Raw genomic sequence first — 57,671 nt, 5'->3', positions numbered from 1 at the left:
TATTGTGCAACGAGTATCCGGCCAGTCCTATGGCGACTATGTGAAAGAGCATATTTTTAACCCTCTATCTATGCATGATAGCTATGTTACGTTCAATGAAGCAGCAGTACATGGACTGGCAACGCCCTACCGACGGATATTTGGATCCAACGTTCCCTACGATGGCCCCTATATTAATATTCCAGGAGATGCGCCGGCGGGTTACCTTTATACAAGTGCGAAGGACATGAGCCATTACTTGATTGCCCAAATAAACGGAGGCAGATTTGAAGATGCTTCCGTGCTCTCTCCGGAAGGCATTCGACTTATGCAGACTGAACCTGTTCCGGGAACGTACGCCATGGGTTGGATGACAGGTCACATAGACGGTTTACCGGTTATTGGTCAGCCGGGTGGATCGATAGGCTTCCAAGCCCAAACTTATATTGTTCCTGAACAACAACTGGGAGTGATTGTGTTCGCTAATGTACTTGACGCAATCGATGCCGACTGGCCCAACACGCACATCATTACAACTACCCGCATCGCCTCCGGGGTCATTAACTTACTAAATGAACAACCGATTGGAGGATTGGGTCTTAGCATTTCGCAGAAATACTTGCTTGTAAATGGATTAATAATCCTGCTCAGCGCATGGTTATTATACACGACCGCTCGAACTGCCAAGCGCTGCCTTGGGCCGTCGAGTCCTGACAATTCTGGCCATATTGAAATATCCATCAAAGTTATATCAAGAATTGTTCTGAATTTTGCTGGGCTGTTTATTGTCCTGATTTTGAATACAACTCAAGTTGTGCCAGTATGGCATATTGCAACAATCTATCAGCCGGACGTAATCCTTTGGCTAAAGACGATGACTGTACTTATGGCTATGAAGGGTAGCATGGAAATTATTCGGTTGATTCGCTCAAATTGGCATGACAAAACATCAAAGTAGAATCGCTAGGAATAAGTAGGAAAACAAGTGGGTTTCATAGGCAATTAAACAGATAAAAACTAAAGGACAATGTCACTAGGAATTGATTCCACATTTACTCCACAGGGATAAGAACACATAAATTTTCTTAGGGCATATTCGTTTAATTTTGAGTCAACACGGACATGGGATAACCCTGAATTTCACACTTTGCGTAGGAAATTCAGGGTTATATCTTCAAGAAGTGTTTTAGCTTAATAATATCCATATTTTTGGTCAGCATAAACCCAATTATATATTAATATGATTCTCTCTAAAATTCTGAGCCAGTTTCTGGTGCTTGCATTTAGCGATATCAACCCCTAAGAGTCTGCATACTGTACCTCAAAATCTTATTGTTTTGAATAAAAAAGACATCCCTGTTTAAAGGATGCCCATATGATTAAAAAAAGAAGTTTTATTCATTTGGATTTAAGAAAATTTACACAAATTAACATTAAAAAAGAAACAACTATCATACTTGTAACCCAAACCCATGCTAACTCCATCTTTCCTGAATCAATGGCTACATAAATAGGTGTTGGTATTGTTTGGGTTTTCCCTGGGATGTTTCCGGCGAACATTAATGTGGCTCCAAACTCACCTAATGCCCTCGCAAAACTCAGTATTGCACCTGAAATGATTGATTTAAGGGCTAGAGGAATAGAAATCAACATAAATACCCTGAATTCGTTTGCCCCGTCTACACGAGCAGCATTCACAATATCTACATCAACTGCTTCAAAACCCGTTCTAGAAGATTGATACATCAGAGGAAACGCGATAACAGTTGAAGCAATCACAGCAGCCCACCACGTAAACATTATGGGTTGATTAAATATCCACTCAATTAATTGCCCTACCAGACTATTCCGGCCGAAAAAAATAATTAATAGGAAACCAACGACTGAAGGTGGTAAAACTAATGGTAAAAGGAAAATGGTATCAATTAAGACTTTTCCTTTGAATTTTCTATTAGCCATTATCTTTCCAAAAAACATACCTAGAATTATTACCAATATTGATGATACAGATGCAATCTCAAGTGATAATCTAATAGGAATCCAAAAGCTGTTTGTCATCTTTAATTTTTTATAGATCCTTAAATCCATACTTTTCTAAAGTCTTCTTCGATTTATCATTTCGTAGATATTTGTAGAAAAGTTGGGCTTCTTTAAGATGGGTACTATTCTTAATTACCCCTACTGGATAAATAATCGGCTCGTGTGTGTTATCATTTGCAGTAGCAGCAATTTCAACTTTTTGAGATGTTAATGCATCTGTCTTATATACAATACCTGCGTCAACATTGTTCGTCTCAACATATGTAAGCACTTGGCGAACATCTTTGGCATATACTACTTTCCCTTCAAGCGCTTTCCAGACGTTTAACTTATCTAATGTTTCCTTGCCATATTGTCCAGCTGGTACAGACTCAGGGGTACCAAGTGCTAGTTTATCAACTTTTGTAAGGTCTTCGAATGTCTTTATCCCTTTTTTTGAACCTTTTGGTACAACCAACACAAGATCATTACCTACTAAATTTGTTCCATTTTTCTTTTCAATGAGTCCATCCTGTACTAATTTTTGAAATTTGTCCTTAGCTGCTGAGAAGAAGAGGTCAACAGGTGCTCCCTGTGAAATTTGTTGTTGCAGTGCCCCTGATGCTCCAAAGTTAAAATTTAATGTTATATTTGGATGCACATTCTCAAAGTCAGCTTTAATATCAGTTAATGCATCCTGCAGACTTGCAGCAGCCGAAATGGTCAATTCTACTTTCTTTTGATCTAGTTTCTTCTGTACTTTTGTTGTCTTAGTTTGTTCATTGGCTGAACACCCAGAAATGACGAGTAAAAGCATCATCATTAAGAAAAGTAACAGATTTAATTTTTTCATCATCCTATCCCCCTTTATAATTATTTATAATCTAATATAACTAATTATAATGTAGAAAAGTGTAAGAAAAATCACATTTATTATTTATAATTAAAAATATAACTTTATTTAAAACATTTAGTTCGAGGTGGTGTGTGTACATGTCAAAAGAGCTTTCCTATACGATTGAAGAGGTGTCACAGCTTTTGAAAGTATCAAAATTAACTCTTTATGACCTTGTGAAAAAAGGGGAACTTCCTGTATTCCGTGTAGGAAGACAGATGAGAATTGATGCAAAAGACTTGGATATTTATATTAACAGTCAAAAAACCAATCAAAGTAAAAAACTTCAAGCACCTGAACTGGAACTTAAAAGGAATATTACAAAGGATTCTTACAATATTGTGATTAGTGGGCAAGACATGGTTCTTGATATACTTGGTAAACACATTGAGAAAAACTCACCGTATAAACCTTTACGTTCTTATACAGGAAGTTTAAATAGTCTTATATCTATGTACAATGGAGAATACGACATTGAAAGTTTGCATATGTTTGACGGAGATACAGGAGAATACAATCTACCTTACATAAAAAAAATTTTAGTTGGCTATCCCTATATCTTACTTAATCTGCTTTCGAGAAAAGCCGGATTTTATGTTAAAAAGGGAAATCCTTTAAATCTCGCCTCTTGGACTGATTTAAATCGTAAGGATATAAAAATCATAAATAGAGAGAAAGGGTCTGGCGCTCGGATTCTCCTTGATGAACAGCTCAGGATCCACGGAATTCCCTCTAGGGACATTAAGGGATACGAGAACGAAGAATCGAATCATTTCAGTGTCGCTTCCGCTGTCTCCTCCGGAAAAGCAGATGTAGGGGTAGGAATTGAAAAAGCTGCAAAAATCGTTGGAATAGATTTTGTTCCATTAATAACTGAACGTTATGACTTGGTTATTCTAAAAAATCCTGAATCCGAACATTTAATAAGCGTAATAAAGGATATATTATCTTCCCATCGGTTTCAGACTGAGGTTCATTCTCTAGGGGATTATGATATATCTCAAACAGGAAATATTATTTATGAGACATATTAAATGGAGTCTACTAAATTCAGTAGACTTCTTTTGATTTTGATTTAAAGAGTTCATCCTTAATAGTTCCTATAATTATTCCTTGTTTCTCTAATCTTTTGTCTTTCCTTAATACTTCAGCAAGTTATCCTATTTTTCTTAGATTAATACACACTTTAGTTAAAAAAACAAAAATTGTACGGAATGGTTTGTTTGTTTAAAATCACTACATAAATTTGATACAATATTATAGACTCCCAGAAAAAAGGAATGAACCTAATGAAGAAAGCTGACAAGTCAGCCTCCTAAATTCCAATAAGAAAAAAATTTAGGGGGCTTATCTTTTGAACTTTATTAAAATTGATTTAGACAATTGGAAGAGAAAAGAGATATTTAATCATTTTTTGAACCAACAGACGACTTTTAGCATAACCGCAGAAATTGATATTAGTGTTTTATACCGAACTATGAAACAAAAAGGATATAAATTTTATCCTGTATTTATCTTCTTAGTGACCAATGTGGTAAACTCAAATACAGCTTTTAGAACTGGTTACAATAGTGAAGGAGTTTTAGGGTATTGGGATAAGTTAGACCCACTGTATACGATTTTTGACAGTCAATCTGAAACATTCTCTGGTATTTGGACTAAAGTAATAAATGACTTCAAAGGGTTTTATGATTTGTACCTTTCTGATATAGAGAAATATAGTGCTACAGGGAATTTGTTTCCCAAAACACCTATACCTGAAAATACTTTTTCTATTTCTATTATTCCATGGACTTCATTTACTGGGTTTAACTTAAATATCAATAATAACAGTAATTATCTTCTGCCAATTATTACAGCAGGAAAATTTGTTAAAAAAGGTGATTCAATTTATTTGCCACTATCTTTACAAGTCCATCATTCTGTTTGTGATGGTTATCATGCGGGTATGTTTATGAATTCTATTCAAGAGTTAGCAGATAATCCTTTTGACTGGCTTTTATAACATAAAAAAACACCGACTGTGCCTTTTTACAGTCGGTATTCTAATGATACTAATGCTGTCCGCTAGCCAAATTGTTTTCGATATTCTTTCACAAATAACGGAAAATAGATTATACTGGACTAACAATCATATCCAAAAAGGAGGATTTCCCTTTGACTGAGAATAATCCAACTGAAGCACCAAAAAAGAAAATCAGTTTGCAAGAGGCAATGAGACAGCAGCTTGAAAACAAAAAGAACCAGGCTTCCGCAGGTAAAAGAAATGTGAATGCCGACCATTCAACAAAAAAAATGAAAAGCCAGCAAACGAAAAAACCAAGCAATACGCGCAGAAAAATGGGTGTCTAATGAACGGACAATATCGGGAAGACGTATTTCCAGGCTTGGAAGTTAATATTGTTTTTACAACCGATCAAAAAAAGTTCACCAATGGCATCGTGTAAGATATCTTCACTAAATCGGGTGTGTTCAGGAAATTCACTCTTAAATAAAGGAATTAAAAAAACATTTAAGGAATAGTTCCCTAAATGTTTTTTTATTCTTTTTATTTACAGAGGAGCCTTATTACGCCATTCTATTCTCAAATATTCTGCTTAGTCTTAATAGGCATTGTTATAACAATTCTAGCTGTTCGGCTAAAGTAACTTTTACTTTAATATTTTCATTAAAATTATTTTATATCTCAAGATGTTTACTTCTTTGTTGATTAATCATTGCAGGAATAAATAAATATAACGCATAAGCAAAAGTCATCCATGCTGTAAATGCAATAACCTGTGAATCATCTAATTTTGGAAAAATCGTATGGTGGATCGATATAGAAAATGTGTCTAATGATAAACCAATAATTGTCCCAATTATTCCAAACTTTAATGGTGCATTCTTTGATTTGTCAAATAACAAATAAATATAAGTAACTCCCCACAATATAAGTCCTGTTACAGTTTCTAATAAAATAATGCTTGTTGCAAAGTTTTCTGTTCCAGGACTAAAGAGTACACTTTCTCCAAAAAAAACAAAAAACATTGTAGCAAAGACCCAAACCAACACACCCCATATAACAGTGATTAAATTTCCTTTCATTACTTATCCCCTTCATCAAGTAATTGAGTAAGACTTTTAAATAGGTGTTCAAGCTCATCATATGTTTTTTCTACCGGAAAATCTTTTTGTATCAACGCGTGCAATGCTAATCCATCAACAATTGCATTTATGAGAATTCCCCACGTTTCCATAGAGACACCCTCAATCGGTGTTTTTGACCATACATTTAATAAATTTTTAGTCAATGCATTGTTTTCAGATAGCGTTATCTCTCCTAATTGACCTCTTATTATTTCATTGTTAAAACTCGAGACAACCAATGTGAAAAATAATTTATGAAAGAAAGAGTCATAAGAACACCGACTTTTAGCTGATTCTATTGCCTGACTGACAATATATTGATTACTTTGTTGAGAAATCGCTGACCACGAACTTTCACAAATATCTTGAACGATGTCTAATAACAACTGCTCCTTAGTTTTAAAATGATAATAGACAGTTCCCTGTGTAACTCCCGCCAGTTCTGCAACTGACCTTAATGTAAACTTCTCTATCCCGTTATTAACTAAACACTCCTTTGCACTTTTAATTAAATCTCCTTTACTAATAACATTTGGTTTTGCCAATACATCACCGCCTAATTTAGTTATTCAACTAACTAACTCAATTTACATAAATTTTACCATCTATTTTTTTTAAATACAAGATTTTCTTTTTAACCTATATTTAAGGCATCTGTATCAATGTCCTAAAAGTCATTGAAAATGTGTCTCTCCAAATTCAGATTCATCAATTCTTGCCATAATGACCTCCTTGCAGTATTAACTTTACCGTACATTTAAAAATAATCACATTAAATTTTATATTCATTTTACATATATTCCTTGAAAACTAACGAAAAATGGAGCATTTCGTTAAAGCAAATTTTATACTATTGGAAAATTTATGAGACACCGCTCCGGTATCCACCGGAGCGGTGCTAATGTGAGATATTCAGCAATTACAATATTTCCAGATACCCTTCAGTTCCATGCACGCGAATTCGTTGCCCATCTTTTATCAATTTGGTTGCATTTTCTACTCCGACGACTGCTGGTAAGCCATATTCACGTGCGATAACGGCTCCATGGGTCATCAGTCCACCCACTTCGGTGACTAGACCTTTTATGGATACAAACAATGGTGTCCAGCTAGGGTCAGTAAAGGAAGTAACTAATATATCTCCATCTTCTAGTTCAGCATCTTCCATGTTTAAAATAACACGTGCTCTTCCCTCTATAACTCCGGAAGAAACAGGTAGACCTACAATCGCATCAGCTGGGAGATTATCTCGTTTGTACTCGCCTGCAATGATTTCACCATCTGATGTGATAACACGTGGCGGAGTCAGTTTTTCATATAATTTGTACTCGTCTTTTCGTTTGCTGATAATCTGGTAATCCAGTTTATTTGTGCGTACTACTTCACCAAGTTCTTCAAAAGTAAGATAGTATATATCTTCTTTTTCATGAATTACGCCCGCTTGAACGAGTTTTTCCGCTTCTTTCAGTAAAGCTTGCTTATAAACAAAGTAGCGATTGATCATGCCGTATTTTGGATATTCACGATAACCAATGAAATTTCGGATGATGCTAATCATTCGTTTTGTCTCTTTGGCCTTTTGTTCACCATCCGGTAATTGCTTCAATCGATCTAATAACTCTTGTTCTTTTTGCAAAGCATCATGACGCCCTTGCTCAAATTTCCGATTGCTTTCATTCGGCTCAAAATTTTTGATGTTACCCAAAATCATAGGGACAAGTGTAGTTGGTTTTTCGCTCCAACGAGTTCTGGTAATATCGATTTCTCCGGTACATCTCATTCCGTATTTGTCGAGATAAGCTATTATAGCCTCTCTGGTTTTTTGTCCACCTTTAAACTTAACCAGTTCATCCAAAAAGTTATCATCTTTTACATGTTGTAAATAATCAATTACTTCCGGATAAGGACGAATTACATCTGCGACATCCAATAGTGCAAGACCCATTTCCGAAGTAATGTTGTTTGGTACAGATTGAGAAAGCGTGTCTGCTGTGTTTTTTTCACCTAACCACATGTTCATTTTTTCATTGATCCATGATGAAGCATCCATAGCAGCCATAAATACTGCTGAACTTTGTGGATCAAATAAAATCTTCTTTAATTCCTGAATATCTTCTAGAATAAAATCGATTAATTCTGATCCTGATTTCGTTTGGATGTTTTGCTTTAACTCTTCAATGGATGTTTGACTACGCTTAATCAATTCAGAAACGATTGATGGATTGTTTTCAATTTGTGCCAGTTTATCTGTATTGCCTCTAATGGGACTCGGTACTTTATTATCATTTGGCAAAGATTTTATAAAATTTCGCTCAATTATGTTCATAAGTGCGTCTTTCATGAGAGGATCATGTTGTCCCATGGCATTTAATAAATTATTTCTCATGACAGGTGAAGCCAGCTGTTGTGTAACATCAACAAACAACCTTCCACCAGCTTTGCGCATGGGGGCAGGGGTCGTTAACAGCCAAAAAGATAATCCCAAAGGTTTCATGGGATCGGTCATCATTTGTTGATGACCAACTGATATGTAAACATGATTTTCTTGATCATTCGCTTCGGGGATTGGGAAAAGGACAGTGATTGGCCGGCTCTGGACAATATAAAATGTATCATCAACCAAGCACCATTCGATATCCTGAGGACTACCAAAATAAGCTTCGATTTGTCTTCCGATACGTGCCAGTTGTAAAATTTGTTGTTCAGTCAGTGTTTGAGTCTTTTGCTGATCCGGATCGATCTGCTGTGTCTCTGTTCCGCCTTCTTTTCGTCCATAGATAGCCAATTTTTTGGTTGCAATCCTCTTTTCGATGATTTCCTCTTTTTGTACTTTATAACAATCGGCTGATACCAAGCCAGAGACCAGTGCTTCTCCAAGTCCAAAACTGGCATCGATGGATAGCAGCTTTCGGTTGGAAGTAATCGGATCAGCGGTAAATAAAATCCCTGAAGCCTGTGGGAAAACCATCTTTTGAACGATAACAGATAAATACACTTGATTATGGTCAAATCCATTTTGCATACGGTATATTACCGCGCGATCCGTAAATAGAGAAGCCCAACATTTGCTGATGTGCCGCAAGATTGCTTCTTTTCCGATGATATTTAAATAGGTGTCTTGTTGACCAGCAAAAGAGGCATAAGGTAAATCTTCAGCAGTTGCACTAGAACGCACTGCATAAGCATGTTCTTCACCAAACTGGGAGAGATATTGAGTAATTGCGCACGTAACATCGGAAGGAATTTCTACTTCCATAATGATTTGTCGAATCTTCCTGCTGATTTCACCAATCTGATCTCGGTCTTCTACTTTTAGCATAGTTAGTCGATCCAACAAAGCATGGTAAGTTTCATTCTGTTCGATGGCTTTTCGAAATCCCAATGTTGTAACACAAAATCCTTCTGGTACTTGTATTCCTTGAATTTTTGATAATTCACCTAAATTCAAGCCTTTCCCGCCAACGAGCAAAAGCTGTGTTTTATCAATTTCCTGAAAACCGAGGGCAAAAGAACTCATTCTACATCTCTCCTAACCTTTAATGTTCTTTTGATTTTACCAGCAGTAAATAGGAATAAACAGTCTATATTGACCATTTTTTATATGCTATAATTAAAGTAGGGAGAGTACAAAAATTATCGTACAGTAAAGCTGATGCCCCTGTTATCCCCTCGAAAACAGCTCATATACTTATTAACCCACATTATGATTAAAACATGTGATTTCATGTTCTCAAAAACTATTCAGCTCCGTTAGAAGATGAAGAAAAAGCCACCATATTGGCAGCTGAATCTTTTTCTCTTGCATCCTATAGTTTAATTAGTTTAATAGGTCTGGTTCACTTGATAGGCTTTTTTTACCCGTTTAATTTGATCAATGTGGTCGCGGACATGTTGCACTCGATATTCAAGCAATTGCTTAAATGTGAACCGCCCCTGATCTTCATATACCCCCACTCGCTTGCTTTGTTCGCTAGTTAGATGCTCCAGAATTGGCTGCATACTGCAACGCAGCAATTTGAAAAGAAGCATATACTGCTCACGGTCCAACAGATCATATCCCAAGTTATTAGCCCACGCGTCTTGGTCAAATGAATTCAGAATCGGCTCATGCTCCGCCAAGACTTTTTTTAACCGAGATGTAGACGAGATCTCGGAATCCGTAACATGTATGATGATTTGATGAATACTCCATTTGTCCGGTCCGGGTTTGTAACGCATCTCCTCGTCGGTTAATCCTTCGATAGCTTCGCGAAGCATTGTGAATCCTAAGGAGTACTCCTTTATTAACTCCTCCATTTCATACCTCCTATTTTCAAGTGGCGCAGATCAAATACCAATAAATATATATTCTTGTTTTTGGGTAAAAATCCTCTTATCCAACCCTACTAATTAGTTTAGTAATTGAAACAAAAAAAGCGTTAATCCTTTTTGTTGTGACCCAAAAAGTTGGAATTTAATCGGGGTAGGGTTTCCACCAAAATTTCGGAAATGTTGACGCATAGTGAATTTCAACTATAGCTCCCACCAACGAAAATATAGAGAACAGTTTGTCTTTGAATAAAAACTTATATTAGTGGATTTTTTACTTTCCCTTTTGATGCACATTTTGAGTCAAAAATTAATTTAATTAGATAAATTCAACTATGATTACAATATTTGTTTCATTACTATTAAATAAGTCTCCCTACAAATCTCTTATCACTTACCATGCATCACCAATTATTTAAGAACATTAACCGATTCACTATATTAAAATAATTAGTTATACTAAACACACGATTAGATTTTGGTTGACAAGCCACTCCCTGGCTTGAAATCTAGTTCCATGCCGAGTCATTGACTCGGCATTTTTTTGAATTTGTATTATTTAAATATAATAAACACATCAAAACAATGTCCCTGAAAAAATTAGTTAGTTCGACCGCGTCATTCTTTCTTAATTCGCTACCATAATAGGTCAACAACAATTAAAAATCTTCACTCACCTATATTCAACAAAACAACACTTAACTTTCATAAGAAACATTCACACCCCGGGATTTTTCAACTTCATTGTTCCGTTTACTAATAATTTATGTTTTTTAGATTTAGAAAAATGGGTCTAAGTATCATATAATCTTGGTATTTCAGGAAAAACTTCTTGCTAATAGAAATGCTGCTAATGCTGCTAAACCACCTACAATCATAGTCTCAAATCCACTTTTAACGATCGTTGTTCCTGTAAACTTTCCTTTTACTCCTCCAAAAATAAAGAGTATGATTAAAGTAAGGAAAACAGAAGCCAAAAGTCCCTCTTTTGGATCATTGACAAAAAAATAAGGTAGTAGGGTATGATTCCTCCTACGATATAAGACAGGGCAATAGTAAAAGCACTGACCCACGCTCTAGATTGATTTGGTTTTTCCAATCCCAATTCAAAACGCATCATAAAATCTACCCATTTATCTGGAGACTGTTTCAGCTTTTGAACGATAGGTTCAATATGATCTTCTTCTAAATCGTATTCTCTAAACACAGTCCGGATCTCTTCTTCTTCTTTTTCCGGAAAACGCTCCACTTCATCATATTCTCGCTTTAACTCTGCACGATAGTGATCTGCATCAGATTTTGCAGCAAGATACCCCCCAAGTCCCATAGCAATCGATCCAGCTGCGATTTCCGCTCCTCCAGCTGTTAAAATCAGGCTAGTTGAATGTACCGCTCCCGAAAGTCCAGCTGCCAAAGCAAAAGGAACCGTTAAACCATCAGACATGCCAATGACAATATCCCTTATTGTTTCATTAGCATGGAAATGACGTTCACTATGTTGTGTCTCTGCCATTCATTTGTCCTCCTTACAATTTAAGTATTTTATGTTTCCACCAATTAAATAATTGTAACCACACGGAAATCATAAAAACCTTTAAATAAAGGAGCATAAGAAAATATTAAAACCTGAGTGTAACCCTAGGCTGTTTCTTTGAGATGTAAAATTTAATCAGTAACGTCCTTGTTGCTATCAGAACTTTTTTTTGCGACTGCGTTCATTTGTGCATCATTTGCTTTTTCTTTAGCCCTATCAGTTCTTTTTTCAGTAGATAAACATTCAATTGTTGAATTGTTTGGCCTATAATGGCACATAGCTTTTAACCATTTTCTTTTTGGTATTCTTCTAAGAAAACAGCACTGACTTCCATTACCTCTGAACTAAAGTACTTGTACCAGTAATATTTTCAATTTTGCTACACTATTGTAGTAAATTGACTTAGTAGCCTTCGCAAGCCGCAAGATTAATGTTCATTAGCCTTATTTTCTTTTACTGATTGAATCAGATTAGCCAATCCTTTGTAAATATCGATTATTTCATTTAGACGCATTCGAACCAGCCCGCTAGAGGATGGGGCAACATAATCAATCGTTCCCGGCACAACAGATGATTCTTGAGTTCCCCAAGGAATATTACGCTTTCCACTATATTCTTGATAGACTCCTTTACCTACGAAGCAGACGATTAACGGTTTTAATTTCAGGATTTTTTGCTGCAGTAATTCTTTTCCTTGTTTGTATTCTTCCTTCGTAATTTCATCTGCACTTTTCGTTGGTCTTGCAACAATATTAGTTAATCCATAACCTAATTCCAACAATGCAGAATCTTCCTCAGGCAGATACTTCCTTGGAGTTATTCCTGCTTCAAATAAAATCTTCCAAAAGCGATTGTTCGGATTAGCAAAATGATGTCCGGTTTCACTTGATCTAATACTTGGATTAAATCCAACGAATACAACATCTAAATGATCCTTTAGATGATCTTGAATCGGCTCCACAAATTCCCCTTCTTCCTTTATGTTGTTCAAGAGTTATTTTTAATAACAATAGATCTAGACCACCATCGCATTCAGATTAAGAAAAAGGACATCCCTCCTTAGAAAAGATGTCCTGTAACGCAAACAAGCAAATTATTCGATACTTCTTTTCCATTCTTCCAGATTCCAAATATCAGTTACCCATTCCTGATAAAATTCCGGTTCATGGGACACTAAAAGAACTGTCCCTTCATACTGAGAAAGAGCAGAAGCTAGTACTTTCTTGGCAGCAACATCCAAATGATTAGTAGGTTCGTCTAAAACGAGCCAATTACTGTCCTCAAGCATCAATTGACATAACCTGACTCGTGTTTGTTCCCCGCCGCTAAGAGACTTTAACGGTTGAAAAATATGTTCCTTTTTCAAGCCTGCACGAGCTAAAGCCTGACGTATTTCTTTCTGTGTCATTTTTTCATGCATGGACCAAATATATTCCAAAGGAGTAAGTTCAGACCCGATATTTTCCTCTTGGGCAAAATAGGAGGGCTTTACATGCTGGCCAAATAAAACAGAACCATTATACGGGTCTAATTCACCCATGATAGTCTTTAACATTGTTGACTTCCCTATTCCATTATGCCCAATCACCGCAACCTTGTCTCCCCTTTTCAGCGTTACACTTATAGGAGGAAGGAGAGGTGTGCCATAGCCTACTTCCAATTGCTTCGTTTCAATAATTTTACTTGTTGGACGAACACTTACTTTAAAATGAAATCTTGGTTTAGGCGTGATATCAGGTTTTTCTATACGCTCCAGTTTCATTAGCCTTTTCTCACGTGATTTTGCTTGTTTTGTCGTGGATGCACGTGCTTTATTTTTTTGAATATACGTTTCCAGCTTTAGAATTTCTTCCTGCTGTCTGTCATAAGCATATAACTGTTGTTGTTTTCGTAGTTCATATGTCTCTAGAAATTTTTTATAATTACCCAGGTATCTTGTTAATTGGAAATTTTCTAAATGATAGATGACCGTTACTACCTCATTCATGAAATCAACATCATGCGAAATAAGGATGAAACTATTCGGATAATTTTTCAGATATTCTTTTAACCACTCTATATGAGCAAAATCGAGATAATTAGTTGGCTCATCCAGCAATAAAATATCAGGTTGCTTAAGAAGCAAATTAGCCAATAAAAGCTTCGTTCTTTGGCCTCCGCTTAAGGTAGAAACATCCGTATCCATACCAAGTGCTTGGATTCCAAGTCCATATGCAATATCATCGATTTTTGCATCAAGAAAATAGAATTCATGATGATCCAATAGCTCCTGAATTTGTGCAAATCGATTTAAAAGCTTCGTTAATTCCTCTTCGCTGCAAGTTTCCATTTTTCTTGAAACATCAAGCATCTCCGCTTCAAGCAAATATAAATGCTTAAACGCATTTCGCAAATAATCCCGAATACTTATACCTTCCGTTAAATCCGAATGTTGTTCTAAAAACCCTACACTAATATTAGGAAGCCATTCAATCATCCCGTGATCCGGAAGAATCGCACCTGTTAAAATGTTCAAAAGAGTTGATTTTCCCGCTCCATTTGGACCTACTAAACCAACTCGTTCCGATTTTAACAGACGGAAATCGATATCTTTAAAAACCAATTTATCACCATAATAATGAGTTAATTTTTCAACTGTTACAATACTCATATCAAAATACCTCCAAAAAAGTTCAAATTGAACCAATCGCAAAACATGGAGGACATGTTTAGGCTATACCTCATGCGTACATATAAAAATACAAAAAAGGCAGGGAAAACAAACCCCGCCTTTTTGAGTGCATGTAGAATTAAATTCTAAATACACGAATATTTAAAGAGGAACAGGTCTGAATATCCGTTGTTTCACGATTGGTTTTGCTAAAAATGGGCATACTTATCCCGCATCAAGCTAAAACCATTTGAAAAACAACGGACATACTCATATCGACCCTATTCCTCCTTTGATGTTAAAAATTAGTATTCCACTTCATTTTATAAAAAATAAAGTACATTGTAAAGGGATACTTCACAAAACATTCATAACATTACACTTTTTCCTTCTTCAATAATAGGAACCCGCTTATAAAATAGATAAGAGAAGCTAAATAGAAAATGCTGCCTATGGTAATAAAATCTACGATATACCCTGTAAGAATAATCGCAATAGCAGCTCCTACAGAGGTCCAAACATGATATTTTCCGATTTCTTTGCCAGCTGTTTCTTTCTCCACATTTTTTGCGAGTGCTGTTTTTTCTGAATTTTTTTGTACTGCACCTAAAATACCCATGATAATTTGCAGAATATACACTTGCCAAACTTCTGTAACAAGGGGAAAAAATAACAGAAGAACTGCCATCCCCCATGAGTAGATGATAAATAAAACCTTTTCTCCTAATCGATCCGAAATCTTTCCTATTGTCGGATAGGCAAGCGCAGAGGTTAATGCAAATAGTCCATACGCCCAACCAAACTGTGCGTAGCTGTTACCAACATTTTTTAATAATAGGACATAAAACGGAAAAATCATGCTGCTTGCCATGACAATGATACTTTGATAATAAATGAATCTCTTGTAGGTCATTTTCCATACTCCTCGTAGAATAAGTTCACGAACCGTTCTTTAGGATCGTACTTCCGTTTCATGGTAAAAAATTCATCCGTTCGTGGATACGCTTCATGTAATTGTTTTTTACTAGGGTAAGAGTAGTAAGGTAAATAGTAGCTGCCATGATGATCTAATGTAATATTTATCATCTTCCTAACAACTCTTTCAGTTTGCTTGATATCCTTTTTTGATTGGCCTTGGTTTATTAATAGTACTAGTGCAAACATGTCATCTTTTGCATAAGACATAACGGCCTCTTGATTTTTATCTACAAATCGAATAGTAATATTTAAGAGGTTAAAGTTCTTCTCTTTTTTCAATGTCTCTCTCAAGCTATCTATATAACTTGTAAACTGATTTATGGGAACAAAGTATTCCTGTAACACTTCTGTTCGAGAAGGGCTATCGTATTCCATAAAGTTCGAATCCGATCTCATTACATTGTTTCTTGTTACTAGCTTGCCATCCGTCATCTTCATATATTTCTTTTGAACATCCCAAAACAAATCCTTCCCCCAATTACTATATCTTGAAATTCCTAGAAAAAATTTAGGGATGGCGATGGTTTCTCCTTTTAAATGATTGTAATGGGACAAATCCTGTTGGTTTGCTACTACATAATCTGTTACATACATTTCTTTTAAAAATGTTTTAGGTGCCACGGAGATACGTGATAAATGCATTTTTACAGAGGGTTTATTTAATACATTTTTTTGAAAATATGTTTCATAGTCCTTATAGTCCATAGTTCTTGTTCGCGTTTTATAAAGTTCATCATCTGTTAATTTTAAGGTTACGTCTAAAATAATCCCGAATAATCCATAGCCTCCGATAACCGATTGAAACAAATTTGTATTTTCTTTTCTGCTAACATTTATAATGTTTCCGTTAGGATTAATTAGTCGAAAAGATTCAACTGTGTCAATTAGCGCATCATTTCGAATATCTCTTCCGTGAACATTTACACTAAGTGATCCTCCAATTGTAAAAATATTTTGGGATTGCATAACTTTAATGGAAAGCCCAAATGGATTGATATATTTTTGAATATCATTCCAAGTAGCGCCGCTTTGAACCGTAATCGTTTTTCTTTTTCGATCAAATGCAATGATTTTATTATAAGATTTCATATCTACTAAAATAGCGTTAGGATATAAAGTTTGTCCTCCTTGGCTATGCTGCATACCTGCAATCGTAATTTTGTGATTTGTTTTATTGGCATTTCGGACAAGTTGTTGCAGCTGCTTCTCACCAGTAGCAGATTGAATACTTTTAACAGTAATTGGCAGCAACCGTCCTTTATCTTTTACGACTGGATGAGAAATTTTCTTCTGATAGATGAAAATAGAACTGCCTAAAGCAACCAAGTAAACTAACAACAGGAGGAGCACATAGCTTCTCTTCAATATACTTTCAACCCCTGATATTCATATTATTATTTCATTATAGATATAATTTACAAATTGTTCTATACAAAATCCGTTAAAAAAAGGAAATCAAACCATTTTAAAGGGATGATTTCCTTTTCTCTAATGATAAGAAAGTACAAGTTTTTTAGCATTTAATTATGCCAATAGATTAGACTATCTAGCGTAAGCAGTCATCTGCTAGCGGATATCTCATCCCCTCCCTACGAAAAGCGACATCAGGTGAAGTTTGAAATGCTAATTTTGCTCATCAGAACGTCAGAGCTGCGGCGCTTGTGCTTTTTTTACTTACCTGTTACTCTCCATTTTAAAATTGCTAGATATTCTCTAGCATATAATTTTGCTTTCACTACTTTTGGTGTTTTAGCCGCTAAGGGATAAGCTTTTATCCCTTGATCTTCTGATAGTTTGATAGATCGGAATAAATGAAAATCATTGCTGACAATGACTGCTTCTTTGATACCATATAATTTTTTAGCAAATTTTATGTTTTCATATGTCGTAACAGAACGATCTTCGATTAAAATTCGTTTTGCATCAATGCCATGATCTACGAAAAAACGGCGAACAGCTTCCGCTTCTGATATTTTCTCATCTGGTCCCTGTCCACCGGTTACAATAGCTTTGGTATTAGGATTTTGTTGCAGGTAAACTAACCCCGCTTTTGCTCGTTCATATAATGCCTTTGACATCTGGTCCCCTTTTACTTTTGCACCTAAGATGATTAAATACGGTACGTTCTTAGGTGGCTTCTCATTTGCCACTTGTTTTATTTGGAAATAGGTGAATCCGATATAACCGATAATTAGTAAACAAACTATAATTGCAATAACCTTCCATTTATTCATGCCAAAACCCCCGCCAAAATAATGCTTTCTTTATTTAGACGAAGTCACATCCAGAACGTTTCACGAAAAAAGGAAATCAATTGAATGACTTCCTTTTGAAAAATTACAATATTTTTGTTTTATCCTCTGTTTCAATCTGCATTTTTTCGAGTTCTAGCTTTAGCTTTTGTGTTTCCAATAAATAGTTTTCATGTTTAAGCTTTTCTAATTCTAATTGATCTTTTATATAGCCGGCTTTTATTCTTGCAGTTTTCTGAAAATGACTTGTAATAATCGCAACAATCGGAACAGCAAAAATTATAGCCATAATAATGATATCTTCCAAAGAATCACCTCATCTACATCATCTATTCATTAATATACAATATATTCCGAAAATAATGAAGGGTCTTTAGGGGGACAAATAGGAAAAAAGGCACTTAATTGCTCTTTTAACAATAAAGTGCCATAAGGATTACAATTCAATATCCAGGAATACAGGGCAGTGATCACTTCCCATAATGTCAGGGTGAATACCAGCATCGATTATTTCCTTCCCGAGTCTTTCGGAAGCTATAAAATAATCAATCCGCCATCCAATATTCCGCTCCCTCACCTTATTCATATAAGACCACCAAGTATAAGCGCCTTCTTTTTCCGGGTAAAGGTATCGAAATGTATCAATGAAACCAGATTGGAGAAATTCGGTCATTTTGCCACGTTCTTCATCTGTAAAACCAGAATTACCTCTGTTAGATTTCGCATTTTTCAAATCGATTTCCATATGAGCAACGTTTAAATCTCCGCAGAGAATAATAGGTTTCATCGCATCTAATTCTATTAAATATTCCCGGATTGTATCCTCCCAAGCCAACCGTTTATCTAGCCTTGCCAAATCACGTTGGGAATTAGGAGTGTACACATTCACCATATAAAATTCTTCAAACTCTAAGGTAATGATTCTTCCTTCAGGCTCATATTCTTCCTTTTCAAATCCATATTGGACTGATAGTGGTTTCCGTTTTGTAAAAATTGCTGTTCCGGAATAGCCTTTTTTCAATGCATAGTTCCAATACTGATAATAGCCATCTAAATCCAATTCAATTTGGCCATCCTGTAATTTTGTTTCTTGAATACAAAAAATATCTGCATCTATTTCTTTAAAATAGTCTAGAAACCCCTTTTTAACACAGGCTCTAAGACCATTCACATTCCACGATACCAGCTTCATCCAAATCTTCTCCTTTTTCTAACTATCTCTACTATACTATGAAAAAGGAGTGTATTTCATCTAATTCCACCTATTATCCGTTGTTTAATGAAAAAATCACGAACCCAAAGCAGGCAGAAACTAGTAAGAGGATAATTCCAGCTAATATAAGCAAGCCAATTCCTGTGAACCTTTTACCAATAGCAAGGAAGACAATCATTGTAATAAGATGGACAATCGGCCCAACGAAAAAAAGTAATGTTTCTAGCTGAATTATCGAAGCAATGAGGTATATGACCAGATAAATCCCCATCCCGATGCCAATACCAGCCCAAATACTGCCTTCGCCATTTTTGCCCCCAGATTCCTTACTTGTTTTATCTTGATCTGTCATTCGTTCACCCCATTTTAATAAATTTATCTTCCTGCCAAGACCTCTTCTTGAATTTTCTTTAATTCTAGTTCTTTTTCATCACGATAAAATAAATTATACGTATCAAATGGGATAATTCTTCCATCTGGATGGGCAATATGAACACACGATTTTTTCACAGATCGCACATCAAAATTATGAGCATCCTGAAATTGCATAATAATGACGCGGAAAACATTATCATAGCCGATATCCCCCGGCAAGTTCACTTTTGGCAAACAGCATAACAGATCCTTTAACGACATGGCTGATGAATCAGGTGAATGGTTTAAAGAAAATACTTTGAAGATCATATTGCGGATATTTTCATCTTGTTCGAATACGATCGTATTGCGTTCTCCTTCCAGCAAGATTCGGTGATCAATCATACCAGTTAGAGGTGTTACATTTCCATTCATTTTAAAAGCATAGCCCATCGCCAATGAATCCGGGTGACACGGAACGGGCACCATATCTTTTTCAGCAAATACACCAGATTGATCGATAATCATTTGTCTGACTTCACTTAAAGTGAGTCGATCCGTTTTTGGATCAAAATCTTCCAATCTCCCGGCACTTTGAATCGGCTGGAAGGTGACACCGCGGACACATTTTTGTTCTAATCCGTATTGAATGATTTTCCCAACTTCATGATCATTTAAACCTTTTTTCAATGTGACGACTAATGTCGTAGAAATATTATGTTCATTTAGATTATCTATTGCTTTTTGCCTTACCTTCGTTAAATCTACTCCACGTAATTCCTTTAAGGCGTCTGCTTCAAAACTATCAAACTGCAAATAAATTTCAAAGCCAGGTTTATAGGCAGCGAGTTTTTTTACAAATTCTTTGTCTCCGGCAATTTTCAACCCATTCGTATTTACCATGATATGTTTGACAGGTTTTGACTTTACCATGTCTAATATCTCGTAGAACTGCGGATGGATGGTTGGCTCTCCGCCGCTAATTTGAATAATATCTGGTTCTTTTTCATTTTCGACGATAGCGTTAAGCATGAATTCGATTTGTTCTAACGAGCGGAATGTACCTGTATGCGGGGAAGATTCGGCATAGCAAATTGGGCATTTTAAATTGCACCTTTCCGTAATTTCTAATAGTGTTAGGCAGCTATGCTGTTCATGATCAGGGCATAAACCGCAATCATATGGACAACCATATTTGATCGGTGTATTCCACCTATGAGGCATTTCTGATGGCTTAATGAAATCTCTGCACCATTTGTAATACTCAATATCTGTTGAAATTAACACCTTTTCTTTCCCATGCTTCATACAGGTTTTTACCATGTATACTTTGTCATTTTCAAAAATAATCTTCGCTTCAACCTTTCTTAAACATTTGGAACAAATACTGATCGTTAAGTCATAATAAGTATATGGTCTATTTGGCATGCTGATTCTCCATTCCTTTATTGATGATAGTCGATTTCTTTACTAAAAGTTGAATATAATAAATGATTCCGATAATGCAGGCAAGCTGAATATTATTTAAATGAAAATAAGGATGCGGTGTGGGTTTAATAAAATCAATCATTAATCGAAATGCTAAGTAACTTAGCATAAAAAGCTGAAACAAATATCCTTCCCACAAGACTAACTGTTTTTTCTTAATGGTTATCAAAATAATGATGAGTAATAACAGAAAAACAATTTCATAGATTTGTGTTGGATGCCTCCTTACTCCATCCCCAAAATCAATTCCAGTGAACCAATTTGTGGCAATTCCATATGTATGATCATCTAAGCCAGTTAAAAAACAGCCAATTCTGCCGATCATCATTCCAACTGCTAATGGCAAGACAAAATCATCACCAGTGGAATTTTTCCAGCCAATGATTTTCTTTGCTGTCTCAACTCCAATCAGCCCGCCTAATAACCCGCCTACAATGGTTTTCCCCTCCATCATGTAAGTTAAGTTATTCCAAAGGTGCATCGTTTTGACTGGATCCTCAAACCAATATACAAGCTTGGAGCCAAGCACTGCCCCAAAAATTGCTCCAACAATGACCCACATTGCTTTATCCATCGGTATCCGATTTTTATTTCTTGTATATAAATAAACTCGAAAACCAATAAAATAGGATAAAGATTCAAATAATAGATGGGGGTGAATTCCAAAAATATAAACAGGAAAATGCATAGGACGCTCCTCTTATTAATTTTTTCTTTAACTATCGCTCTTTTCTAAACTTAAATTGCTAATTAGAATCTTATAATCATCCTTATTTGACTAAGAATGAATCACCTTTTAAGCGCACCAATTTATGACCTTTTATGAATTGCAACAATCTAAATGAAAACCGTCTTTACTATTTAAATATTATTCGAGTATATTCGCTTTAATCCTTCTTTTTTCTGCCATTATGCTAAACTTTTCCATAAAGTATTAGGAAAATGATGCACGTTCAGCAGAGTGCACCAATGAAATTTTGTCCTTCGTCCCCCTAATGATAAAATTCATTTTTCCCATTAACTTCATAAACTTTTTCCTTCATCTAATTAAAAAAACAAAATAAAAAGCACAAGAAATCCATAAACTTTCTTGTGCTGGCACTTTATTTCTGGAGCAGTTAATTTTCTTTATACAATCTTCCTTTCCTGCTCAGTACCATATGCTTTTTGGTTCACATCCTCTGCTTCCTTTAGATACTGATTTTCCCAAGCACTTTTCACGCCCCAGTAATAAAAGATAATCGAAAGAACAACCAGAAACACGAAATCCCAACCGTACTTAATTACATTTATTCCGCCAAACTTCTCGCTGCCTATATAAGAAAACAGCGCCATGACGATTAGATACACAATCAGCCATCCGCTTGCTTTCAAATCTTTTCTAAAGCCGGCCCATTTATTTTTTACTTGATAATAGAAATAAAGCGGCAAACCGATAATCATAATAAACATTACTTCACCAGTTAGCGGCCATCTTGCCCAATATAAGATGAACGTTGCAAAGATGAAACCTAATGGTGCAATTATGGAAATTCCCTTTATTCTTAAGGGTCTTCGTAAATGAACACCAATTCTCCTCAAGGCCATCACGGATATAGGTCCGCAAATATAAGAGATGATAGTTGCTACAGAAATGATTTCCGCTAAGGCTCCCCAACCTCTAAACAAAAAGAGAAAGATTAAACTGACAACAAGATTAAAAAACATTGCAGGTCTCGGTACCCCATAAAACGGATGAATTTTTCCAAATATCTTTGGAAAATATCCATTTTCCTCCATACCGTAAATCATCCTTGCTGTTGTGGCAGTGTAAGTGGTCCCGGTACCTGATGGGGAAACAAATGCATCTAAATATAGGACAATTGCCAACCAATTAATCCCGAGTGCAATTGCGAGGTTTGCAAATGGAGAACTAAATTGAATAGTACCCCATCCTTTTGCAGCCAGTGACGGATTCACAGCCCCGATAAAGGTAATTTGCAATAATACATAAATAATAACGGCAATAAGCAGCGATCCAATGATTGCGATTGGAATCGATCGCTTTGGATTTCTCGCTTCGCCAGCCATATTAATAGGACTTTGAAATCCATTAAACGAAAAGACAATGCCTGATATTGCTACAGCCGTAAAGACACCTGACCACCCATTGGGGGTAAACCCTTGAGAAGGAAGATGGAAATTACCAGGATGAAAACCAGCTGTCATTATTCCTACAATCGTTAAGAGTGGTATGACAATTTTAAAAACAGTAATTATATTGTTTGCTCTCGAGAATAATTGCACTGTCCAATAATTTAAAAAGAAATAGATAAGTAAAAGCACAATGACGAGTACAATTCCAAAAAGAGTTAAATCATTACCGTTCATAAGGGACTTAGTCCAAGCAAACGGCCATGAATGCATGTATTGTATCGAGGCAATTGCTTCTGTTGGAATTACGGAAACGATTGCAATCCAGTTCGCCCATGCCGCAATAAAACCGACGAAGGATCCGTGTGTATATTGTGCATAACGAACCATTCCACCCGACTCTGGAAACATGGAACCGAGTTCAGCATAAGTTAGTGCAATGAAAAGGATGACAATCATCCCAATAATCCATGAAAATATTGCAGCAGGTCCAGCAATTCCAGCCGCCCTCCAAGCACCAAATAACCAGCCTGATCCTATGATGGATCCTAAACCAGTCATCATTAAACTGAATGTCCCCATACTTCTTTTAATAGAGCTCATGTAACATACCCCTTTCAAATGTTGTGAAAAATATTATTTTATAATAACTTCCAATTTATTTACCCATTTTTCAAAATAATAAAACTTCTACGCGATATTATATTGCTATAATTTACTCCGATAAGTAACTAAGCAAAAAGTCACTGGACTATTTACCACCCGCAAATTATTTCCCGAAATTTAAACAAATGACAGATAAGCTCATGAAAAAAAGCACATGGTTTATCCAAGTGCTTTGTAAATTATCTATATAATTAATTCCAGTCTTCTATCACCAATTGCTGATATTTATTAAATAAACTAGGGTAAATCAATAATCCCAAAATAATTCCGGTAAAAGCAGCGGCAGCCATAATCATAAAGACAATAAGCAGCTGGAGCCTCACAGCGTGAATTGGATCTGCCCCAGCAACAATTTGCCCCGTCATCATGCCAGGCAATTGAACCAAACCAATTGTTCTTTGGCTTTCTATCGTTGGGATTAGGCTAGATCGAATCGATTCTTTAATAATCGGAAAAATTGCTTGCTTTGGTGTACTGCCTAAAGACAACAGTAAAATGACCTCTTGTTTTCTTAAATTTAAATCTGCCTTTAAACGATTTAAATACAAGCTTGCAATGACCATCGAGTTTCCGATAACCATTCCGCTTATGGGGATAATATACTGCGGTGTAGCAGGGATTATATGAACACCGAGTAGAAATGCCATCGTTATCGATTCCACTGCTAAAATCGTAATAAAAATTTTCCACGTAATATGACGTAAACCTTTTGCACGTTTTACAGCATTTCTAGCAGCTACATAAATCATGGCTAGAAGCATGATGATAATAGCAATTGGATGATTTAATCCAAAAACTAATTTTAATACATACCCAATAATTAACAATTGAATGGTTGCACGGACAGATGTAATTAAAAGGTCTTTTCCCAGTCCTAATTTAAACGATTTTGATAGAATGAGAGCAGCAAATACAAAACCAAAGCTAAGAAAAAGCGCTAGTGTATTCATGGTAAATCCGTCATCCCCTTTGCCAGGAATTGCTTTGTTCTATCGTCTTTTGGGGAGGTGAAAAACGATTCAGTCGGGCTATGTTCGACCAGTTCCCCGTTCACAATCAACCAGCTGTGTGTTCCCACTCTTCTCGCTTGATCTAAATCATGAGTAACCCAAAGGATGGTTGTATTCTCTTCTTTATGTAAATTTAATATCAAATGCTCAATTTCCCTAACGGAACTAGGATCCAATGCGGAAGTAATCTCATCAAGTAATAAGATAGAAGGACGATTCACTAACGTTCTCGCCAATCCCAATCGTTGCCTTTGCCCGCCTGATAGATCTTGAACATTTTTATGTAACAAGGACTCTGGAAGACTGACTTTTTCAAGAAATTGTTCAGGATGGTCTATATTCATTTGATGAATACTTGCAGGAAGTAGCAAATTATCTAGAACTGTTCCGGGTATCATCGGTGCGGCTTGAAAAGCAATTCCTACCGTCTGTCTTAATTCCGGTATATTCCAATTTCTTACTTCCTTGCCGTAGATGAAAACGTCCCCTTCGTCTGGAGTTAATAATAAATTACACATGGATAAAATCGTACTTTTACCAGATCCAGATGGCCCAAGGATCGTAACAATTGAACCATTTTCAATAGTTCCATTGATATGGTTAAGCACTCGTTCAACCTTCCCATTTGTGGAAAAAGACTTAGAAACTCCCCTCAATTCCACAGTATTCGATTCCAACATGTTATCTACCTCTCAACTAAAATTAGATAACATAAGAGTACCATAATCTTTACGAAATCTAACGTTTACATTGTAAAAAAAATACACATCAAAAAATCATCTATGTATTTATTCTCCGTAAAGAAAAAAACACCTAATTTGATTAATAGGTGTTTTTTAATTCTTCCAGAATTTCCTAAATGGACAGGAAGGTAAGGAAGTATCATCATCTCGCAAATAATATTGCTTCCATTCAAAATTATCATTTTGACCGTACCATTTTAAATCAGGATGTGGCGGGGCATTATCATATTCCTCCAAACGAGCACGGATGATTTTTTTCATTTTATTCGCTTTAGCAATAGAAGAACTAAATTCATCAAGTACCCACCTAGGGGTAATTGCCAGCATAAAGTATGGAAAATGTCTGCTTTTCCTTTTTTCATGAGCAGGTGTTGCACAATAAATAAAATACCGTTCGTTATTATAGCAAAATTCCCAAGTAGGATCATTTGGATCAGGGGAAATCGTTTCAACCCATTCCTCTTCATCCAATGTGCTTACTCGGTTTAATAGCCCCCAAAAAAGCTGTTCAAAATCATTTACCGTGTAATTACTTTGCAGCTTCAGCGGCGTCTCAAAAAAGATAATAAGGGCTGTATATATTCCCATCTCTCTTGAAGCTTCACCGTAGGTTTTTAATAATTCGGCTAATTCAAACGAAGCCTTCTCTTTCCTCGGATCACTTGCAAAGCCAAATCTCATGTGGTTTAATTTATATCCTTGATAAGCTGGAATACATGGGAATTTTAATGTTTTATGTGTAATCTTCTCATCAAAAGCAAGAAAAGCATCTTGTTGCCATTTGTCCAATGAGGCTAATAATATATCTTGATCATATAAGATAACCATCGGCACATACCTCCCCCTTTACCTTATTAAAAGTTGAAGGAGTGGGTGACTGTCCTAGATTTTTAGATGAACTCATATAGGCAATTGCTTTCTTTTCGTAAACAGTTAGAAATTGGGACAAGTTTGGATAATTACTTGGTAGTGCATAAAGAACAAATGTTTGCTGATTTCCTTTTGACTAATTCTAAAGATCAAGTAGAAATTGCTTTCACAGTGAAATGTCCTTGACTAGCTCTAAAGGACAAGTTTGAGGTGATTTCCGGGTGAGATGTCCTTTTGACGGAGCTTAAGAACAATATTTGATTATTTTACACGTGTATTGTCCTTTATCTGGGATAACCAGGAAATTAACATGAACCATAAAAAAAAATGCACGAAAGCAGCTTCGCACATGTCCAACCGATCCAATATTATATTCGCACCAACTTATTCTGCAAAAGCCCTTCGTAAATAGCTTTATATTGCTCTGATGAAGCTTCCCAGCTAAAATCAAGGTGCATGACCCGACCAACTAATTCTCTCCACTTATTTGGCTGGAACCGAAATAACCAAACTGCCCTTTCTATCGTGTATAGCATATCATGGGCATTGTAGTGCTGGAAACTAAAGGCATAGCCCTCATTCGTAAACTCATTGAAAGGAATTACTGTATCAGATAGACCGCCGGTTTCCCTTACAATTGGCAAGGTGCCATATCTCATTGCTAATAGCTGCCCAATTCCGCATGGCTCAAACTGTGACGGCATTAAAAATAGATCAGAACCCGCATAAATTTTTCTGGCTAGGACTTCGTTAAAATAAGGATGATAGGATATTTTACCTTGATACTTTTCGGCAAGCTGCTTAAAGGCATTTTCATATCGTTCCTCACCAGTTCCCAGTATAATCAAGTGAACATTTAGACCCATGATTTCATGTATTACACGTAAAACTAAGTCAATTCCCTTTTGCTCTACTAGTCTTGTAACCATTGAGATGACAGGAATTTCCTGATTAACTGACAAAGATAATTCTTCCTGCAGCTTTGCCTTGTTCAGCATTTTTTCATCATAATCTGCAAACCTTGTAAAAATATGTTCATCCGTTTTAGGATTATATAATTCATAATCTAATCCATTAATGATCCCAATTAGATGATTACCTTGTTTTCGCAGGAAGCCATCTAATCCTTCACCGTAATATGGCATTTGAATTTCTTCTGCATATTTCGGACTTACCGTTGTCAAATAATCTGCATAAGCAAGGCCAGCTTTTAAATAACTGACATTCCCGTGATATTCCATTCCGTCCATATGAAAATACAATTCACTTAAATCTAACAAATCTGCCAACACTGTTTTTGGATAATTGCCTTGATAGCGTAAATTGTGGATGGTAAATACAGTCTTAATATTTTTATATAAAGGATGATTTTTATAGTGTGCTTTCAACAAAACACTGATTGGACCTGTTTGCCAATCATGGCAATGGATGATATCTGGCTTATCTTTTAAAAAGGGAATTGCTTCTAACACAGCTCTTGAAAAAAAGGCAAAGCGTTCACCATCATCAAAGAATCCATAGCTCCCATGTCTTTTAAAATAATACTCATTATCAAGAAAATAGTAGTGAATTCCATCATTTTCTATTAGCTCAATCCCACAAAACGCGCGTCTCCATCCAACTGGGACCTCGATGCTTTCCAATAGTACCATCTGTTCTTTAAAATGATTGGACAAATCACCGTATTTCGGCAAAATCACACTTACACCGATGCCTTGTTTTTTCAACGCTTTTGGCAGAGCCCCTATTACATCACCAAGACCGCCCGTTTTGATAAAAGGGACACATTCTGATGCAGCAAATAATATATTCATCTCCCGACCTCCATTAAATAATTTCTGCCTTTTTAATGACTCTTGGCCGGTGGTCGCCAGTTACGACTCGATCCTTAGTGATTTTTGCCTGTTTATCCGTAATCACATTATCTACAAATGCACCTTCTTCAATTTCACCCTTTTGCATAATGATGCTGTTTTTTACGACGGCACCCTTTTTCACTTTTACTCCGCGAAATATGATGCTGTTTTCGACTGTTCCTTCGATTTCACAACCATTTGCAATTAGTGAATTCGAAACACAGGAGGAGGCGGAATATTTAGCAGGTGCTTCGTGCTTAATCTTCGTATAAACTGACCAATTATCACGGAAAAAGGAACTTGCAATATCCCTATTAAGAAATGCCATATTACTATCGTGAAAGCTTTCAATAGAATGAATGAACGGCAAACTGCCCACGAATTCATAGCCGGTAATCATTAATTTATTCAAGTTTGCTTTCACAATATCTTTTAAAAAGTCATATTCATCATTTTCCGTACACTTTTTAATTAAATCTATTAAAATATATTTATTAATAATATAGGTTTCTAAACATATGTCTTGGCCATGGCGCGGAAATGTATATAAATCAATATCGCTAATAACGCCTGTTTTATCGATACTGCAGCGGTGATACATCGGTTTTTGTACAGGCGTTCCATCATATTTTTTGTACACTACCGTTATATCTGCTTTCTTATTGCGATGCTCACGAATAATCTCCGTAAAGTCCATTTTACAAACTTGGTGTCCAGGTGTAATGATTACTGTATCTGCTGCCGAACGCTGAAAAAATTCAATATGGTCTTGAAACTGCTGAAGATCCCCTTTTATTTCTTTTTCCGGGTGAATCGGAGGTAAAATAAATAATCCCCCTGTACGGCGGTCGAGATCCCATTCCTTACCGGATCCTAAATGATCCATTACAGACCGGTATTTTTCCTTAGTAAAAACAGCGACAGATTTTACCCTTGCATGGATAAAATTGGATAACGTAAAATCTATAAGACGGTAGCGTCCGGCAAAAGGGACGGAGGCTAAGCAACGATTGTATGTTAATTCCTTTAAAAAATTCTTTTCATTTATAAGATTTATAATTCCAACTACACTATCCAACATTCATCGTCCCTTCATAGGTTTCAAAGTACTTCTTTCAATTGGAAAGAAATTCTTTGATTATCGCCAATTAATGTAATTTCATCATGTTCGTTTGCAGAACCAATTACAGCACCATCTTCAATAACCGTATTGGATGCAATAATAGCTCGGTTAATAGTTACGTTATTACCAATTGTCACGTCTGGCATAATGACCGAATGATTAATAATAGATCCATATCCAACCTGGACATTATAAGATAAAATGGAATGCTCTACTTGCCCATAGATACTGCACCCTTCATTCACCAAAGATTGCTTTACAACTCCTTCTGCTGAAATAAATTGCGGTGGATGGTTCGCATTACCTGCATAAATATTCCACCGGGAATCGTTTAAGGAAAAGGCTGGTGTATCACCTAATAGATCCATATGTGCTTCCCATAAACTGCGAACAGTTCCGACATCCTTCCAATAACCGTTAAATTGATATGCGTACATATTAACCCTATCGGCCAACATTTTCGGAATAATATTTTTGCCAAAATCGTTGGATGACGTAGCATCTTCCTCATCCTGTATTAAATATTGCTTTAATAATTTCCAATTAAATAGGTATACCCCCATAGAGGCTAGGTTGTTCTTCGGAAATGGCGGTTTTTCTTCAAATTCCAGAATCTTTTTCGATTCACTTGTATTCATAATTCCGAAACGACTTGCCTCTTGCCAAGGAACTTGAATAACGGCAATCGTTGCCTGTGAGCCTTTCTCGATGTGATACTCCAGTAAGCGATTATAATCCATTTTGTAAATGTGATCTCCGGAAATAACAAGAACGTATTCAGGATTATATTGGTTAATATAATGAATATTTTGATACACGGCATTTGCTGTACCTTTATACCACTTTCCTCCATCTTTTCCCCAATAAGGCGGAAGGACTGTTACCCCTCCAAAATTGCGATCTAAATCCCATGCTCTTCCATTTCCTACATAATCATTTAATAAATGAGGTTCATACTGTGTTAAAACTCCTACTGTATCAATTCCGGAATGAGTGCAATTGCTTAATGTAAAATCGATAATTCGATATTTTCCACCAAATGGTACTGCAGGCTTTGCGAGTGTCTCCGTTAATTCTCCTAATCTAGTTCCCTGCCCTCCCGCTAATAACATGGCTATCCATTTTTTTGATCCCATTATCCATAACATCCTTCCGTCGCTTTTTTGTTTCCTTCATGAATATGGTCATTCCAAGTGAAGGGACAGTAATCTCCATACTATATGGTTGATGATGAAAAGGTGCTCTTTCTGCTTGTAACCGCTGCTCATTACATTGTCCAGACCCTCCAAATGAGCGATCATCACTGTTAAATACTTCTAGGTAGTTTCCATACGACGGAACCCCAATACGAAAGCCATTATATGGGGTATCTGAAAAATTACATACAACAATACAATAATCTCCTTTGCGTTTTCCTTTTCTAATAAAAACTATGATACTCTGCGTTTTATTATTCGGGTCCACCCATTCAAAACCGTCTGATTCATGATCCAGTCTCCACAAACACGACACATTTTTGTAAAAATAATTCAATTGAACAAGATAATGGTAAAATTTAGAATGAGATTCATAATCAAATAGATTCCAATCCAACTCAGTTAAATCCTTCCATTCGTCAAACTGAGCAAACTCTGAGCCCATAAATAAGAGCTTTTTCCCGGGATGGGTCATGTAATAACCATAAAGTAAGCGAAGATTGGCAAATTTCTGTTCATAATTACCTGGCATTTTGTTCAATAATGATCGCTTTCCATACACGACTTCATCATGAGAAAATGGAAGTACAAAGTTTTCAGAAAAGGTGTAAAAAAAGGAAAAGGTAAGTAAGTCATGATGAAATTGCCTTTCGTGCATGTCCAGCTGCATATAGCGCAAAATATCATTTGCCCATCCCATATTCCATTTATAATTAAAGCCGAGGCCACCGGAGTAAGTTGGTTTACTTACAAGCGGATAAGCAGTTGCTTCTTCTGCCATCATTAAAATCCCTGGATGCTTTTGAAAAACTGCTTCATTCAAGGATTTTATAAATTGAATGGCCGCCAGGTTCTCCTCTCCGCCATTTTTATTTTTTAATGTTACATTTACATGATTATCATGATTCAAATAAATCATGGATGAAACGGCATCTATTCGAAAACCGTCAACATGATAAACATCAAGCCAAAACATGGCATTGGATAGAAGGAAACTACGAACCTCGGGCTTTTCAAAATCAAAATTATAGGTACCCCAATTTGGCCTTTCCGCTTTTAAAGGATCAAAAGACTCATATAAAGGAGTACCGTCAAAGCGTCCTAAACCATGCGCATCTTTGCAAAAATGAACCGGAACCCAATCTAAAATTACTCCGATCCCCCTTTGATGACATTGGTCAATGAAATACATTAATTCTTCAGGTGTACCATAACGGCTCGTTGCAGAAAAATATCCGGTTATTTGATATCCCCATGAGCGATCAAATGGGTGTTCCATGATAGGCATGATTTCGATATGGGTAAAACCACTTTGAATGACATGATTTAGCAAGGAATCGACAAGTTCCATATAGCTGTAAAAATCCCCATTTGCCTTTTTTCTCCATGAGCCGAGATGTACTTCGTAAATGAGCATAGGTTTATGGTAGATGTCCTTCTTCTTTCTAGTTTCCATCCATTTTTGATCTTGCCATTCATATTTGTTTAGTGTGTAGATAATGGATGCAGTGTTTGGTCGTTTTTCAGAGTAAAAGGCAAACGGATCCGCTTTTAATATTTTTTCACCATGTGCAGTATGTATTTCATACTTATAAAAATCACCTTCTCTCAATTCAGGTATAAACAAAGCCCATGTTCCAGAATGCTGAATTCGTTCCATTTTATGCCTGGAACCATCCCAACCATTGAAATCTCCTACTACTGAGACACTTAGGGCATTTGGTGCCCAAACTAAAAAGCGAACTCCTTTTATTTCTTCTAGTTCGGTTAGATGTGCACCAAATATTTTATACCCTTCATAAAGAGTGCCTTCATGAAAAAGATGTAAATCAAACTCTGCTGGACACGGTATTGAACTTATTTTTATCGCCATTACGTCACCTCCGTATATTCTGTAATTTACCGATTGACATGATGTGTAATTTCCTACCTTTAAAAAGGCATATTACAAAGGAAAAAACATCTTCATCAATATCTTTTTCCTTTTCGAAAATTGCCACTTTAGCACGACAACGCGGGATAAACATACTTTCTAGGTATATATAAGTATATCCTTCCACGAAACATGTCTAGTTTTGTCAAGAACAGATTACAGGTCTAAAGTCATCCTACAAAAGAGAAAAAAAGCGCTCTTCCCCTAAATTGGAAGAGCGAGATCATCATTATTCTTCATTCGCTGCATAAGAAGATGTATTCTTAATTAAATCTTTATTTCTTATTTGTTTTAAAAACAAATAAGATAAAGAAACGGCCCAAGCAAGCGGAGTATTACCATTTGGTACATTGGTCCCTCCGATATATAATTCGGGAATCTCCCAATTTTCCGAAATGATTCTTTCTGTCTTCAGTCTATATTCTTGCACTTTATGAAACATTCCCAATTCCATAAAACATAAACCAAGCCAAGGAAATCCGAAACACCATTCCGCTTCACTGCCTTCATTATAGTACTGGTCATGTTGATAGCGAATACATCCATTAGATCGTTCAAGATCATTTACTACATTTTCAATAATCATAAGAGCTGTCGGCCGGTCGATTATTCTATAAGGGAATATTAAAGAAAGCAAGGCCAAATCTGTATCCTTCGTAACACTTTCTCTAGGTAATAATAACCTTAGAGTCTCCTCACCCTTTGAAATAAGCTTTGGATTTACTTCCACAAGCATTTTTACTGCGTTTAAACCGGCAACACAAGCTCCCACACTGGAGGCATGCACTTCCATATTTTCTTCCCACATACCATTATCCTCGGTCTGCCAATATTCCAGACACTCTAAATATTTGACAAGCTTCTGAATTATTCTAAGGTCATCTTTATCCCTGATTACCTTTTGACCATGCCTAACACCTTCACCAACTCCCCACAAAAATGCACCGATTGCATCATTTTGTGCGTGCCCCCATTCCACATTCAATTCCTCTAAATCCATGGAATAGCGTGAATGAATATATTCATATAGAAATTTTGGTTTATTTTTTGTGTGAATATCAATTTTCCATTCATACCGTTTAAAGAGATCGAATATTGCATGATAAGCTTTTTCAAAACGCTCTGATGGTGTATATAGAAACGGTAATGTCGAATAGAAAACATCGCGAATCCAAACATAACTGTAATCTTTAGAAGGGCTTGCAATATATGCTCCGTTCGGTAGACGCATTTGATCTAGGACTTCAATCGCCTTCTCTAAGTTCAAGTCAGATCCACCTCTCAAAAACCATATTTTATGCTGAAACGGTTATATTACTCCGTATTTATTATTTTTTACATTATAGGTAAGTACTAAACTAATGTACTACCAATATTTTATGTAAAAGCTTACATTTTTGATAATAAGAATAGCGGAAGTATCCTGCCCAAAGCGGGGCAGCCATTACGTTTTTTCGACGCAAAAGTTAAGAAACATGGCAAAGGACAACTCGATGTAGGGGGGAATCAGTATAAAACAGATACTAATTAAGGGAGGGTTAAAATTAACTATGCTCACTACAAATAAAAGGACTTTATATAAGAAATGAGTAAACGGTACAACACGCAACTTTAGTTACATAAATCTTCCTTATTTTTGAAATCCTAATGAGTGACAATAAAAGGATGTGATCATTCATTGGCATTTTCTATCATTTTTTATATAGCGTGGATAAGTATAACAGCATTTTATGCGAAGAAAAAACAGTTTTCTAAACTGGAAAATTCAGCACTATTTTTTTGTATATTAATCATAAATGTAAACTATAGTTGGATCATTTATGATGAATGTAAATTTATTACTTATTCCACATTACCATTGAATTATACCGCTTACATTATATATCGAAGTATAATTATACCAATTCTAATTTTAATGGGAATAAATAGTATTCCTAGAAATCTGACCATTACAAAAAAAGTTATTGGTATCCTTATTTCCTCATTGGTATTACTCCTAATAAAAATTGTTTTGCTTAAACTGGATGTTGTGTATTTTCATAAATGGAGTTTGATTTTTGATTATATATATTTTATCTTTTTATACTCCTTTGGTTATTTTGTTCTTTATTGTTACCACTCATTAATTCTAAAAGGAGAAAAAATTAAATGATTTGGATGGGAAACTTTAGTTTGAATGAGATATCTCTTATTATCTTTAATATTATTAGTTACTTATTAATACTTCTCTTACCCAAAAGACTGAATAATGAAGTAACTTGTATAAGCTTGCTGCTTGGCTTAGCAACCGGAATGTTATTTGACTTTACATTAGGAGGAGGTATATTAGATTTTTACAGACAAAATGACACTAACCACTATGAATTATTCGACTTATTCTATTATTCGTTATTTGCTCCATTTGGGTATTTATTTATGTATTTTTATAACCTGTTACACATTAACAAATTAACTTTTATTTTCTATATCACTTTTTGGGCTTTCTTTGGCATTGCTATGCAATGGATTTTTACACTTCTTCATATCCTTACTTATCAACATAATTATAAGTTAACCTATTCATTTCCGATTTTTTTATTAACTCAAACATTAACCGGGATATTTTACGTTTTCATTACTAAAAAGGATAGTAAAGCCCAACCTAATACAAACAGTTAGAAATTTTATTCTTTTTAAAACTAATAACGATTCGATCATTCTTCCCTTACTTTCAAAGCTCATACGTATGCGTGTAACTTAAAAATTGAAAAAGGACAGCTAATAAATTTAATACGCACACAATATTCGCAATCAACCTATTTTAACGTTTTTACCAAAAGTACGAAAGCCGCATAAACGCTTTTATATAAAAGCTAATGCGGCTTTCTTCTTTGCTAATTCCCTTTTTCTTCAACCCATTATGGATAGCTTTTGTGTAGATTAGTGAGTCATATTATTATTAGGCATTTGCATTTGTTGTCCATTTGCAGGTGCATATGCATTCACCATTTGTTGCATATCCCCGGCAGCGAATTGAGGTACTTGGTAATAATGATGTTTGTTTTGATATAAGGATATTTCATATGCCATTTCGATGCAGTTAGGAATAGAATCCGCAAGTACTCTGCGCACAACAGGATTTGTCGTTTCCATTGCGGCCATTGTTTTCATGCTGGCCGAGGATTTAATGGCACTAAGCATCATGCCAGATACACATTCATCGGTTAACTCACCTACGGATTGTACAGGTTTTTTCGGTTGTGATGGTTGTAAACCGTATACAAAATCATTATTTTGAGTCATTTTATAGCTTTGAGTTGGTACTGCTGGATCTTGTCCGGTTTTAAAGCAATCAACCGTTGTGTTATATTCTTGTTGCATAAATTGGTATTGTCGATCAAGAATCCCTAATAGTTCTTGATCCTTCACATGCTGACGCAGCATAGTATATTGATCCATCGTTCCTATGGCACCCGACAATACTTCAGAAACATCAAGAACTTCATGCCCGCCATGATTCATTTGCTGCGGTATATTTCCTGTATGCATATTTTGATGTGTTTGCCCTTGTTGATTTTGCATTATTACCACCCTTTCAAATTTAGAATCAAACATCTTTTTTATTTTGTATTTTCAAATGAAAGATATACATGATTGAGCATAATTGTGACCCTTTTGAGAATTTAATACGAGACTGGCACGAACGGACAGATGAACCGCACGAAAATAGAGAAAAACGACGTGAATTCAATATTAAACAGACGAATGGATGATTCAAGTCTGCTCCAATTTAAAATAAAAAGAGCCCAAAAGGCTCTTAAATTCTTGATTAGAATGTATTATATACATTTTGACAAGTTTCTGCTGTTGGCTCATAAAAGCAATGTAACTTATATCTCCCTACTAAAGGTTGATTATACCATTGCTGCAGGCAGTCCCCTGGTGGTTTAAAATACCATAAGCTATATTTAGCAGGCCAATGGTACTCACCATTTATTGCTCGCCTTGCTAATGTTTTTTCTCTTTCCCTGGCACGTTGATAAAAATAGCCATGTATAACTGCTTCAAACGCATGTGGCTGATAGATCATTTGCGGAATGGTACGAAGCCCTTGAAAATCAGAACAATTAGCCCGGATACGATTAATACCAACGTTCCCAACTAACATCATTCCTAATACTCCTTCTCCTTCCGCCTCCGCTCTTAATAATCTTGCTAAAAGGGCAATATCAGAATCAGTCGCTTTAACAACCGCCATCCTCTCACCTCCATTGTTGTCATGATTATCATATTTCTTATTAGGTGAAATGATGACGATTCCCTACTGGTTATATTTATTCCCCGAATTAGATTTCCCAGGGAAGCGCAGAATAAGACAATATTATGGTGCGAACTTAGAGGATTTGTCGAAATATATTACAATCCAAGTGAAATATATTTAATTTCTAAATAATCTTCAATGCCAAAATGGCTTCCTTCACGTCCTAATCCACTTTCTTTAAATCCTCCAAACGGTGCTTGTGCTGCGGATGGAGTTCCGTCGTTTAAGCCGATGATTCCGTATTCTAGGCTTTCCGCAATCTGGATTGCTTCTTTAATATTCTCGGTAAATACATATGCAGCTAACCCATAAGGTGTATTATTCGCTCTTTCGACCACTTCTTCGATTGTATCAAAAGTAGTAATGGGAGCAAGCGGTCCAAATGTCTCTTCATACATACAGAACATGTCATCCGTTGCATCAGTGATTACAGTAGGTTCAAAAAAGTACCCATCCAATTCTTTTAACGGATTTCCTCCAACATAAACAGTTCCGCCTTTTTGGATGGCATCTTCAATATGATTATTTACTTTATCCATTGCTTCTTGATTAATTAACGGACCGATGACTACGCCTTCATCTAAACCATTTCCGACTTTAAGACAGGAAACTTTTTCTGTGAATTTTTGTGTAAATTCCTTAACAATGCTTTTATCTACATATATTCGATTTGTACAAACGCACGTTTGTCCGGCATTTCTAAATTTTGATGCTATGGCACCATCTACTGCCTTTTCAATATCTGCATTCGCAGTGACAATAAACGGTGCATGTCCGCCTAATTCGAGCGAAACTTTTTTAACCGTTTCTGCCGCACCGCGCATTAGGATTTTCCCTACCTCTGTTGACCCTGTAAAAGTCAATTTTCGTACTCGACGATCACTTTGCCATACGTTTGCGATGGTCGGTGCATCACCGGTAATAATATTGATGACACCTTTTGGAATCCCCGCCTGTTCGGCTAATTCTACCAACTTTAATGCTGTAAAAGGAGTTTCTTCCGAAGGTTTTAATACCGTAGTACAACCTGCTGCTATAGCTGGTGCAATTTTTCGTGTAATCATGGCAGCTGGGAAATTCCAAGGTGTTATGGCTGCAACGACACCAATGGGTTGCTTTTGAACAAAAATTCGTTTATTTGGATGGGAGGCAGGGATTGTTTCACCGTAAATGCGCTTTGCTTCTTCCGCATACCAGACAATATAATCATTAGCATAGGTAATTTCTCCCTTAGCCTCGTGGAGTGGTTTACCTTGTTCATTCGTCATGATTTCTGCTAAAGTATTCAAATTTTCATCAATTAATTGCGACCATTTCATAAGATATTTACTTCTTTCAGCAGCTGTTCGTTTAGACCAACTTGGCAATGCAGAAAAGGCAGCTGACACAGCTAGTTCTGCTTCCCTCTGTCCTCCATTTGGCACCACTCCAATTTTTTCTTTCGTCGCAGGATTAAACACTTCGATGGTGTCGGCTGATGTCAACCATTCACCATTAATATACATTTTTTCGATATACATACTGTTTCCCCCTAACAATTTTATCATCTAGTTGTTTGTCTATTTATAAGTATATACCTACTTCATTCCCTTTGGAAAAAAAGTGAAACTTAATAGCGAAAAAAAATACCCGCTTCCAAGAGCGGGTACAATTATTTTCCCTATTCTTCAACAAGATCTGCAATTGCCACCTGTGATCTTTCCTCTAATTGTCCTTTTAAATGAACGGTCGCAAGAGTCCCAACTTCATCTATCTTATCTATCCAAACAGATTGACCATGATATTTCACTTCAATATCATCGGGTGATGAAAGAATTTGTTTAACACGTTTTACATCCATGATTCATTCCTCCATATCTTAAAATTCGACACCTTATTTTTCGTCAGGACGAAAAAATTATTCATTTACTAATTGACCTTAAGAAATATTAGTGTTCGTTTTTGTCTCGAAAAGGAACTCGAACGCATACCCATCAGGATCTAAATTACTTTACTTTATTATGATTATTCCTTCTCTTGTTCCCTTTCAATTACTAAACCTTCCATATGTCTTTTCTCCATTATATTGTGCTTTTTCCTGTTTTCTTTTGTTTCAAAAATGATATTAAAGTCATAATCCTCTGGATATAATTCCTTCGCTGCAATGTACAGTTTTAACCTCTTTTGATTATAGGTTCTTTTTTCCTCTTTTACTTGAACAACATAATTCCCCATTGTATCTGGACCATTGTACACGATGCCAAATTCGCCTGTAGAAAGAATCCGAACATTATCCCCTTTGTTAAAGATAACTGATTTCTGTCTTACAAAATCAGTTTGTTTATCCCGAATATGTCGCTGAACGGCTATTTGCTTTTCCATTGTTTTCTTCTTGAACGGGTCTTCTATTAGAAAAGAATATCTTATTTCCTCTTTATAGGTTATTTTATGTGCCTCTTCAATGATTTGCGGATGCATCCCTAATTTGAGGGCTATGGCAAACGCTTGGCTTTCTCCACCTTTTCCAACGATTAAACGATAAGTTGGCTTTAATGTGTCCATATCAAATTCCATTGCTCCATTGACAAAACCATTTTCCCGGTCAGCAAAATCTTTAATTTCACTATAATGGGTAGTTGCTAACATACAAACACCTTTTAAGAAAAAGCGTTTAAGAAGTGCCGTTGCCAATCCCATTCCCTCGCCGGGATCTGTGCCTGAACCTAGTTCATCCAATAGAACAAGACTATGGTCATTTGCTTCCTCCAATAAATGAATAATGTTTTTCATATGGGAACTAAAAGTGCTCAAGTTTTGTTCTATACTTTGACCATCTCCAATATCAAGCAGTACTTTTTGGAAAATGCTAATATGACTTCCTTCAGATACTGGTACATGGAAGCCTGCTTGAGCCATTAATGTCAAAAGGCCCACTGTTTTAATGGTAACGGTCTTCCCACCTGTATTTGGACCGGTAATGACTAATGCCTTATAATCCTTCCCGATTTCCACCGTTAATGGAACAGCATTAGCACCTAGTAATGGGTGTCTTGCTTCTTTTAAAAGTATATAATGTGTGTCATTAATTTCCACACTTCGTCCATTAAGCACCCGCGAATATTTTGCTTTTGCAAATAATACATCGTAATGGACCATCGTCTCGACCGCTAAACGAATTTGGACTTGATTTGCTTCCACTAATCCCGTTAAATAGGTCAAAATCCTCTCTACTTCTGCTTCTTCATACGCCATATAAGAATTAACTTCATCCTGAAATACAGCAATCTCCACAGGCTCAATATATAAGGTGGAGCCGGATGCAGATGTATCTAATACAGTTCCAGGAAATTTACCTTTATATTCTTTTTTAATGGGAATGGCGTATCGTCCATTGCGCTCACTTACAATTGCTTCCTGTAGATAAGATTTATATTTATTCGACTTAACGATTTGCTGAACTTTTTCCTTTAATCGATCTTGTAATATACTAATTTGTTTTCTAAGTTTTAATAATTCTTTACTTGCGTAATCATCCACTCTTCCGTTGCGGATACTTCTTTCCAATTCCTCAAGCAAGCCAGGGAGTTCTTCAATGCTGTATACATAAGCGGAAACTCTTGGTGCTAAATGTTCTTTATCCTTCATAAATCTCTTTAATTTTTTGCAGCAGGATAAAAAATCGATAAGCTTCATAAACTGATCCGGACGTAACGTCATCCCTTTATTCAATTGCTTTAGAATTTGATCGATCCCATTTAAGCCCGAAATAGGGACACTCGAACTTTTTTTCAATATTTCTACTCCCTCACTAACTTCGTCCAGCCAAGAAATAATTTGTTTTTTATTATAGGAAGGGACAATATTTTTTATTTTCTCCTTTCCCAAATCCGTTAAAGCGTATTGTGCAGCTTCTTCTTTAATCCGATTAAATTCTAAAATGTTAAATGTATGTTGATTCAATGTTCTTCCTCCTTAAAATATAAAAAACCGCAGAGTGAACGCTATGTTCATTCTGCGGCTATAGAATCATGTAAATAAGACAAAGAAAATTCAGTCTTAATCCATCTACGAATAATAAAAAATGCTATGTCGAATAGACATAGCTTCGTAGAGTTCTTCTATGTGCTATGAATGCGTTCTTAACAATTCATTCTTTTTCCCAACTCAAATAAACGTTTCCTCTTTGCAATTTTTTTACAAGGAACGTGAGTAAAAAAGAATGACCGTATGAAGTTACGGATTAGTTAAGAACGACACCCAACATAAAATTAACTCCTTTATATAAACCGAATTTTCTTGTCTTATTTTAATTATTACCAACTTTCTATTTATAAATTACTTTATATGGAACGAAATTGTCAATGAAATTTTTGAATATTTTTCAAATATAAATATCCACGGACTTAAAGGATGTAAGGATGCTAACCACAAATCCTACAATGATTACTGTCAACAATGAATACATTAAATGCAAATCTTTTAAGATTACAAGCCCGCATACAATAATTAAAGCATCTATCACTAATATAAAAACTCCTGGATTGATGGAAAAACATTTCGCCATAAGGAGGGACAATAAATCTACACCTCCTGGGCTCGTATGATTCCTCAGCATAATTCCTACTCCGCATCCAATTAATAGCCCTCCAATTGAGGCACTAATAATGATAGGCAAATGGATGATTCCATTTAAAGGGAACATTAAATCAATCATTACGGAAGAAATAATAAGTCCGATTACGCCATTTATAAAATACGTTTGATCAAATTTAAATGCTAATAAATATATTGGGAAATTAATACAAAATATCGTAAGTCCCAACTTGAACCCCAACAAATATTTTAATAATAAACTAATGCCAAAAACTCCTCCATTCAAAAGATGGAGCGGCATAATAAACACATTAATGCCAATACCTATTAAAATACTTGCAACACCAATGATTAAGACCTTCTTTGCCACCTAAATCATCCTTGTCCGCTATTCTTTTTATACAGATATATGTAGAGATACTGGAGTTCAGACCGAGAATAATATTATATTAGAAAACATTTTTATATAAAAAGCTAGTAAAACTTAAATTTTTGGAATACCCAAGCATATATCTATATTACTACTGTTCGTGGTGATGCCTTCTTATTTTTTATGACAAAGCAAAAAAAATATCCAGCATTATGCTGGATAAAGATTAGGTTATGTATAAGGGGGTCTTCACAATATATAATAAATTTATTTCCGAATAATTTCATGAGTAAAAATGTTCAATTTTCTTAATGACCTCTTTGTCTCCATCAAAGTGTGATAAATAACGTGATTGCACGGTTCTTTTTATTGTTTTTTCATTAATTCTGATGTTGTATAAAATGTGTAAATAGGTTTGAAGTCGCAACTCCTGACCTATTTACACTTTAATTATTCATTGAATCATAAACTTTTTTAGTATATTTATTAACTCCATACCATCCCCATGTTGCTGTATGCCCTTCTTTTGTTTTCGGATCATCAATCACAACTTCATATACATGAATAATATAGTTATCACCTTCGTCATGATCGTACTTTGTATATACATTCTTATCAGTGATTTTCAAATAGCTTCTTACAATTTGCTCCGCTTCACTATGGGTAAGTATATTAGAATTTTCTTTCGGTGTACTACTTACTTCATTTGAGTTTTGCTTTTGCTTCTCTTGCTGTTGGGTTCTGATATTATTATCGTAGGCTTGTCTTTCTTTGGTTGTTTGATCCATTAAATCAGTTAACTGTTTATCTAGATTTTTAATTTCTTTATTATCTAATTCTTCATTTTTAGCTTCTTTAAAAGTTTTATAGGCTTCATCAAACTTATTTAGATTAAGTAATGATTTACCTTTATCAATACTGTCTTCCATCTTTTTCTTCGTTGTTAACAGACTATTTGCTTTCTCAATTAACTTTTCTGCTTCCTTTATAGCAGTCTTCATGATTTTGTTTTTACTGTCATTTGAGTTTACTAACTTTGCTTTTTGTATACTTTTTTCAAAATCACCTGTTTGCAGAGCATCATTACTTTGAACCAATAATCCTGAAGCATTAATCAATTCTTTCGCTTCACTTGTATTTTTCTTTTCATATGCTTTTTTGAAATATTGTTCCGCTTTAATATATTTACCTGCTTTAAGAGCATCTTCACCTTTAGATAAATTATCTGTATATGCTTTTGGGGTACAGCCACATAATAAAAGCACGCAGGCTAATATTGTTAAAAGTTTTTTCATTCTAAACCCTCCAAGATGTATAATTGTATTTACCATGTAAAATCTACCACTATTTTTCATCTTGGTCACTATATATTTTATACTAGTTTTAACTTTAATAAATTCATAAGCATAATTCTTTAATATCCCTTCTTATCAAAAATCTACCCAATCAATATTTATTAGATCCACTATTCATTTGTGTTCATCTGCCAAAAATCTATACGAAAATAGCTTTGCTGGATAACTTGTTCACCTATTTTTTAAAATACGGGAAAAAAGACCTCACAAAAAGTGAGGTCCATTAATATAATTAATTAAAATCCAAAGGGTCTAGGTGGCATTGGTGGGCAACAAGGATTTACAGGTGCTCCGCAAAATACATGCTGTTCACAACATTCATTTACACAAGATTCTGAATGCGGAAAGTAGTGTTGGTGGGTAAATACATGTTTGTTCACATTTACTGTATGTGTTGGGTGTACATGCTGAACAACATGTGGAAAATAAGTTGTTTTTATTGCTGTTTGCGGTGGATCTACAGTCCCTGGATCGTATTGAGTTGGTGCAACAGACGGAGGGCAATGTAAAGGACCGCAGGCACCTTTGTGATGATGGTAATGTTCCATTAAAAAATCCCCTTTCTCCAATTTTTATATTTACAGTATTAGACTATGAACCTTTGGGGATAGTTGTACTAATTAATATACCTATTTTCTCCCCTTATTGGGGTTATTTTTTTTTGAAGAAAAAGGGTTGCTTGTCCAAGCTTGATTAACTTGATGGAAACTTTGATTTTTAGAACGATTTCTGCTAAAAATAAATGTTGAGTATAAAGGTTGTTTTCGAATAAATTGTTGCTTTTCGTAAATTGTTATAAATTCCAAAGTACACTTAGCGTCGGGGCATCTTTTCTATAAAAGGACGCTATTCTTAAGCCGTATGAAGGGATTTATGGGTTTTGCTTTTACAAAAGCAATAAGTTTAAGAAAAGAGCCATTATAAAAATGAACAAATTGTAGAATTCTTACTACAAATTCGTGTACATAATTGGTATATTAAGAAATATGGGTTTTTCTATATGGAAGGAGAAAAGGTATGGATTCAAGTAGTCATTCATCCAATTTTATTAAGAATATCATTATAGATGACTTAAAGTCAGGCAAACATAAGGAAATTATTACTCGGTTCCCTCCTGAGCCGAACGGATACTTACATATTGGACATGCTAAGGCAATCAGCATCAATTTTGACACAGCTGCTGAATTTAATGGGAAAACAAATTTACGATTCGATGACACAAACCCGATAAAAGAAGATGTGGAATTTGTTGAATCCATTAAAAAAGATATTGAATGGCTGGGCTATAAGTGGGAAAATCTATGTTTTGCATCTAATTATTTCGATGAAATGTATCAACGTGCAGTATTATTGATCAAAAAAGGGCTAGCATATGTAGAGGATCTATCTGCTGACGAAATACGTGAATACCGTGGAACTTTAACGGAACCAGGGAAAGAAAGTCCTTATCGCAACCGCAGTATTGAAGAAAATCTCGACTTGTTTGAACGTATGAAAAACGGTGAATTCCAAAACGGTGAAAAAGTATTAAGGGCCAAAATTGATATGTCCTCCCCTAATATTAATATGCGCGATCCGGTGTTATATCGTATTTCACATACAACTCATCATAATACCGGTGATAAGTGGTGCATCTACCCTATGTATGCATTCGCACATCCTTTAGAGGATGCGATTGAAGGGGTTACTCATTCCCTCTGCTCCATTGAGTTTGAGGATCAACGTCCATTATATAACTGGGTAGTAGAAAATTGTGAAATGGAGTCTACACCGCGACAAATTGAATTTGGCCGCTACAATATCACAAATACGGTAATGAGCAAGCGAAAATTAAAACAGCTTGTGGATGAAGGAATCGTTGATGGCTGGGATGACCCAAGAATGCCTACTATTTCAGGACTTAGAAGAAGAGGTTTTACACCTGAAGCCATCATCGCTTTTTGCCGAGAAATTGGCGTTGCCCGTAACAATGCTACGGTAGATGTTCAAATGCTCGAACATTTTATTCGTGAGGATTTAAAATTGAAAGCGCCACGTACAATGGCAGTCTTAAAGCCTTTAAAAGTAGTAATCACCAATTATCCGGAAGGTCAAGTAGAAATGCTGGATGCAGAAAATAATCCGGAAGCACCTGAAATGGGAATCCGTCAAATTCCATTTTCTCGTGAAATTTATATTGAACAAGAGGATTTTATGGAAAATCCTCCAAAAAAATATTTCCGTCTCTTCCCTGGTAATGAGGTTCGCCTAAAGCATGCTTACTTTATCAAATGTGAGGAAGTAATTAAGGACGAAAACGGTGAAGTAATCGAAATTCATTGTACTTATGATCCAGAAACAAAAAGTGGAACTGGCTTTACAGGAAGAAAGGTAAAGGGAACTATTCATTGGGTGGAAGCAACTCAAGCAAAGCCAGCAGAATTTCGTTTGTATGATTCCCTTATTCTAGATGATAATGAAGATAATGAAAAATCATTTATTGAAAAAATCAATCCAAATTCTTTAGAAATCGTACAAGGCTTTGTTGAAAATAATATGGACAGTGCAAAGCCACAGGATAAGTTCCAATTTTTCAGACATGGATATTTTAATGTAGATCCAAAATATACAACGAATGATTTACTAGTATTTAATCGCATTGTTTCTTTGAAAAGCTCGTTTAAATTATAACAAGTTAAATTGGACTATTGATTAATCAATGGTCCTTTTTTATAAGAAACCGAAGTTGCTTGCATAATGAAAGTTTTTGTGTGATAATACAACTGCTTTCTAAAGTGAATAGAAAATTGCTTTGCTTGAAGGAAGGATACAATGGGTAAATTTGAAAATGATGTAATGGACATGATTGAGATTGAAGTGGTGACCTTATTAAGAAGAGCGGATTTTAAGCGTACATTAGATGGAGAAAAAAATAGTTTAGATCGTTCCGGCTATTTAATTTTACATACCCTTTATAAGGAAGGGCCAAAAACGATACGCACTCTTTCAGATATATTTCAATTAAATATTTCCACCATGAGCAGACAAATACATGCTTTAGAATCAAAAGGCCATATTGAACGAAGCACAGATGCCCATGACGCAAGAGTTAATTTCATTTCCATTTCTGAATCGGGAAAAAATGCTTTGTTATCTCTTAAAGCAAAAAGAAGATTTGCCTATGAAGAGCTTCTTTCCGATTGGAAAAAGGAAGAAAAAGAAATTTTTGCTGAATTAATTTCAAGGTTAAATCGAAAAATAGAAAAAACAAGAAGATTACAAAGCTAAATTTCTATTTTATTATGCATTTGAAACAACAGGAGGATTTTAGATGAATGAATTAAATCTTGATTTTCAAAAAACCGCTCTAGTCCTTATTGATTTACAAAAAGGAATCGTTTCCATGCCTGGAGGAAATACGGTAGTGGATAATTCGATAAAACTAATTCAAAAGTTCCGCAGTTCTAATGGATTTATTAGCTTTGTTCGGGTAGCTTTTCATGACGGCAAAGATGCCTTGGCTCCAGAAACAGACCACCCAAAAAACGCAAATAAAATAGAGCGTCCAGCAGACTGGGCAGAACTCGATCCAAGGCTGGAAGTAACAGAAAGTGATTACATTGTTACGAAGCGGCAATGGGGAGCTTTTTTTGGCACAGATTTAGATATACAGCTCCGCAGAAGAGGAATAGATACGATTGTTTTATGCGGAATTGCAACAAATATTGGAGTGGAAAGCACTGCCCGTGAAGCATTCCAATACGGTTACAATCAAATTTTTATTACAGATGCAATGACCACTTATAGTAAAGAAGAACATGAGTCTTCTGTCCGATTTACTTTTCCTAAGATCGGAAAAATCCGAACTACGGAAGAATTCCTTGCACAGGTGAAATAATGAGGAATTTGAAAAAAAGCCGCGCCCTATTTTTGACAGCTGTAGCATCAGGCACGATGTTAAATCCTTTGAATTCATCCATGATCTCATTAGCTTTACATAGTATTCAAAAAGATTTCCATCTATCCTTTACAACTGTTTCATGGCTTATTTCATCCTTTTATTTAGCCAGTGCCATCGCACAGCCTGTAACCGGAAAAATTGGAGATTTAATTGGCAGAAAAAAGCTTTTTCTAATCGGCTTAATTCTGGTGGCAATCTCCGCTTTCGGTGCTCCGCTCGCTCCGACCTTTTTCGTCTTGCTCATTATGAGATTATTTCAATCGATCGGCAGTGGTGCTATTTACCCATCTGGGGTTGCACTCGTTCAATCTAACATCCATGAAAGACAAGCCTCTGCTCTTGCAGTGCTTTCAATTTTTGCTTCTGCCATGACGGCACTTGGACCTACCTTAGGAGGATTTTTAATCATATGGGGAGATTGGCCAGCTATTTTCACGGTGAATTTTCCTTTTATCATTATTAGTTTTTTACTCGGATGGTTCATGTTTCCTAAAGATAAAAAACAAGCGGGCTCAAGTATTAAAAATGCTCTTCTTCATCTCGATTTTATAGGAATTTTCCTATTTGCAGCAGGAATGGTTTTGCTTCTATGGTTCTTATTATCTTTTAATACTTCCCCACACTATATCGCAGGAATAGGTGGTTTACTATTTGTTATATTATTTGTATGGAGAGAACTAAAAGCAAAGGATCCATTTATAGATGTACGTTTATTTAAAACCAATCGTGCCCTTACTTCTGTATATGTCCAATTTATCGTTTTAAATTTATTCAACTATTGCTTATTTTTTGGAATGCCAACCTATTTTCAGGATGAGATGCATTTAAGTGTTCGCACGAGCGGCTTGTTGATGCTCTTTATGTCCGGCGTAAGTATTATCGTCTCTCCTCTGGCCGGAAAATGGATAGACAAAGCCGGTGCAAAACAACCCATAATGGCAGGAGCAATTTTCATGTTTATCGGTGCCATCTTTCTTACGGTTTTCTTTATCCATGTTCCAATCATTGTGATGGGATTTATATTAGCATTTTTGGGGATTGGATATGGGTTAGGTAATGTGGCACTTCAAGTGGCAATGCTCGATGCAACTCCGGAAAATATTATCGGAACTTCATCCGGTCTCTTTCAAACATGCCGATATTTGGGTTCTATTCTATCTTCTGTTGTACTCGGATTAGTTTTTGGGAAAGCAATTACTCCTGAAAACATGCAAACTTTAGGATTTATTATGATTATTGTCAGCATCGTATCGATTTTATTAAGTTTACAATATGTGAAAAGTAGCATTCATCTCAAAAAAACAGTACAATGATTATTTAAAAGGATGACAGATTTTCTGCTGCCATCCTTTCTTTTTTAATGATTTAATGCAGTTGATAAACCAGATAACATGTATGCCATGTGAACAACACCCTGCTCGAAATCCTTCAACCGTATCGATTCATTCGGTGCATGTGCTTTTGATTCTACCCAACCTATACCAGTACTAACAATCGGAAGCTGCAGCTGCTTTCCAAATTCATACATCGGACCTGTTCCCGCGGAATTAGGTGCGAGCACGACTTCAGCTTGATACGTTTCCTCTGCAGTTTGTAATACATGTGCAACGAATGGATGATCATAGTCAGATCGATAGGCTTTTTGGCCATTAATCATTTCAGCCTTTACATCTGAGAAGCCATGTTTCTCTAAATGTGCTTGGACACATGATAAAATATGATTAGGATCTTGACCTGGAACTAATCGGCAATCCACTTTTGCTTTTGCGCTTTTAGGAAGAACGGTTTTCGCCCCTTTTCCTGTATAACCGCTTTCTAATCCACATATAGTCATAGTTGGATGGAAAACCATGGCTTCCCGTGGATCTACCCCTTTTGCTTCCGTAATTAATGGTCTTTTTAATCCATAGAGACTTGAAACGGCCTTACTAGAAAATGGAATTTTCTTCACAGCTTCCATTTCGCTCTCCGTTGGTTCCGCAATACCATCATAGAAACCCTCTACAAGAATATCATTATTAGCATTTTTCATCGTTCCAAGTGCATGAATCAATCGCCATGCTGCATTATCAACATATGCCCCAACCGAAGAGTGCATATCAATCTCAGCACCAACGCATGTTAATTCGAGATATGCCATCCCTTTAATTCCTGCAACCATACTGATGCGGTCCTTTTCGTCCTTTCCTCCAAATTCCCAAATACATGCATCTGCCTTGAATAGATCTTTATACTTATGTAAATACGGAGCTAAATTCGGACTGCCAATTTCCTCTTCTCCTTCAATTAAAAACTTTATATTACAAGGCAAGCCACCATCTACATTTTGAAGAACCTTAATTGCTGTTAAACGTGCCACTAAATCTCCTTTATTATCGGAGGCGCCCCTTGCAAACAATTTTCCATCTATGACTGTCGGATTAAACGGATCAGTATTCCATTCCTCCAATGGCTCTGGAGGCTGAACATCATAATGATTATAGAATAACAATGTTTTTTCTTTGTCACCGTTCTCCCCTGCAGTAAAATATCCATAGACAACAGGGTTACCTCCAAGATCATCTAAAACCTTTGTTTCTCCGCCAATGTTTTCAATCATGGAAACCACATGGGAAACTGTTTCCGGAATGGCCGAATCTTGAGCTGAAATCGTTGGAATGCGCAAATATCCTTTTAACTGTTCAATTGCTTCGTCAAATAAAGCACTTGCATTTTCTCTTATACTATTTAAATAGTTTTCTACCATTATTATTCCTCCTTCATCTTTTCTCCTTTAATTATTTCGACATTCGAAACAAAAACCCTTCTAATTTTATTTTAATATTCAAATATTTTGTATGTAGTTTCTTCTAATCTAATAATTTTATTAATAAAAAAAATCACTTAATAGTGATTTTTTTAATATAACTTTATTGTTTTCACACTACTACCTCGGGTATAGCCAGCTTTCGTGACCTTTGTTTTAAGCTTATAGTTACCTTTTTGGTAATTGCGGTTTGTTGTCATTTTAAAAGATGCAGAACCACTTGTATTTGTTGTTGCATGGATTATCTTAATCTTCCCTTTCGGTGAATTGATACTTAAGGTTATTTTTGCTTTGGAGATAGGTTTATTTGTTTTTTTATCGATAACCTTTGTTGTAATCCACACGGTACTTCCTAAACTATAAACTTTCTTATGTGTAGTAATAATTGTTGTCGTATCTTTTTTAGCCTTTACTTTATCAGTTGGTATTTTGGTCTTTGCGTCATTTGGCTTGGTAGTATTTAGATGAGTAGATGTCAAATATGGTGCCTGAATTAACCCGAAACCGTATAGAGCATCCTTTCCTTTAACACCTAAATCGATGACGGATGAATCAAGTTTTTCCCTTAACTTAATATTTGTTAAGGTTGGATTTGCTTGTTTTAACAAAGCTAAAGTTCCGCTAACAAAAGGAGCTGCCATTGAAGTTCCGCTCATATATGCAAATTCATTATCCATATAGGTGCTTAAAACATTTACACCGGGAGCAACTACTTCTAAATCAGGTCCAGTAGCCGAAAAAGTTCCGCGTTTATTATTTTGATCTACTGCACCGACAGCAATTACGGATGAATACTTCGCGGGATAATCGACAGTATTTCCAGTTCCAGCTGAATTGCCTTCATTCCCGGCAGCAGCAACAACTAAAATTCCTTTATCATATGCTTCATCTACAATTTGCTGTAAGGCAACTGAATTTTCCGGTGTTCCAAAACTTAAATTAATGACATCCATATGGTTTTTGATAGACCAATCAATGCCGGAAATAATGTCAGATAAATACCCATCCCCTTTAGAATCTAGCACCTTAACAGCGTAAAGACTGGCATCAGGAGCAACTCCAACCACACCAATCCCATTATTTTTTGCACCGATAATACCAGCAACATGTGTTCCATGTCCATTATCGTCTGCATAAGATTTTGTATAGGATGTGAATGATACTCCACCTGCCACTTGCAAATCAGCGTGTTTTGATATGCCGCTGTCAAGAACGGCTACTTTAACCCCTTTGCCAGTATAATTTGATTTCCAAGCAGTCGGAGCTTTTATATCCTTCATACCCCAATCTTCAAACTGACCTGCTATTTTCAGTTTTTGATCTTGTTCTACTGCAAAAACATTTTTATTCTTCTTTAATGCTGCAATATCCTCGCTCGGAACCTGAACAGAAACGGCTGAAACATTATGAAAGGATTGCTCAATTTTACCATTCACTTGATCGAGTATTTTCTTATCAATCTTATCTTTAAAGACTACAATCACTCGATCTGTTCGTTTTTCAGCTTTCGTTGCTGGGGTGAACATTGAAAAAATAAGGAAACCCGCAAATAATGAATAAAGAAGTTTTTTCAATATCTGGACCCACCCTTCAAAATGAAAGAATCTTTTAAACTGATAAATTTATTTTAATAGATTTCTATCAACTTGAATAGTAAAAAACGAACTCGATTCCCATAAAATGCATATATAAATAAAAAGACCCATGATTGGGTCACTTCAATAAGTTTACATAACATTATTATAGTTTTTTATATAATATTTGTTTACATAATATATTTATCGTACATTAAATATTATGCTCTTCACAATATTTGTCTACTAATGCTTCTATTTTCGCATGCTCTGGATACTTACCGGAAAAATCAAATTTTATTTCTTCAATAAACTGACCATTTAGAGAAACATGTATGGCTCCATTTTGGCTGATAACACTAAATTCAGGTTCAAAAATATAACCGTTCCTTTCAATAGCTCCGATTTTTTTCCACCGCCTTTTATAAAAGTTCGTATACCTCATTTAATTCTTTTACTCTCTTTTCATCTTGTTCCTCCATGGCATATCGTAATTCCTTTTCCAAAATAGTATTTAAAAAGGCAATTTCACCTTCGTTTAAATCTCTTACAAAGTCACCCTCGCTTTTATATTGATGATTTACAAGTTTTTTGTAAATTTGCTGGCCAACACCACGGTTTAAATGGTTCGATAATGTTTCACGCAAGTAACCCAGGGTAACATCCATCACTTGTTCATCCTTTCCATTTTAATTTTTAAATGTATTCCTAAAGGTTAAGGTGTATAATTTCCAAAAAAACATACATTTTTACAATGAAAAAATCCAAGAATAATGGATTCTCGGATTTTTTTTCACTAACTTATTTTCGTTTCACTACGCTTTTCTTCAGAAAAAAGTGTTTGATTTTGCTTTCGCCATCTAAATAAAAATGGTTTTCTCTGTACAATTAACCCCCGATGCTTTCTTAAATGATACTCTAAAATTCCTTCCCCTAAGGAAACGAATACAAACATGGATAAAGTAATAAACATCGAGCCGAATAGCGGCACCCATGGAAATGCATCGAAATCAATTAATACGTCAAATAAAAACATCGGCCATACTAAAGCTGTATTATCAATAGAATAGGCAGGACTTCCTTGCTGTGAAAGTGACTGTGATATAAATATTCCAAAAATACCTAACTGGCCGAGTAAAAAAAGCATACTTCCAATATGTTGAACGAAGTAGGCAACCCATTGTGGGTAGCAATTTGGCAAATAGTATCGTTTCCAAAGACCAAATGGTTTAGAACCCGTTAATATTCCTGCCTCGTAATAGGTTGTATTCTGAATTAGCTTGACACTTTTATACACTACTTCTCCAACTTTGCCTAATTCAAATATGATAAGAAAACTTATCATCCAAATGGCTCGATGCGGAGAAAAAATAAAAAATGGAATTGTTGAAATAATAATCACGTAAAAAAACACCGGCAATCGGGAAAATAAGTAATTCCACCCCTGTAATACATATCGAAAAAACGACAAATGCGCTGCTGCAACCCCTAATGGAATCGCTATTAAAAATGTCAATACGGATATAGAGAAAACAGTCGTTAAAGTTCCTCGTGTCCCCATAATCAAAGCACTATAAATATCCCTCCCCTTTTTATCCGATCCCAACAGAAAATCCTTATTCGGAGGATAAGGAGGAAGAATAAAATCCAGATTACTCTCAGGTCCTACTACATAACTGTGTGTAGGAACATTTTTATCAACTTTTGGCAAATACGGTCCGAAAAAGAAAAATATAGCAAACATTGTACAGCCTATAATGCCAATCCATAAAGAAGGAATTTTTCTCATTTTTGTATCCCCCTTCTTTTCGGGTCTAATAGAAAATCAAAAATTTGATTCATCCATTGTGCAATTAATAACATCACCATAATTAAGAGGCTGAATCCAATCACAGCAGGAACATCGATTGTCAAAGGTTCTCCTGGCATAATGGAGTAACGAATATGTATAGCAGTAATTAATCGTGACCCAATTCCATGATACAAGCTTAAAAACTCAACTACGAACATCCCAGAAAATAAGGTTAGCACAATTGGCATAAAATGCTGAAGTAACTTTGGCATAGCATTTCTTAAAATATGCTTCCAAAGAATAATTCTATCCGGAACTCCTTTTGCTTTAGCTGTCTTAATATAATCTTGCTCATCTTCCTCCTCCAATGCTTGCGATGTATATCGTGCAATGACAAAAGCAGGATACATGCTTAAAAAGAAGATAGGAAAAAAGATATTATACCACTCATCATCACCATACATATCCATTCGAGGCAGTCCGTGGCGCATTGCAATGGAGAGAATCGTCTGGACAAGAAAAATAAGAAAGAAATCCGGTACGGATTGTCCTAACCATGTAGAACCCTTTCCAAAAAATCGCCCCATTTTGCCTTGATGCCGATAATCAAAAACACCTTTTCCAATTCCTAAGAAAATACTTAGTATCAAAGCTGGAACAAGTATTACAATACTTCTTTTAAAATATAGTGATAACTCCACTTCAACTGGCTGATCATATTTGGTTATTCCCAAACTTTTTTCCGTCTTTACTTCTTCGAAATAATCAGAAATATTCTGCTTGTATTTATCCCATGTAAAATGATAGGACATCACATCTAAATAACCTTCGCGATGGGACTGAGTGTCTCTTGGCAACAGTACAATCAATATTAATATCAAAGCCATACATACCCATAGACAAAGGCTGCCAAATAATCGCAATAATAGATTCATAGTTTACACCCTCTCATCTCAGCTAGGTATCAGTATGTCCATAATATTACAAATTATTTTATAATTGCAAGTAATTTTTAAATTATTTTTACATTTATTACAAATTTTTTAATCATTTTAAATAGTTAACAATGGTTTAAAAAACTTGATTTTTAACCTGCATTAAATGTTTTTACTAAATAAAAAAATCCAAGCATAGCCTGGATTAAACACGAGTACTTCTATAAACCTACAATTTTACTATCTCTTTGCATAGTATCTGAGATTACTGTTCCATCTTTTATCTCAATAATGCGGTCTGTTTGTTTCGCTAGATCCGGATCATGAGTAATTAAAATAATTCCCAGCCCCTGTTCCTTGTTTAATCGTTTTAACAAATCAAAGACGATTTTGCTGCTTTCAGAATCCAAATTACCTGTTGGTTCATCAGCTAGGATCCAGTCCGGATGGTGAACAAGTGCTCTTGCTATGGCCACCCTTTGCTGCTGCCCACCCGAAAGCTGGGAGGGCAATGCATTTTGTTTATCTTTTAATCCCATTTCATCAAGAAGCTCCATTGCTCGTTCCTTTTTACGATAATCTACTTTTCTTGTAAACAACGGACACATAACATTTTCTAAGGCAGTTAAAGTAGGTAAAAGATGAAATTGCTGAAATATAAAGCCGATTTTTTCGAAGCGAAAATTAGCTAATTTTCTATTATTTAAATTTGTGATAACTTCTCTTTCAAAATAAATTTTTCCACTTGTAGGTTTGTCAAGAGCTCCGATCAAACTTAATAATGTTGATTTTCCTGATCCCGAAGGACCTATCACTGCAGTAAAAACCCCCTTTTCTATGGATAGATTAACTGAATCTAATGCTTTCGTTATTACACCATCCCCAGGATAATCTTTAGAAACGTTATCTAGTACTATTAAATCCTTAATGGAGTTTCCTTTTTCCTCTAGAAAGAGGTTGAAATTTGATTTAGATTTTTGTTTCATATCGATTCTTTTCCAGCGATATAAAAACGGTTTTCTTTGCACAATTAATCCTCTTTGTTTTCTTAAGTTATATTCGAGAATTCCTTCCCCTAAGGAGATAAAGAAAAACATGGACATGGTAATAAACAATGATCCACATAATGGAATCCAAGGAAAAGCATCAAAGTCAATCGTGACATCAAATAAAAACATTGGCCATACTAAAGCATTGTTTTGTAACTCATACATTGGCGACTCCGTTTGAAAAAAAGCTTGCGAAAGAAAGATACCGAAAAGACCCAACTGACCTAATAGAAATAATATACTGCCTATATGTTGGATAAAATACGCTAACCATTGAGGATAGCAGCCTGACCAATAATATCTCCTCCATAGTCCAAGACGCTTCGTTCCTGCTATAAGCCCTGCTTCAAAATAGGTACTTTTTTGTATTAACTCGACACTCTTGCGAACAACTTCTCCGACCTTCCCTAACTCAAAGATCACGAGGTAGCACATTAACCAAAAAGATCGATTTGGGGTAAAAACAAAAAAAGGAATAGTAGAAATGAAAACCATACATAGGAATACTGGAATTCTAGAAAATAAATAATTCCACGCCTGCAACAGCTTCCGCGCTATCCTCCAATGTGCTGCAGCGACACCGAAAGGAATACCAAGCAAAAAGGTTGTAAGAGAAACAGAAATAACGATTTCCAATGTTTTTCGGGTACCCATTACTAAGGCGCTATAAATATCCCTTCCTTTTTTATCTGAACCTAATAAAAAATCGGAATTAGGAGGGAAAGGAGGCATCATGTAATCTAAATTATTCTTCGGGCCGACAACATATGGATGAGTTGGAACTTCAGGGTCCACTTTTGGCAAATAAGGACCAAATAGGGCGAAAATTGCAAAAATTACACACCCTATAATCCCTATCCATAACGATGGAATTTTTCTCATAGCCGAAACCTCCTTCTCTTCGGATCAAGAAAGTATGATATTATTTGTTCCACCCACTGGGCGATTAATAGCATCACTAATATTAGTAAACTAAATCCGATTACTGCAGAGGTATCAATCGGCAGGGATTCGCCAGGCATTATCGTATATTTGATATGCATCGCTGTTATCAATCGTGTACCTATGCCATGATAAGAGGTTAAAAGTTCCACAACAAACATTCCAGAAAGCAACGTTAATACGATGACCATAAAATGCTGATGCAGTTTAGGCAAACAATTTCTAAGCATATGCCTCAATAGCACTGCGCGTTCCGGTACTCCTTTTGCTCTTGCTGTTTTAATATAATCTTCTTCCTCCTCTTCCTCCATCGTCTGGCATGTATACCTTGCAATAACAAAGGCTGGATACATACTTAAGAAAAAGATTGCAAGCAAAACATTGGAAAGCTTATCATCTCCGTACATATCAATTCTTGGCAATCCATGCCGCATTCCAATAAACAGCAATGTCTGTACTAAGAAAATGAGAAAGAAATCCGGCACAGATTGCCCTAACCATGTCGCTCCTCTCCAAAAAAAGCGACCGATTTTTCCACGATACTTATAATCCAGGATACCTTTACATATCCCCATAACAATACTTAGCAACAATGCCGGAAACAAAATAATAATGCTTTTTTTGAAGTAGAACTTCAGTTCCGTTTCTACACGCTGATCCCGATCTGTTTTGCCTAAACCTTTATATTTCTCCACAGTATGCAAATAATTCTTAATATTTTCTTTATAATTTTCCCATTTAAACTGATAATACATGACGTCCCGATAACTATCATCTCGATACGTACCTGTATCTCTAGGAAATAATATTATTAATATGAGAATAATAGAGATGCAGCACCAAAGTAATAAACTTCCTAGCAGTCGAATCATTAGTCTCAACATTTTTACCTCCTCCCTAATCAATCATTATGACATTAAACCTATCGTTACCATAACCAAACCAGTAAGTAGGGAGCATAGAGAGTGCAGCAAAAAGCACCATAAACCAAGTTTCTGTCCTTCTCTTATTGGAAAACGAATATAAAACTCCTTGGGCTGATTGGATATGAACTGCCCTTTCAGCGAGAAATATAACACCCAATACTCCCGCAAAAACTGGTATTAAACCTGTAGCTAAAAAGAACCAAATTCTTCTCCCTTATTTATTCATGCGAAGGATTGCGATCGTTAATCCTATTAAAAGAAGCAGCAATAAAATAAGTAAGCACCATTTAAACCATCTCTCCGTGTTTCTCTTATTTGAAAGTGAATGGATGATCCCCTGTGCAGGTTGTATTCTTACTGCTTTTTCAGCAGGAATAAACGCTCCTAGGAATCCAGCTATGACAGGGATAATTCCTGTTAAAAGTAGAAAAGTTAGATTCTGGGTAGGAAGTTGTCTATACATCCCCCACATTATCAAAAAGGCTAGCCCTATACCTAGAATTCCAGCAATGATACCATTGAATAAACCTTCCCAATAGATCAAAATTCTTATCCAATGGTTTTGCCAACCTACTGCTCTTAATAGTGCTATTTCAGGTTTCCGTTCAGTGATGTTTTGCCACATCAATTCAGCAGTTGTTAAAATGGCAATCGCAAAAGCTACTCCCATCGCAATATAATGGGATGGACCTACTTGCATTGCGACGAAATCTCCTAGTAAAGAAGTATATAGTACCCCTTGCAATTTAAATGTGATACACAAAAATAAACTAAGCAAGGC

At 35.7% G+C, this 57,671-nt stretch carries 50 protein-coding genes and 2 pseudogenes (2 of these 52 only partly in view); 9 read left to right on the top strand and 43 right to left on the bottom strand.

The genetic code is table 11. The features are described 5' to 3' along the window. On the top strand, positions 1 to 937 hold the 3' portion of the coding sequence (locus NSQ59_RS12605; protein WP_340831500.1) for a serine hydrolase domain-containing protein. 599 nt of this gene lie to the left of the window's left edge; 937 of the gene's 1,536 nt are visible here — the last part of the coding sequence; the start codon falls outside the window, past its left edge; it ends in the stop codon at positions 935 to 937. A 440-nt stretch (positions 938 to 1,377) separates the two neighbouring features. Here NSQ59_RS12605 and modB read toward each other — a convergent pair whose 3' ends face one another. After that, entirely contained in the window at positions 1,378 to 2,037 is a 660-nt protein-coding gene (modB, locus tag NSQ59_RS12600) for a molybdate ABC transporter permease subunit (RefSeq protein ID WP_340833159.1), read from the bottom strand. 10 nt (positions 2,038 to 2,047) lie between these two features. Further along, entirely contained in the window at positions 2,048 to 2,854 is an 807-nt protein-coding gene (gene modA / locus NSQ59_RS12595) for a molybdate ABC transporter substrate-binding protein (protein ID WP_244885867.1), read from the bottom strand. 137 nt (positions 2,855 to 2,991) lie between these two features. Here modA and NSQ59_RS12590 point away from each other — a divergent pair, with 137 nt between their 5' ends. The 3 genes and pseudogenes from NSQ59_RS12590 to NSQ59_RS12580 all read left to right on the top strand — a co-directional run bounded on the left by NSQ59_RS12590 (position 2,992) and on the right by NSQ59_RS12580 (position 5,245). Next, the gene (locus NSQ59_RS12590) at positions 2,992 to 3,927 is read left to right on the top strand and encodes a helix-turn-helix transcriptional regulator (RefSeq protein ID WP_340831497.1); all 936 of its coding nucleotides are present in this window, start codon (positions 2,992 to 2,994) and stop codon (positions 3,925 to 3,927) included. A 320-nt stretch (positions 3,928 to 4,247) separates the two neighbouring features. After that, a pseudogene (catA, locus tag NSQ59_RS12585) lies at positions 4,248 to 4,950 on the top strand (type A chloramphenicol O-acetyltransferase); the annotation flags it as partial. A 100-nt stretch (positions 4,951 to 5,050) separates the two neighbouring features. After that, a complete protein-coding gene (locus tag NSQ59_RS12580) occupies positions 5,051 to 5,245 on the top strand; it encodes a hypothetical protein (protein WP_055739664.1) in 195 nt (64 codons plus the stop codon). Positions 5,246 to 5,572: 327 nt separating this feature from the next. On the opposite strand, the gene NSQ59_RS12575 is transcribed toward NSQ59_RS12580, so the two are convergent. The 24 genes and pseudogenes from NSQ59_RS12575 to NSQ59_RS12460 form a co-directional block, all read right to left on the bottom strand. Beyond that, entirely contained in the window at positions 5,573 to 5,980 is a 408-nt protein-coding gene (locus tag NSQ59_RS12575) for a DUF5367 family protein (protein WP_055739663.1), read from the bottom strand. Further along, positions 5,980 to 6,567 (bottom strand): TetR/AcrR family transcriptional regulator, encoded by a 588-nt coding sequence (locus NSQ59_RS12570; protein ID WP_055739662.1) that lies wholly within the window; start codon positions 6,565 to 6,567, stop codon positions 5,980 to 5,982. Before NSQ59_RS12570 ends, NSQ59_RS12575 begins: the two co-directional genes overlap by 1 nt. A gap of 374 nt (positions 6,568 to 6,941) precedes the next feature. Continuing rightward, on the bottom strand, positions 6,942 to 9,539 hold the full coding sequence (ppsA, locus tag NSQ59_RS12565; protein ID WP_340831494.1) for a phosphoenolpyruvate synthase: 2,598 nt from the start codon (positions 9,537 to 9,539) through the stop codon (positions 6,942 to 6,944). A gap of 305 nt (positions 9,540 to 9,844) precedes the next feature. Continuing rightward, complete coding sequence (locus tag NSQ59_RS12560; protein WP_055739660.1) at positions 9,845 to 10,318, bottom strand: DinB family protein; 474 nt, start codon at positions 10,316 to 10,318, stop codon at positions 9,845 to 9,847. Between the two features lie 830 nt (positions 10,319 to 11,148). Continuing rightward, positions 11,149 to 11,774: pseudogene (locus NSQ59_RS12555) on the bottom strand (VIT1/CCC1 transporter family protein). A 517-nt stretch (positions 11,775 to 12,291) separates the two neighbouring features. Continuing rightward, the gene (locus NSQ59_RS12550) at positions 12,292 to 12,825 is read right to left on the bottom strand and encodes a mismatch-specific DNA-glycosylase (protein WP_055741219.1); all 534 of its coding nucleotides are present in this window, start codon (positions 12,823 to 12,825) and stop codon (positions 12,292 to 12,294) included. Positions 12,826 to 12,957: 132 nt separating this feature from the next. After that, the gene (locus NSQ59_RS12545) at positions 12,958 to 14,514 is read right to left on the bottom strand and encodes an ABC-F family ATP-binding cassette domain-containing protein (protein WP_055739659.1); all 1,557 of its coding nucleotides are present in this window, start codon (positions 14,512 to 14,514) and stop codon (positions 12,958 to 12,960) included. Between the two features lie 376 nt (positions 14,515 to 14,890). Continuing rightward, complete coding sequence (locus NSQ59_RS12540; protein ID WP_055739658.1) at positions 14,891 to 15,427, bottom strand: MFS transporter; 537 nt, start codon at positions 15,425 to 15,427, stop codon at positions 14,891 to 14,893. Continuing rightward, the gene (locus tag NSQ59_RS12535; RefSeq protein ID WP_055739657.1) at positions 15,424 to 16,857 is read right to left on the bottom strand and encodes an FAD-binding oxidoreductase; all 1,434 of its coding nucleotides are present in this window, start codon (positions 16,855 to 16,857) and stop codon (positions 15,424 to 15,426) included. The genes NSQ59_RS12540 and NSQ59_RS12535 overlap by 4 nt, the downstream gene beginning before the upstream one ends. A 305-nt stretch (positions 16,858 to 17,162) precedes the next feature. After that, positions 17,163 to 17,726: a YdcF family protein gene (locus NSQ59_RS12530; RefSeq protein ID WP_055739656.1), complete on the bottom strand. Its 564-nt coding sequence runs from the start codon at positions 17,724 to 17,726 to the stop codon at positions 17,163 to 17,165. Between the two features lie 103 nt (positions 17,727 to 17,829). Further along, positions 17,830 to 18,051 (bottom strand): hypothetical protein, encoded by a 222-nt coding sequence (locus tag NSQ59_RS12525; RefSeq protein WP_152982369.1) that lies wholly within the window; start codon positions 18,049 to 18,051, stop codon positions 17,830 to 17,832. A gap of 129 nt (positions 18,052 to 18,180) precedes the next feature. Further along, positions 18,181 to 18,936, bottom strand: a complete 756-nt coding sequence (locus tag NSQ59_RS12520) for an exodeoxyribonuclease III (RefSeq protein ID WP_055739655.1) — start codon at positions 18,934 to 18,936, stop codon at positions 18,181 to 18,183. A 73-nt stretch (positions 18,937 to 19,009) separates the two neighbouring features. Further along, the gene (locus NSQ59_RS12515; protein ID WP_055739654.1) at positions 19,010 to 19,309 is read right to left on the bottom strand and encodes a hypothetical protein; all 300 of its coding nucleotides are present in this window, start codon (positions 19,307 to 19,309) and stop codon (positions 19,010 to 19,012) included. 23 nt (positions 19,310 to 19,332) lie between these two features. Further along, positions 19,333 to 20,739 (bottom strand): radical SAM protein, encoded by a 1,407-nt coding sequence (locus NSQ59_RS12510; protein ID WP_055739653.1) that lies wholly within the window; start codon positions 20,737 to 20,739, stop codon positions 19,333 to 19,335. Then, positions 20,729 to 21,487, bottom strand: coding sequence for a prolipoprotein diacylglyceryl transferase family protein (locus NSQ59_RS12505; RefSeq protein ID WP_055739652.1), 759 nt, complete (start codon positions 21,485 to 21,487; stop codon positions 20,729 to 20,731). Before NSQ59_RS12505 ends, NSQ59_RS12510 begins: the two co-directional genes overlap by 11 nt. A 440-nt stretch (positions 21,488 to 21,927) precedes the next feature. Then, positions 21,928 to 23,535, bottom strand: a complete 1,608-nt coding sequence (locus tag NSQ59_RS12500; RefSeq protein ID WP_055739651.1) for an APC family permease — start codon at positions 23,533 to 23,535, stop codon at positions 21,928 to 21,930. 254 nt (positions 23,536 to 23,789) lie between these two features. Continuing rightward, positions 23,790 to 24,548, bottom strand: coding sequence for an ABC transporter permease (locus NSQ59_RS12495; protein ID WP_055739650.1), 759 nt, complete (start codon positions 24,546 to 24,548; stop codon positions 23,790 to 23,792). Further along, positions 24,545 to 25,288, bottom strand: a complete 744-nt coding sequence (locus NSQ59_RS12490; protein WP_340831479.1) for an ABC transporter ATP-binding protein — start codon at positions 25,286 to 25,288, stop codon at positions 24,545 to 24,547. The genes NSQ59_RS12495 and NSQ59_RS12490 overlap by 4 nt, the downstream gene beginning before the upstream one ends. A gap of 156 nt (positions 25,289 to 25,444) precedes the next feature. Further along, a complete protein-coding gene (locus tag NSQ59_RS12485) occupies positions 25,445 to 26,179 on the bottom strand; it encodes a YqcI/YcgG family protein (protein WP_055741217.1) in 735 nt (244 codons plus the stop codon). A 410-nt stretch (positions 26,180 to 26,589) separates the two neighbouring features. After that, positions 26,590 to 28,035 carry a glycogen synthase GlgA gene (gene glgA, locus NSQ59_RS12480; protein ID WP_340831476.1) on the bottom strand — a complete coding sequence of 482 codons (1,446 nt, stop codon included), beginning with the start codon at positions 28,033 to 28,035 and terminating at the stop codon, positions 26,590 to 26,592. A 13-nt stretch (positions 28,036 to 28,048) separates the two neighbouring features. Then, on the bottom strand, positions 28,049 to 29,155 hold the full coding sequence (gene glgD, locus NSQ59_RS12475) for a glucose-1-phosphate adenylyltransferase subunit GlgD (RefSeq protein ID WP_340833158.1): 1,107 nt from the start codon (positions 29,153 to 29,155) through the stop codon (positions 28,049 to 28,051). 23 nt (positions 29,156 to 29,178) lie between these two features. Further along, entirely contained in the window at positions 29,179 to 30,336 is a 1,158-nt protein-coding gene (locus NSQ59_RS12470; RefSeq protein ID WP_055739647.1) for a glucose-1-phosphate adenylyltransferase, read from the bottom strand. Then, positions 30,284 to 32,269, bottom strand: a complete 1,986-nt coding sequence (gene glgB, locus NSQ59_RS12465; RefSeq protein WP_126647040.1) for a 1,4-alpha-glucan branching protein GlgB — start codon at positions 32,267 to 32,269, stop codon at positions 30,284 to 30,286. The genes NSQ59_RS12470 and glgB overlap by 53 nt, the downstream gene beginning before the upstream one ends. A 289-nt stretch (positions 32,270 to 32,558) precedes the next feature. Next, positions 32,559 to 33,596: a glycoside hydrolase family 15 protein gene (locus NSQ59_RS12460; protein ID WP_126647041.1), complete on the bottom strand. Its 1,038-nt coding sequence runs from the start codon at positions 33,594 to 33,596 to the stop codon at positions 32,559 to 32,561. Positions 33,597 to 34,477: 881 nt separating this feature from the next. Between NSQ59_RS12460 and NSQ59_RS12455 the strand changes: the two genes are divergently transcribed. After that, on the top strand, positions 34,478 to 34,987 hold the full coding sequence (locus NSQ59_RS12455) for a hypothetical protein (protein WP_055739643.1): 510 nt from the start codon (positions 34,478 to 34,480) through the stop codon (positions 34,985 to 34,987). A 261-nt stretch (positions 34,988 to 35,248) separates the two neighbouring features. On the opposite strand, the gene NSQ59_RS12450 is transcribed toward NSQ59_RS12455, so the two are convergent. From NSQ59_RS12450 to NSQ59_RS12415, 8 genes are all read right to left on the bottom strand, one after another. Further along, positions 35,249 to 35,890, bottom strand: coding sequence for a spore coat protein (locus tag NSQ59_RS12450; protein WP_340831472.1), 642 nt, complete (start codon positions 35,888 to 35,890; stop codon positions 35,249 to 35,251). Positions 35,891 to 36,137: 247 nt separating this feature from the next. Continuing rightward, entirely contained in the window at positions 36,138 to 36,566 is a 429-nt protein-coding gene (locus NSQ59_RS12445; protein ID WP_340831470.1) for a cell wall hydrolase, read from the bottom strand. A gap of 158 nt (positions 36,567 to 36,724) precedes the next feature. Continuing rightward, positions 36,725 to 38,149, bottom strand: a complete 1,425-nt coding sequence (locus tag NSQ59_RS12440) for an NAD-dependent succinate-semialdehyde dehydrogenase (RefSeq protein WP_055739640.1) — start codon at positions 38,147 to 38,149, stop codon at positions 36,725 to 36,727. Positions 38,150 to 38,289: 140 nt separating this feature from the next. Further along, positions 38,290 to 38,469: an H-type small acid-soluble spore protein gene (locus NSQ59_RS12435; RefSeq protein WP_340831468.1), complete on the bottom strand. Its 180-nt coding sequence runs from the start codon at positions 38,467 to 38,469 to the stop codon at positions 38,290 to 38,292. A 164-nt stretch (positions 38,470 to 38,633) separates the two neighbouring features. Further along, positions 38,634 to 40,568: an endonuclease MutS2 gene (locus tag NSQ59_RS12430; protein WP_055739638.1), complete on the bottom strand. Its 1,935-nt coding sequence runs from the start codon at positions 40,566 to 40,568 to the stop codon at positions 38,634 to 38,636. Between the two features lie 421 nt (positions 40,569 to 40,989). Next, a complete protein-coding gene (locus NSQ59_RS12425; RefSeq protein ID WP_340831465.1) occupies positions 40,990 to 41,571 on the bottom strand; it encodes a YitT family protein in 582 nt (193 codons plus the stop codon). Positions 41,572 to 42,017: 446 nt separating this feature from the next. Continuing rightward, on the bottom strand, positions 42,018 to 42,866 hold the full coding sequence (locus tag NSQ59_RS12420; protein ID WP_055739636.1) for a hypothetical protein: 849 nt from the start codon (positions 42,864 to 42,866) through the stop codon (positions 42,018 to 42,020). Positions 42,867 to 43,162: 296 nt separating this feature from the next. Beyond that, positions 43,163 to 43,474, bottom strand: coding sequence for a CotD family spore coat protein (locus NSQ59_RS12415; RefSeq protein ID WP_083489303.1), 312 nt, complete (start codon positions 43,472 to 43,474; stop codon positions 43,163 to 43,165). A 469-nt stretch (positions 43,475 to 43,943) separates the two neighbouring features. Between NSQ59_RS12415 and NSQ59_RS12410 the strand changes: the two genes are divergently transcribed. The 4 genes from NSQ59_RS12410 (at position 43,944) to NSQ59_RS12395 (ending at position 48,179) form a co-directional block, all read left to right on the top strand. Next, positions 43,944 to 45,596 carry a glutamine--tRNA ligase/YqeY domain fusion protein gene (locus tag NSQ59_RS12410; RefSeq protein WP_055739634.1) on the top strand — a complete coding sequence of 551 codons (1,653 nt, stop codon included), beginning with the start codon at positions 43,944 to 43,946 and terminating at the stop codon, positions 45,594 to 45,596. A 141-nt stretch (positions 45,597 to 45,737) separates the two neighbouring features. Continuing rightward, entirely contained in the window at positions 45,738 to 46,193 is a 456-nt protein-coding gene (locus tag NSQ59_RS12405; protein ID WP_055739633.1) for a MarR family winged helix-turn-helix transcriptional regulator, read from the top strand. A gap of 43 nt (positions 46,194 to 46,236) precedes the next feature. Next, entirely contained in the window at positions 46,237 to 46,803 is a 567-nt protein-coding gene (locus tag NSQ59_RS12400; RefSeq protein WP_055739632.1) for an isochorismatase family protein, read from the top strand. Then, positions 46,803 to 48,179, top strand: a complete 1,377-nt coding sequence (locus NSQ59_RS12395; RefSeq protein ID WP_340831462.1) for an MFS transporter — start codon at positions 46,803 to 46,805, stop codon at positions 48,177 to 48,179. Before NSQ59_RS12400 ends, NSQ59_RS12395 begins: the two co-directional genes overlap by 1 nt. A gap of 44 nt (positions 48,180 to 48,223) precedes the next feature. Here the strand turns inward: NSQ59_RS12395 and NSQ59_RS12390 are convergent, their stop codons facing one another. From NSQ59_RS12390 to NSQ59_RS12350, 9 genes are all read right to left on the bottom strand, one after another. Next, a complete protein-coding gene (locus tag NSQ59_RS12390; protein ID WP_340831461.1) occupies positions 48,224 to 49,612 on the bottom strand; it encodes a M20/M25/M40 family metallo-hydrolase in 1,389 nt (462 codons plus the stop codon). A 152-nt stretch (positions 49,613 to 49,764) separates the two neighbouring features. Further along, on the bottom strand, positions 49,765 to 51,246 hold the full coding sequence (locus tag NSQ59_RS12385) for a S8 family peptidase (protein WP_055739629.1): 1,482 nt from the start codon (positions 51,244 to 51,246) through the stop codon (positions 49,765 to 49,767). Between the two features lie 214 nt (positions 51,247 to 51,460). Next, the gene (locus NSQ59_RS12380; RefSeq protein WP_055741215.1) at positions 51,461 to 51,652 is read right to left on the bottom strand and encodes a YbxH family protein; all 192 of its coding nucleotides are present in this window, start codon (positions 51,650 to 51,652) and stop codon (positions 51,461 to 51,463) included. Positions 51,653 to 51,668: 16 nt separating this feature from the next. Beyond that, positions 51,669 to 51,914 (bottom strand): sigma-G-dependent sporulation-specific acid-soluble spore protein CsgA, encoded by a 246-nt coding sequence (locus NSQ59_RS12375; protein ID WP_055739628.1) that lies wholly within the window; start codon positions 51,912 to 51,914, stop codon positions 51,669 to 51,671. Positions 51,915 to 52,042: 128 nt separating this feature from the next. Next, complete coding sequence (locus NSQ59_RS12370) at positions 52,043 to 53,035, bottom strand: ABC transporter permease subunit (protein ID WP_126647051.1); 993 nt, start codon at positions 53,033 to 53,035, stop codon at positions 52,043 to 52,045. Next, entirely contained in the window at positions 53,032 to 53,973 is a 942-nt protein-coding gene (locus tag NSQ59_RS12365; RefSeq protein ID WP_055739626.1) for an ABC transporter permease subunit, read from the bottom strand. Before NSQ59_RS12365 ends, NSQ59_RS12370 begins: the two co-directional genes overlap by 4 nt. 221 nt (positions 53,974 to 54,194) lie before the next feature. Next, positions 54,195 to 55,904 carry an ATP-binding cassette domain-containing protein gene (locus NSQ59_RS12360; RefSeq protein ID WP_340831458.1) on the bottom strand — a complete coding sequence of 570 codons (1,710 nt, stop codon included), beginning with the start codon at positions 55,902 to 55,904 and terminating at the stop codon, positions 54,195 to 54,197. After that, positions 55,901 to 56,848, bottom strand: coding sequence for an ABC transporter permease (locus NSQ59_RS12355; RefSeq protein WP_340831456.1), 948 nt, complete (start codon positions 56,846 to 56,848; stop codon positions 55,901 to 55,903). The genes NSQ59_RS12360 and NSQ59_RS12355 overlap by 4 nt, the downstream gene beginning before the upstream one ends. Before the next feature lie 256 nt (positions 56,849 to 57,104). Further along, positions 57,105 to 57,671, bottom strand: the 3' portion of a protein-coding gene (locus NSQ59_RS12350) for an ABC transporter permease (protein WP_055739624.1). The gene runs 2,166 nt beyond the window's last position; 567 of the gene's 2,733 nt are visible here — the last part of the coding sequence; its start codon lies off the right edge, out of view — the gene reads right to left on this strand; its stop codon occupies positions 57,105 to 57,107.

Source organism: Margalitia sp. FSL K6-0131 (assembly GCF_038008735.1).
In the GTDB taxonomy this organism is placed as follows: domain Bacteria; phylum Bacillota; class Bacilli; order Bacillales; family Bacillaceae_C; genus Margalitia; species Margalitia shackletonii.
The sequence above is the reverse complement of the archived record's forward strand: the minus strand, read 5'-3'. Positions and strand labels throughout refer to the sequence as shown.

Bases quoted from the DNA above. Each gene is read 5' to 3' on its own strand.
- modB (WP_340833159.1), bottom strand. From the start codon at position 2,037: ATGACAAACAGCTTTTGGATTCCTATTAGATTATCACTTGAGATTGCA.
- modA (WP_244885867.1), bottom strand. From the start codon at position 2,854: ATGATGAAAAAATTAAATCTGTTACTTTTCTTAATGATGATGCTTTTA.
- NSQ59_RS12590 (WP_340831497.1), top strand. From the start codon at position 2,992: ATGTCAAAAGAGCTTTCCTATACGATTGAAGAGGTGTCACAGCTTTTG.
- NSQ59_RS12575 (WP_055739663.1), bottom strand. From the start codon at position 5,980: ATGAAAGGAAATTTAATCACTGTTATATGGGGTGTGTTGGTTTGGGTC.
- ppsA (WP_340831494.1), bottom strand. From the start codon at position 9,539: ATGAGTTCTTTTGCCCTCGGTTTTCAGGAAATTGATAAAACACAGCTT.
- NSQ59_RS12560 (WP_055739660.1), bottom strand. From the start codon at position 10,318: ATGGAGGAGTTAATAAAGGAGTACTCCTTAGGATTCACAATGCTTCGC.
- NSQ59_RS12545 (WP_055739659.1), bottom strand. From the start codon at position 14,514: ATGAGTATTGTAACAGTTGAAAAATTAACTCATTATTATGGTGATAAA.
- NSQ59_RS12540 (WP_055739658.1), bottom strand. From the start codon at position 15,427: ATGACCTACAAGAGATTCATTTATTATCAAAGTATCATTGTCATGGCA.
- NSQ59_RS12530 (WP_055739656.1), bottom strand. From the start codon at position 17,726: ATGAATAAATGGAAGGTTATTGCAATTATAGTTTGTTTACTAATTATC.
- NSQ59_RS12520 (WP_055739655.1), bottom strand. From the start codon at position 18,936: ATGAAGCTGGTATCGTGGAATGTGAATGGTCTTAGAGCCTGTGTTAAA.
- NSQ59_RS12515 (WP_055739654.1), bottom strand. From the start codon at position 19,309: ATGACAGATCAAGATAAAACAAGTAAGGAATCTGGGGGCAAAAATGGC.
- NSQ59_RS12510 (WP_055739653.1), bottom strand. From the start codon at position 20,739: ATGCCAAATAGACCATATACTTATTATGACTTAACGATCAGTATTTGT.
- NSQ59_RS12505 (WP_055739652.1), bottom strand. From the start codon at position 21,487: ATGCATTTTCCTGTTTATATTTTTGGAATTCACCCCCATCTATTATTT.
- NSQ59_RS12500 (WP_055739651.1), bottom strand. From the start codon at position 23,535: ATGAGCTCTATTAAAAGAAGTATGGGGACATTCAGTTTAATGATGACT.
- NSQ59_RS12495 (WP_055739650.1), bottom strand. From the start codon at position 24,548: ATGAATACACTAGCGCTTTTTCTTAGCTTTGGTTTTGTATTTGCTGCT.
- NSQ59_RS12490 (WP_340831479.1), bottom strand. From the start codon at position 25,288: ATGTTGGAATCGAATACTGTGGAATTGAGGGGAGTTTCTAAGTCTTTT.
- NSQ59_RS12485 (WP_055741217.1), bottom strand. From the start codon at position 26,179: ATGGTTATCTTATATGATCAAGATATATTATTAGCCTCATTGGACAAA.
- glgA (WP_340831476.1), bottom strand. From the start codon at position 28,035: ATGAATATATTATTTGCTGCATCAGAATGTGTCCCTTTTATCAAAACG.
- NSQ59_RS12470 (WP_055739647.1), bottom strand. From the start codon at position 30,336: ATGGGATCAAAAAAATGGATAGCCATGTTATTAGCGGGAGGGCAGGGA.
- glgB (WP_126647040.1), bottom strand. From the start codon at position 32,269: ATGGCGATAAAAATAAGTTCAATACCGTGTCCAGCAGAGTTTGATTTA.
- NSQ59_RS12455 (WP_055739643.1), top strand. From the start codon at position 34,478: ATGATTTGGATGGGAAACTTTAGTTTGAATGAGATATCTCTTATTATC.
- NSQ59_RS12450 (WP_340831472.1), bottom strand. From the start codon at position 35,890: ATGCAAAATCAACAAGGGCAAACACATCAAAATATGCATACAGGAAAT.
- NSQ59_RS12445 (WP_340831470.1), bottom strand. From the start codon at position 36,566: ATGGCGGTTGTTAAAGCGACTGATTCTGATATTGCCCTTTTAGCAAGA.
- NSQ59_RS12440 (WP_055739640.1), bottom strand. From the start codon at position 38,149: ATGTATATCGAAAAAATGTATATTAATGGTGAATGGTTGACATCAGCC.
- NSQ59_RS12435 (WP_340831468.1), bottom strand. From the start codon at position 38,469: ATGGATGTAAAACGTGTTAAACAAATTCTTTCATCACCCGATGATATT.
- NSQ59_RS12420 (WP_055739636.1), bottom strand. From the start codon at position 42,866: ATGAAAAAACTTTTAACAATATTAGCCTGCGTGCTTTTATTATGTGGC.
- NSQ59_RS12415 (WP_083489303.1), bottom strand. From the start codon at position 43,474: ATGGAACATTACCATCATCACAAAGGTGCCTGCGGTCCTTTACATTGC.
- NSQ59_RS12410 (WP_055739634.1), top strand. From the start codon at position 43,944: ATGGATTCAAGTAGTCATTCATCCAATTTTATTAAGAATATCATTATA.
- NSQ59_RS12405 (WP_055739633.1), top strand. From the start codon at position 45,738: ATGGGTAAATTTGAAAATGATGTAATGGACATGATTGAGATTGAAGTG.
- NSQ59_RS12400 (WP_055739632.1), top strand. From the start codon at position 46,237: ATGAATGAATTAAATCTTGATTTTCAAAAAACCGCTCTAGTCCTTATT.
- NSQ59_RS12395 (WP_340831462.1), top strand. From the start codon at position 46,803: ATGAGGAATTTGAAAAAAAGCCGCGCCCTATTTTTGACAGCTGTAGCA.
- NSQ59_RS12390 (WP_340831461.1), bottom strand. From the start codon at position 49,612: ATGGTAGAAAACTATTTAAATAGTATAAGAGAAAATGCAAGTGCTTTA.
- NSQ59_RS12375 (WP_055739628.1), bottom strand. From the start codon at position 51,914: ATGGATGTTACCCTGGGTTACTTGCGTGAAACATTATCGAACCATTTA.
- NSQ59_RS12370 (WP_126647051.1), bottom strand. From the start codon at position 53,035: ATGAGAAAAATTCCTTCTTTATGGATTGGCATTATAGGCTGTACAATG.
- NSQ59_RS12365 (WP_055739626.1), bottom strand. From the start codon at position 53,973: ATGAATCTATTATTGCGATTATTTGGCAGCCTTTGTCTATGGGTATGT.
- NSQ59_RS12360 (WP_340831458.1), bottom strand. From the start codon at position 55,904: ATGAGAAAAATTCCATCGTTATGGATAGGGATTATAGGGTGTGTAATT.
- NSQ59_RS12355 (WP_340831456.1), bottom strand. From the start codon at position 56,848: ATGTTGAGACTAATGATTCGACTGCTAGGAAGTTTATTACTTTGGTGC.